The organism is Malaciobacter marinus, assembly GCF_003544855.1.
GTDB classification, from domain to species: domain Bacteria; phylum Campylobacterota; class Campylobacteria; order Campylobacterales; family Arcobacteraceae; genus Malaciobacter; species Malaciobacter marinus.
In genome coordinates this window covers 1,038,089-1,095,759 of record NZ_CP032101.1, presented here as the reverse complement: position 1 = coordinate 1,095,759, position 57,671 = coordinate 1,038,089, and the positions used below count along the sequence as shown (strand labels likewise).

The following is a 57,671-nucleotide window of genomic DNA, read 5'->3' as shown; positions in this document are numbered from 1 at the left end:
TTGAAGCATTAAGCCATTGACTACCTTTAATTGCTTTATATTTTTCATATTTTATATCAGAAGATAATTTCGCAATATCTGGCATAATAAACATATAAAACCATTTTATATGAGAATCAATTATTTCAATATTTAAACCTATTTCTCTTAAAAGTTTTGCTTTATTTGTAACTTCTAAAGGTTCATTAATATTTGTATATATATTCTCTAAAGCTTCAACAGTTGCTTTTAGATGTGCTTGTCCACAAATTCCACAAATTCTAGGAGTGTAAATCAAAGTGTCAAGTGCAGGTTTATCTTTTAAAATATATTCAAAACCTCTAAAATTTAAAAACTCTATTCTTGCATCACTTATACGACTATTTTCCCAAGAACAAACTAATTTGGCTTCGCCTTCAATTCTTTCGATTATATCAACTGTTTTCATATTCTTCTTTATTTATTAACTTATTATTTAATCTATCAATTTTAAAAGTTTTTGCAACTCCTGTAATTGTTAAATATGCTCTTTTATTTATACCTAAAGGAACTTGCGTTGGTATACCAATATTTTTTTTAGTCTCTAACATATTTTCTCTTGGAAAATCAAACTCTGTACAACCAATACAAGGCATTCCAGCTCTTGTTTTTGTATTTACATCGTTCCATAAAACCCTATTACAATTACTATGTGTCATTGGTCCTCTACATCCTTGTTCATAAAAAAGACAGCCCTCTTTTACTCCAAAACTTTTTGCTTCAACTTTCCATTCAAAGTATTCATTTCTTGTACATCCATGGTGTGCAAGACCATAATATATCTCTTTTGGACGTTGTTTATCATCTAAAAGTATTGTTTTATTATTTTTAAGAGTAAATAATGTCTGTAAAATCCATTCTGGATGAACAGGACAACCTGTAAGATTTATAATTTTTTGTTTTAAATTATTTAGTTCTAAATTATTTAAATAATCTGGAACTCCTTTTATACTTTTGTCTTCATCAAATTTCGCATGAATCCCACCAAATGATGCACATGAACCTACACTAATTATATAAGATGCTTTATTCGCTAATTTTATTAATAAATCTAAAATATTATTATCTGAGATTGTAAAATAATCACTACTTGAAGTAATAGCTCCTTCAATTAATAAGAAGTCTATATTTTCAAGATTAATTACATCATCTAATGATGTGTCTGTAGTTAAAGAAGGATGATAAAATAAATCAAAACTATTTAAAAAAAGTTCAAATCTAGAAGAGTTTGAACTTAATAAAGAATGAGTATTCCCATTACAAGTAATTGCTTGAAGCCAAACAATCTTAGGTTTATGTCTTGTCACTTTTTAATGCTCTATATATATTTTCAGCTACACTATCTGAATATTCTAAAAGATCTTTATCTAAAACCTTTTCTCCACTTAAAAAAGCAAAACCACCTAAACATCCCATAACCATAGAAAAGGCAGAGAAAAATTCTTGTTGTCTTAACTCATTTTTTTCAGCACCTTCATCAAGAAGTATCATAACCTCAGTTACAAACTCACTTACGCATAAAAAGCCCTCACAACCTTGTGCAAAAACTTCTCTATTTGAAAGATAAACTCTCAAAAAATACTCTATTACTTCAGGAGAGTCTTTTACATTTTCTAAATATTCTCTTGTAAATAGAAAAATTTTCTCTTTACAAGAAATATCCATATGATTTATAGTTCTTAACTGTTTTGCTAAAATATTAGTTGAGTACTTAATGGCATATTTTGCCAATTCTTCTTTAGAGGCAAAATAATTATACATATTACCAACACTCATTTGCATTGATTTTGCGATATCAGGGATAGTTGTATTATAAAAACCTTTTGTTGAAAAAAGTTTTAACGCATTTTGAATTATACTATTTTTTTTAACTTCTTTTGCAGACAATTTATATACCTTTATTTTATGTACATTTATAATAGTATAACTTTTTTTAATTATGAATGAAAGTTCATTAAATAAAAATACTTAAGCCACATTTCGTGACTTAAGTATACAGTTTAAATTTTAATGTACTAAATTAGTTAACTCAGTATCACTTACTTCATGGAAATTTAAATATTTGTAAATACTATCTCTTTTTTCAGCAGTAATTTTTTTAGGAACCATATTTAAATACTCTTCTTTACTTGGAAGTCTTCCAAGAAGTGCTGCAAGTGCTGCAACTTCAGCTGAACCTAAATATACTTTTGAATTTTTACCAAGTCTATTATCGAAGTTTCTTGTACTAGTTGAGAATACAACAGCACCTTCACTAACTTGTGCTTGGTTACCCATACATAATGAACAACCAGGCATTTCAATTCTTGCACCAGCTGCTGCAAAAATTGAATAATAACCCTCTTCTGTTAATTGAGCTTCATCCATTTTTGTTGGAGGCGCAACCCACAATTTACCTGGAACTTCACCCTCACCTTTAAGTACTTCACCTAAAGCTCTAAATAGTCCAATATTAGTCATACAAGAACCTACAAATACTTCATCAATTTTCTCTGTTGGTCTTTTTGGGTCTGCTAATATTTCACTTAATGTTGCAACATCATCTGGATCATTTGGACAAGCTAAAACTGGTTCAGTAATTTTATCTAAATCGATTTCGATAGTTGCTGCATATTCTGCATCTGCATCTGGTTGTAATAATTCTGGATTTGCAATCCATTCTTTCATTTTATCTGCTCTTCTTTGTAAAGTTCTAGCATCTTCGTAACCCTCTTCAATCATTTTTTCAATTAATGCAATGTTTGAAGATAAGTACTCAATAATTGGCTCTTTATCTAATTGAACAGAACAAGCTGCTGCACTTCTTTCTGCTGATGCATCAGAAATTTCAAATGCTTGTTCAACTTTTAATTGAGGTAAACCTTGAATTTCAATAATTTTACCAGCAAAAATATTTTTCTTACCTTTTTTCTCAACAGTTAATAAACCATCTTCAATTGCTTGGTAAGGGATTGCATTTACTAAATCTCTTAGTGTAATTCCAGGTTGCATTTCACCTTTGAATTTTACAAGAACAGATTCTGGCATAGTAAGTGGCATCATACCAGTTACACCTGCAAATGCAACAAGCCCAGAACCAGCTGGAAATGACATACCAATAGGGAATCTTGTGTGAGAATCTCCACCAGTACCAACAGTATCTGGTAAACAAAGTCTATTTAACCATGAGTGAATAACACCATCACCTGGTCTTAATGTAACACCACCTCTTGAATTAATAAAATCAGGTAATGTATGTCTTAATTTAATATCAGCTGGCTTTGGATAAGCAGCTGTATGACAGAATGATTGCATAAGCATATCTGCACCAAAACTTAATGCAGCAAGCTCTTTAATTTCATCTCTTGTCATAGGTCCAGTAGTATCTTGAGAACCTACAGTTGTAGCTATTGGCTCTACATACATACCAGGTTTAACACCTTCAATTCCACAAGCTCTTCCTACCATTTTTTGTGCTTGTGTAAATCCTTTTCCATTATCTTTTGGTTGCTCAGGAGCTAAGAACATATCAAATGCACCTAAACCTAATGCTTCTCTAGCTTTAGCTGTAAGTCCTTTTCCAATGATTAAAGGAATTCTACCACCTGCTCTTACTTCATCTGTTAATGTATTTGGAGCAAGTTTAAACTCTGATACTACTTTACCATCTTTTTCGATTACACCATCATATGGTTTTACAACAATTTCATCACCAGTTTCTAAATTATCAACTGGAGCTTCAATTGGTAAACATCCTGAATCTTCTGCTGTGTTAAAGAAAATTGGAGCAATAATAGAACCAATTACAACACCACCTGTTCTTTTATTTGGAACACCTGGTATATCTCTACCCATATGCCATTGAACAGAGTTAATACCTGATTTTCTTGAACTACCTGTTCCTACTACATCACCAACATAAGCTAATGGATTACCTTTTTGTTTCAACTCTTCCATAGTTTCAAGTGGCTTTTCCATTTTTGATTGTAACATCGCAGTTGCGTGTAGTGGTATATCAGATCTAGTAAATGCAACAGTTGCAGGAGATAAATCATCTGTATTTGTTTCACCAGGAATTTTATAAACAGTTAATTTAATTTCTTTTTCTAAGGCAGGTTTATTTGTAAACCACTCTGCATTTGCCCAAGATTCAATTATTTCTTTTGCTTTTTCATTTCCTGCATCCATTAATTCTTTTACATCATTAAATGCATCATATACTAATATTGTATTTTTTAATTGCTCAGCAGCAGCGTCTGCTACTTCATCATTTTTTAATGCTTCAACTAGTGGAGAAACATTAAATCCACCCATCATTTTTCCTAAAATTTCAATAGCTTCATGCTTTGAAATTACAGAACATGACACATTTCCTTTAACTACATCATTTAAAAATGCAGCTTTTACATATGCAGCATCATCAACACCTGGGTTGATTCTGTTTTTAAATAGATCTAATAAATAATCTGCTTCTTCAACTGAGTCTGCTTTTAACAACTCTACTAACTGTGCAGTTTGTTCAGCAGTTAAAGCTAATGGAGGAAGATTCCCTTCATTAAGTCTTTCTTCTGTGTGTGCTTTATATTCAGCAATTAAACTCATTAATATCTCCTAATTGATTTGTACTTATAGTATAACATAATGTTTGCTTTAGACAATGTACAGTTTTTGTTAAAATACGTACAAGTTTGTAATTTTGTAAAAAAAAGTTACAAAAAAAGTACACCATGTGTTAAATTTTTATCATTAATCGTATTTTAGACTATTTTAATGCTTTTATTAAATCTATTTTTTTACCTATAACTAAGTTTCAAAAAATATTTAAAAAAGTTATTATGTACAATAATTGTACATATTTTTATAATTTCCTAAATATTTTTTTTCAAATTAAAATTAATATATTTTTATAATAAATTCTATTTGCTACTTGTAAGCTATTGTAAAATAGTAAGATTTTTATAATTGATTTTAAAAATAGGAGTATTATTGTGGAAACACTTTTTTTTATAATTATACTTATGATTTTTGGTTTTTACTCTTATCCTGCAATTTTGTGGCTTTTATTTATAGCTATATATTCAGTTATTTTTTATGATGTAGGAGTTTATTTTTGGATAGTATTCATTACTTTTTCAATATTTATTTTAAATGAAAAGATTAGACAAAACTTTATAATAATTCCTATTTTAAAATATTTAAAATCAAATGAAATAAATTTTAAAATATTTAAAAATATTTTTTATTTTAATGAACATACTTTTTTAACTAATACTTTTAAAAGCTACAAAGAAAAGAAGCTCACAAAAGAAGAAAATGATTTTTTAAGAAATGATGTCGAGAAACTTTTCATATTTGAAAATAATAGATATATAGATTTTATTAAAAATAAAAAACTCTTTGCTTTATGTATTCCTAAAGAGTATGCTGGCTTAGGTTTTAGTTTTTTTTCATATTTAAAAATAATTGAAAAATTTGCTTTTCATTGTTCTTCTTTAAATATAAATGACATTTTAATAAACTCTATAAACTCAAGTAAAATTCTATTAAAATATGGAACAAAAAAACAAAAAGAGTATTATCTTCCTAAAATAGCAAAAGAAGAGGAGATAATTGAATTTATCTTTACAAAAACTAATTTTAAAGGTGAAGTATTTAAAGATGCAAAAGAAGAGCTAAAAATCAAATTGGAATTTAACTTCAAAAATTATAATAATATATCAACTTTAATAATAGTTGCTTTTGATTTATATGATCCAAAACACCTAATATTAAAGAATACAAATCTTGTTACTACATTTGCATTAATAAATATAGAAACTATAAAAAATACAAATAGTTCTGAAAATTTAACAATAAACTATAAAGATATTATAGGAGAGCCTTCTCATACACAAAACCAAAAAAGTTTTATTAAATCATTGCTTTTTTATAAAAAAGCTTCTTTCTTAAGTTTATGTATAGGCCAAAGTAAATCAAATTTAAAACTTATTAATTCATATACTAGCTTGAAAGATGAGTATGAAGTAAGTAAAAAAGAGATTAAAGAGATTGAAGAAAAAATTGCGCAAATTGTATCTTTTAATTATTTATCAACTAATTTAAGAAATTACTTTTTTTCTATTAATAAAGATGATTCAAATATTGATTTTTTTAATCATATTATAAATTATCATATTTCAAAAAACTTTAAAAAAATTGCCTTTATTACAATAGATATTTTAGATAGTAATAAATTTCAAAAAATCAAAAAAAGAGTTTATGAATTTATAGAGTATTCAAATAACTTAGATAAAAGTAGTTTTGACTTTGAGCATATTTTTATAAAAAATAAAAGTATAGTAATTATAGATAAAACTTTACAAAATTATATCTCTTCAAGTATCAATCTAAATATTAAATCTTTTATATTTTTTTTAACAAGAGGATATTTTATAAAAGTAGATAAAGAATTAAAACGCCATAAAAAAAATTTGATTTGGGTAAGTACAAATTTTAATGCTTTATTAAATTTCAGTTCATTACTTAGTAAAAAAAGAAAAAAAATAATCAATGAAAAACTTATAGATATTTTTTCTTGGATACATTTACTTAAATTAATAATTAAAAAGAATGAAGATAATCAAAATAGTAATTATAAATTTTTAGTAGATTATATTTGCCAATATGGTTTTTATCAAATTCAAAAAGAAAAAGAGAATATTTTTCAAGAAATCCCAACTTTTAAGATTTTACTTCCTTTTATTAGGTTAAATCCATATGCACTAAAACCAAATAATAAAATTAATACAAAAATAATCAAATTTATTAAAAATAAAGAAAACTTAGATGAAATTTGTGCTTCATTATCTTTTTTAAAAGATAATAATAAAACTATATTTTTTGAATTAGATGAAGCCTTAAAATTACAAAATGAATGTGAAGATTTACATGAAAGAATAAAATATGCCATTAAGCATAAGACATTAAAAAAAACTCATTTTTCTGAAACAATAAAGCAAGCTAATAAAACTGGAGTAATTACAAAAAAAGAGTATGAAAAATTGGACTTTGCATATAAAAAAAGATTAAATTTATTTACTTGAAATATATTAAAAAGCTTACAAATGATAAAATTTGCCTTTAAAAGGAGAAAATTTGGACTTAGAAGCTTTAAAATATAAACTCCATTCACAAATACCACTTACTAAATTCATGCAAATTGATATAGAAAAAGTCGAAAATAATTATCTAATAACAACTGCTCCCATAGAACCAAATATAAATGACAAACAAACAGGTTTTGCAGGAAGCTTAAGTACTTTAGTAACTATTTCTGCATGGAGTGCTTGTTATTTAAGTGTTGTTGATTTAGGTTTTAATAAAGATTGTATGATTGCAGTAATAAAAAGTGATACTGCATATAGAACTCCTGTAACAAAAGAACTTTACTGTAAAACTCTTTTACCATCAAAAGAACAACTACAAACTTTAAAAAGAAAACTTAAAGATAAAAAAAGTGCTTCAATTAGAATAAAATCTCAACTATTACAAGATGGTAAAGTTTGTGTTGATTTTGAAGGAGTATATGTTATCAAGCTTTAAATATTAAATTTTTAAATATTTTTAAATATTGTTTTGAACTTACTAGAGAACCCAATACAATTAAAACACAAGCAATTGCAATAGTTATTGTCATATTAGAAATACCTACTAAAACTAAAATTAAAGTTGAAAGAAGTGGTGCTAAATAAGCAAGTGAACCCAATATTTTTATATCACCGTTTTTCAAAGCAAAATCCCATAAATAAAATGCTCCTCCAACAGGTCCAAGACCTAACATTATTGCAGAAAAAAGTTCAAAAAATGTTGGTATGTAAATCTGTTCAAAAGTTAAATGTGCAATTGCAGAGAAAAAAGCAGTTAATATACAAAAACCTGTAACTGCAAAAGTTGGAATATGAGTTAAAGTTTTTGAAATCACGGAATAACTTGACCATAAAAGTGCAGAAATCAAGGCAAAAGAGTAGCCTAGAGTATATTTAGTATCAAATTGTAAACTTCCATCTTTTAAAACTAGTAAAAAAGCTCCACTTAAAGCTAAAAGTGTTCCAAGAATATGAAACCATTTTAACTTCTCATTTGGTAATAGTGAAGAAAAAACTACAATAAGTAATGGCCATAAGTAATTTATTAAATTAGCTTCAACAGCAGGAGCATTTTTAATGGCCAAAAAGTAAAATAAATGATATCCAAATAAACCAACTACTCCTATAATATAAGCTTTTAATGGTATTTTAAAAAACTCATTAAAGGCTCTTTTTTGTTTTTTTAACATAGCTATTCCTATTAAAGAAGCTACACAAAAAGATATAGTTAAAAGTTCAAAAGGTGGAATTTCTCCAGAATAAACTGTAAATAGTGCAAGACAAGACCATAAGCTTATTGTAATCAAGCCTAGTAAATTTCCTTTAGTTTGTTGTATATGCAATTTTCTCTCCTAATTCAAAAAATTTTACAATAATTTCCTTAAAATTATTTTTTTTTTGCTAAAATTATATGAATAAAGGAAATACTATGCAGATTAAACACATTTTTTCACTAATTATCTTTACTCTTTTTTTAATTGGATGTACACACAAAACACCATATACAAATAGAGATCAAATGATATTAATTTCAACAGAACAAGAGTTGGCTTTAGGTGAGCAAAGTTATGAAAAAACTTTAAAAGAATCAAAAGTAATAAAAAATACAAAAGATGCATTAAGAGTTAAAAATATTGGCGAAAAGATTGCAAAAGTTACAAAAAAAAATTATAAATGGGAATTTAACTTAATTGAGAATAAAGCAAAAAATGCATTTTGTCTTCCTGGTGGAAAAGTCGTAGTATACACAGGTATTTTAAAAATTGCTAAAAATGACTCACAACTAGCAACTGTTATTTCCCATGAGATTGCACATGCTCTTGCAAGGCATGGTGCTGAAAGAGTTAGTGCAGGTATGTTGTCTCAAGGTGTTCAAGTAATAGGAAATATAGTTTTAGGAAGTCAAGCACCTCAATATACAAAAACTTTTAATATTGCATATGGAGTAGGAGCTCAATATGGTGTGCTTATGCCTTATGGAAGAATGCAAGAGAGTGAAGCTGATGAAATAGGTATTTATCTTATGCATAAAGCTGGATATGATTTAAAAGAAGCAGTAAAATTTTGGGAAAATATGAGTAAAGGGAAAAAAGAAAATTTTGAGTTCTTTTCAACACACCCAAATTCAGAAAATAGAATAAAAAATATAAAAAAAATAATTAGTAAATTAAATTAATCTAAATAACAAATTTTAGTTTAATATAACCTCTTCACATTTATTAAAATAATAGCTATAATTTTGATATAAACGCGAAAAGGTTTGATTATGCATATATTTTACAAACTACTGATTATCATTATTTATACAAATTTTTTGTTTGCAGAAAATATAAAATATAATCCAATGATTGATTTATCAACAAAAGAACTTCAATGGCTAAATAAACATCAAAAAATAAAAGTTCATGCAGAAATGAATTGGGAACCTTTTAATTATAGTGAAAATGGTCAAATAATGGGTTACTCAAATGACTTGATAAGACTATTAGCTAAAAAAATCGGTTTAAAAATTGAATTTGTTCAAGCGCAAAATTGGAATAGCTTTATAAAAATGCTTAAAAATAAACAAATAGATGTTATATCAAATCTAGTTTCTACTCCCAATAGAGAAAAATATGCAGTTTTTACTAAAAATCCTATTATAAATATCTCAAATGCTATTTATTCAAATCAAAAAGCAAATATATTTAAAAAATTAAGTGACTTAGATAATAGAACTGTTGCAGTTGTTAAAGGCTCATGGCAAGAAGAAGTTATAAAAGACAACTATCCAAAGATAAAAATAATTCTAGTAGATAATTCAATTGAAACAATTCAATCTGTATCTACTGGATTAGCAGATGCAACAATAAATTTAGGACCAATTTTAAAAAATATAATTTCTAAATATGGTATATCAAATGTTTATTTTCAAGGTGTTGCAAAAATAAATGAAGAGAATAGATTTTTTGAAAGAATAGGAGTTAGAAAAGATTGGCCTATTTTAAGAGATATTTTTGATAAAGCAATAGAATCTTTGACATATCAAGAAAGAGTTACTTTAAATCAAAAATGGTTTATTGATAGTTTTATTAATAAAATTGAATACAATAAAGAAACACTAGAAAATAAAATTAGATCAAAAATCTTAACTACTAGTGGATATTCAAAAATACAATATAAAAATCCAAAGAAAATTTTACTTTTACACTCATATCATGCAGGCTATAAATGGACAGAAAATATAACAGCAGGAATAAAAGCTTTATTTCCAAATGATTCAAATGTTACTATTAGTATTGAATATATGGATACAAAAAGAGAGTTTGATAAAAAGTATTTAGAACTTTTAAAAAACAACTATCAGTATAGGTATAAAAATTCTGATTTTGATTTAATTATTGTTTCTGATAATAATGCATTGGATTTTATGATAGAAAATAAAGATAAGATTTTTGACTCTAAAATACCAATAGTTTTTACAGGAATAAATAATTTTGAAAAATCAATGCTAAAAAACAAATCAAATATAACAGGAATAAAAGAAGAGCTAGATATAAGAAGTACTTTAGATATTGCATTAAAACTACATCCAAATACAAAAAATGTTTTTGTAATAAATGATCAACTAACAACAGGTAAACTAATTGAAAAACGACTATTAAAGATTAAAAGTGACTATAAAAACAGAGTTAATCTAATTATTCCTAAAGCTTTATCAAAAGATGAGTTATTTGAAAAAATTAAATCGTTGAGTGAAGATACAATAATTTTTTATGTTCAATTTTTTAAAGATAAAAATGGGGAATATTTCAATACAAATGAATCAATAAAAAATATATCAAGACTAACAAAATTACCTATTTATGCAGCTTGGGATTTTTTACTTGGTGATGGAATAATAGGAGGAAAACTTTTAAGTGCATTTTCACAAGGCTTGGAAGCTGCAAATATTGCTCACTCTATTTTACTTGGTAAAAAAGCAGACGAAATTGAAATCTCAAATAAAAATACTACAAAATTCATGTTTGATGAAAGACTAATAGAGTCTTATAATATAAATAAAGAGTTTTTACCTCAAGATAGTTTCATTATAAAAGGTGATAATGTAAAGTTAAAATCAAACGAAACAATCTTTTTATCAAAAAAAGAAGAAAATTACCTTAGAAAAAAAGGTGAGATAAAAATGTGTATTTTACCTGATGCAATGCCCTATGAAAGTATTGAAAATGGAAAACATAAGGGTATTACAAAAGATATTATGGAAATAATTAAAAAAAGAATAAACTTAAAAGTATCCCTTTATCAAACAAAAAACTGGAAAGAATCATTAGATGCCATAAAAGAAAAAAAATGTGATATATTACCAGTTGTAGAAAATACACCAGAAAGAAGAAAATATTTAAACTTTACTAAACCATATATTACACAAACAATTGTTATTGCCACAAGAAATAATGAACTTTTTGTTGACAATATAAAAGATATATCAAATAAATCAGTAGCTATTATTCAAGGATATGCTTATGAAGAGATGATTAAAAGAAACTATCCAGATATTAAAATTGTTCATGTCCACACTATAAAGGATGGAATAAATAAAGTTAGAAATAAAAAAGTTTTTGGGTATATTGACTCATTAGGAAGTATTAGTTATCAACTTCAAAAAGAAGGTGACTTTGAGATAAAAATTGCTGGAAAAATAGAACAAGAAACAAAATTATCTTTTGGAACAATAAAAGATGAACCTATCTTAAATGTCATTTTTAATAAAGCAGTTGAATCATTTACACAAAAAGAATTAAAAAATATTTATGATAAATGGATTTCTGTAGAGTTTGAAGAAAAAGTAGATTATACTTTAGTTTATAAAATAGCATTTGCCTCTTTTTTAATAATTAGTTTTATTATATTTTGGAATAGAAAACTAAAAGCAGAAATACAAAAAAGAAAAAAAATAGAAGAAGAGTTAATAACAGCAAAAAAACAAGCACAAAAAGCAAACAAAGCAAAAAGTGAATTTCTTGCAAATATGAGTCATGAAATTAGAACTCCTATGAATGGAATAATTGGTATGACAACACTATCACTAGAAAAAATAAATAGTGATCCCCAAACATCAAAAGATTTTTTAATAAAAGCAAAAGCTTCTGCAAATATGCTTCTTAGAATAATAAATGATATTTTAGATTTTTCAAAAATAGAAGCAGGAAAGCTTGATGTTTCTATTGCACCTGTAAATTTAAGAAAATGTATAAGCAATATTAATGATCTATTTTCTCATATGGCTAAAGAAAAAGATATTGGTTTAATCATAGTACAAGATGAGGAAATACCAGAATATATTTTAAGTGATGAGTTAAGATTATCTCAGATACTTACAAATTTGATTAATAATTCTATTAAATTTACAAAAAAAGGTTACGTAAAAATTGAGATAAAGCTTATAGAACAAACAGATAAAGAGATTACTTTGAAGTTTTTTATTACTGATACAGGAAAAGGTATATCAAAAAATAATCAAAGTAAACTTTTTAAATCTTTTTCACAAGAAGATAATTCTATTTCAAAAGAGTTTGGAGGAACAGGATTAGGCTTGGTTATTTCTAAAAATTTAGTAGAATTACTTAAAGGAGAGATTGACTTTGAAAGTCATGAAAATAAAGGAACAACTTTTTTCTTTACAATTAAAGCAAAAATCCCAAAAAAAGAACAACTAGAAGAAATAGAAAATAGACTTGAGCATATTACAAACAATAATGAAAAAATAATAGATGCAAGAATACTTTTAGTAGAAGATAATGAAATAAACCAAGAACTTGCAATTAATTTTCTAAAAGATGAAGTAAAACATATTGAAATAGCAAACAATGGTTATGAAGCTGTTGAACTTATAAATAAACACTCTTGTAGTTATTATGATTTGGTTTTGATGGATATTCATATGCCAATAATGGATGGTTATAGTGCAACAAAAACTATTAAAGAGCATTTACAATGTAATACATTACCAATCATTGCTATGACTGCAAATGCTTTAGATAGTGATGTTAAAAAATGCTTATCTTATGGGATGGTTGATCATATAGGAAAACCATTTGATGTAAAAGTATTAAAAGAAAAAATAAACAAAATACTAAGTAAAAAGTCAATTGAAGAAAAGACAAATGAAAAAAGTTTGGATAATACAAGTTCAAAAAGCTTACTAGATACTAAAACCGCCTTAGATAGAATGATGAATCAAAAAGAATATTACAAAGATTTTTTAAAAAGTTTTATTGAAAAAAGAGAAAATGATATAAAAAAACTTTCAAGACTTTTAAAAGATAATAATACTGAAGATTTATTAAATGAATTACATACAATAAAAGGTTTACTTGGAACTTTAGGAGCATATGAGAATGCAAAACAGTTTGAAGAGTTTGAAACTAAAATAAAAAACAATCAAACAATTAGTGATGATTTTTTAAGTAATATTTCTAATAATTATGAGATTTTAATAAGTGAAATAAAACAATGGATTCAAGATAATTAAACATAAAACAGAATATCTGTTTTATGCCATATTTGTAAATACTGCTTGAACGTCATCGTCATCTTCAAGCTTTTCAAGTAATTTACCAATCTCTTCTTGTTCTTCTTCATTGAACTCTTGAGGATTATTTGTCACTCTTTTTAATTCAGCTTTTTTAAGTTCAATTCCTAGTTCTTCAAATTTTGTATTCATATTTCCAAAATCAGTATAATCAGCAAAAGCAATACATAATCCATCTTCTTCTTCAAGCTCTTCAAGACCTGAATCAATTAATTCTAATTCTAGTTCTTCAAGATCCATATTTTCTTTTTTATCAAACTCAAAAATTGCTTTTCTATCAAACATAAACTCTAATGAACCAGTAGGAACTACTTGTCCACCATTTTTATTAAAATGCATTTTTACATTTGCAACAGTTCTTGTATTATTATCTGTAGCGCACTCTACAAAAATCAATACTCCATGAGGACCTTTACCCTCAAAATTTACATCAGTATAATTTTTTGCATCTTTTCCTGTTGCTCTTTTAATAGCTGCTTCAATATTTGTTTTTGGTAAATTTTGTGCTTTTGCATTAAGAATAGCTGTTCTTAAAACAGGGTTCATTTCAGGATCACCACCACCAGCTTTTGCTGCAATTTCAATTGCCTTAGCTAGTTTTGGGAAAACTCTTGACATATTCCCCCATCTTTTCATTTTGGCTGCTTTTCTATATTCAAAGGCTCTACCCATAAATTACTCCAATATTTTATTTTTCACAGATTATACCAAGTTTGTAATAAATATGTAATTATTGGCAATTATAAACATATTTTAACTTTTTATATTTAAACTAATTAAATGTTATTTTAATTAGTTTAGATATAATTAATTTTATGATAAAAAAACTACTACTTTTAATTACTTTAATATTTATAAACTTTGCTAATAGTGAAGATATAAAATTACATTTTGAAAACAAAGAAATAACAAATGCTCAAACAGCACTTTTGTACCTTGATGCAAAAAATATAAAAGAGCCAAAGTTAACTGTTTTAAATAAAGAAAAAACGAATATAGATTTTTTTAAAAACCCTTTTAAAAAAAATAGCTTTTATGCTTTGATTCCTATGTCTTATTATAAAAATATCAAACCATATAAAATAATAGTTTCATATGAAAAGAACAATGTTAAAAAGTTTAAATCAACTTCATTAATATTAAAAAATGGGAAATATAAAAGTGAAGTAATAAATGTAAAAAGTTCAAAAGTTACTTTAAGCAAAAAGAATAAACAAAGAACAAAGAAAGAGTACAAAGAAGCTATGGATATTTACAATACTGTAACTAAAGAACTACTTTGGAATAGTGATTTTATTTATCCTTTAAATACAAAAATAACAAGTGAATTTGGTACAAAAAGAGTTTATAATAATAAGATAAAAAGTTATCATAGTGGGACAGACTTTAGAGCAAGTATTGGAACACCAATTAAAGCTGCAAATGATGGAATAGTTGTACTTTCAAAACATAGATTTTATGCTGGCAATTCTATTATTATTGATCATGGACAAGGAGTCTATACTTGTTACTATCACTTAAGCAAAATGAATTTTAAGAAAAATCAAAAAGTGAAAAAAGGCGAGATTATAGGCCTTAGTGGAAATACAGGAAGAGTTACAGGACCACATTTACATTTTAGTGCAAGAGTAAACTCTGTTCAAGTTGATCCTATGCAACTTATTACGATTTTAAACAAAATAAATAATTAGTAAAACATTTTTTTGTTTTACCTAATTTTTTACAATTTTTCTATATAATCACATTCACACACAACACAAGGAAAACAAAATTGAAAAAGGTAGTATTAATACTAATGCTTTCATTACTATATTCCTGTAATGCGAAGCAAATAGAACAAACTAATAATTTAGCAACAGATGAAACATATATGGCTTTTGATGACATTTCAAGTGAGTTTGAAAACAAAGGTTATAAAAAAGATGAGTTTGATCCATTAAGTGGGTACAACAGAGCAATGACTTCTTTTAATGATAGTTTTTATCTTTATATTTCAAAACCTGTTATTTTAACATATAAAGATATTGTTCATCCAACAATAAGAACAGGCGTATCTAACTTTTTTACGAATTTAGGTTTTCCAATTAGGTTTATAAATAATCTTTTACAATTTAAGTTTCAAAATTCATGGGAAGAGTTACAAATGTTTTTATTAAATACTACATTTGGAATTGCTGGATTAATAGATGTTGCAAAAGAGAATAACTTTGAGATAAAGCACCATGATGAAGATTTTGGTCAAACTCTTGCTACTTGGGGAGTGGGAGAAGGTTTTCATATTGTATTACCAATTTTAGGCCCATCAAATCTAAGGGATACTTTTGCTTTTTTTGTTGATGATTTTGCAAATCCTTTAAAAAAAGGTGATACTTCATTTTATTTAAGTAATTCAACTGAAGAATCAATAGGAATTAGAACATTTAAAGTAGTGAATAATTCATCTTTTAAAGTAGAAGTATACGATAAGATAAGAAAAGATGCTATTGATTTATATCCATACTTAAAAGATTTTCATAGAAAACAAAGAGAAAAGCAAATAAAGGAATAAAATGTTAAAAAATCTATTAATAATTGCATGTTTAATAAACTTTGCTTTTGCTATGCCAAAAGACAATATTAAAGAAGATATGACTGAAAATATTTACAAAGTAATTGATATATTAAAAAATAAAAAACTTGCTAAAAAAGAAAAAGGTAAGCAAATTATTAAAGTAATGGATAGTTCATTTGATTATAAAATAATGGCTATGTTATCTCTTGGAAAACAATGGAGAACTATTTCTAATGAACAAAGAGCAGATTTTTCAAAAGCATTTGAGAATAGACTAAAAGATTCATATATTGATAAACTTGATTTATATCACGATCAAGAGATAAAAATTGATAAATTAAAAGAGATAAAAACAAGATTAGTTTTAAAAACTCTTTTAATTGGAGAAAAAGAAAACTTTGCAATTGATTATAAATTATATGAGAATAAAAAAAATAAGCAATGGTACATTTATGATGTTAGCATTGCAGAAGTTAGTATCATTCAAACATATAGAAATCAATTTTCACAGTATCTAAAAAATAAATCAATTGATGATTTAATTGAATACTTAAATAATAAAAACAAGCAAGCATGATAAAAAATTTTTATACAAAATTTTTATTTCAAAACCCTAAAAAAATAATACTATCAGTATTTTTGATAGTTTGTTTTTTAGGATACTTTGCAACAAAACTTGAAATAGATGCTTCTGCTGAAACTTTACTTTTAGAAAATGACAAAGATTTGGCTTTTGCAAGAGAGGTTTCTAAAAACTACGAAACTCAAGATATCTTAGTTGTTACATTTACTCCAAATAGTGATATTCTTTCTAATACAAGTTTAACTACTATTAAAAATTTAAGTGAAGATATAAAAAAACTTTCATTTACACAAAGTATCACATCTGTTTTAAATGTACCTTTATTACAATCACCTGTAAGACCTATACAAGAGTTAGTTGATGAAGTAAAAACTATAGAAAACAGTAAAGATTTTGATAAGAAATTAGTAAAAAAAGAGTTTTTGACTTCACCTTTATATAAAAATAGCTTAGTTAGTAGTGATTTTAAAACAACTGCAATTGTAGTGAATTTAAAAAGAGACAAGAAGTTTTATAACTTGGTTGAGCAAAGAAACTCTTTACTTAAATTAAAAAATAGTAATAAAGCTTCTAAAGAAGAGTTAGAAAAACTAGAAAAAATAAGTCTTGAGTTTAAAACATATAGAGATACTCAAAGAGATGCAACCTCAAAATATATTCAAGATATTAGAAGTTTACTAAAAAATTATAAAGATAAAGGAACACTATTTTTAGGTGGTGTTAATATGATTGCCACTGATATTATTAGTTTTGTAAAAAACGATTTATTAATATATGGTTCTACTTTAATCTTACTTCTTATTGCTATATTATGGATTATTTTTAGACAATTTAGATGGGTTGCTTTGTCTGTATTAATTTGTACATTATCAGTAATTGCAACAAGTGGTATGTTAGGAATTTTTGGCTGGGAAGTAACTGTTATCTCATCAAATTTTATTTCATTACAACTAATTATTACAATATCTATTGTACTTCACTTAATTGTAAGATACAGGGAACTTAGCTCTATTTATAAAAACTCTTCTCAAAGTAAATTAGTTTTAAATACTATGCTTTCAAAACTAAGTCCATCTTTCTTTGCTATTATTACGACAATAGCGGGATTTAGCTCACTTTTATTATCAAATATTCAGCCAGTTATAAATCTGGGTTGGATGATGAGTGCAGGTATTGCAATCTCATTATTAATTGCATTTTTAGTTTTTCCAGCAGTTTTAATACTATTAAATAAAACAGTTGTAAATAAAAGCTTTGAAAGTAATTTACATTTTATTGATTTTTGTATAAAAATAGTAAAAAATAAAGGTAATAAAGTTTTAATTGCAAGTGTTATTTTAATTGCTTTTTCACTAACAGGTGCTTCTTTACTTTTAGTAGAAAATAGTTTTATTTCATACTTTAAAAAAGATACAGAGATTTATCAAAGTATGAAAGTAATTGATCAAAAACTAGGAGGGACTACTCCTTTAGATGTTATAATTGATTTTAATCTAATATCAAAAGAGGAGAATAAACAAACAAAACAAGAATCTAATGATGATATGTTTGCTTCTTTTGAAGATGAATTTAATAGTTCAGGAAATGATGCGCAATATTGGTTTACTCCACATAGAATGAATATTATCACAAAAGTTCATGATTATTTAAATAGTTTAGAACATATAGGAAAAGTTCAATCTTTAGCAACAATGTTAAAAGTAGGAAAAGTTTTAAATGACAATAAAGAGTTAGACTCATTTAATCTAGCACTTTTATATAACAATCTTCCAAAAGAGTATAAGTCTTTGATTTTAGAGCCATATATAAATATAGAAAAAGATCAAGCAAGAGTTACTTTAAGAATAATTGATTCAGATAAAAATTTAAGAAGAGATGAGTTATTAAAGAAAATTAAAAATGATTTAAAGACTATTATAAAAGATGAAAGTGTAGAGATAAAACTATCTAATCTTATGGTTTTATATAACAATATGCTTCAATCACTTTTTGACTCACAAGTAAAAACATTGGGATTTGTAATTTTAACTTTATTTATAATGTTTCTAATTTTATTTAGATCATTTACTATTGCAACTATTGCAATATTAGCAAATATAGTTCCAATTTCAATTATATTTGGAATTATGGGATGGTCAAAAATACCACTAGATATTATGACTATTACAATTGCAGCTATTTCAATAGGAATTGGAGTAGATGATACAATTCACTATATTCATAGATTTAAAGAAGAGTTTAAAAAAGACCACAATTATATAAATGCAATGCAAAGATCACATAGATCAATTGGTTTTGCAATGCTTTATACTTCAATAGCTGTAATGGTAGGATTTTCAATTTTAGTTTTATCAAACCTTATTCCAACAATATATTTTGGAATATTAACAGTTATAGTTATGGCAACAATTTTAGCATCAGCATTACTTCTTCTTCCAAGATTACTTATACTATTTAGACCTTTTTCTAAGCTTTAAATAGTATAAAATGAGATATTAATAATTCATTAATATTTAGTAATATTTCATTAATATTAACTAGATAGTATTTCACTACAAATATACTGACCAATCACAGTATATTATCTCCTTGATAAATAATATGAATTTTTTATTAAAAAAGAGGCTTCTCACCTCTTTTTTTTCTTTATTGTAAATCACTCTTTTAGTAACTATTATGTTTAGTTTCTTAACATTATTAAGAAATAATTATTAAATATAGATAAAAAAGAAGAACATAAATAAATAGTATATATAATGAAAAATGAATATATATTCGTAATATTTTTAAATTGTCCTGCATTGAGGAAACTATGAAAAAGTTAGATAAAACGCAAACAGAACTACTGTTAACTAATTTAGATGAAGATGGGAAACTATCTTGTTTAAAAGCTTTTAAAGTTGCAAGATTAATTGGTATGAAACCAAAAGATATGGCAGCAATTGCAAAAGCTATGAATATTGTAATAACAAATTGTGAATTAGGAGTTTTTGGAAAATTAAAATTTTCAGAAAAACATGATAATATTTATAATTCACTAAGTCAAAATACAAAAGATAATAAAAAAGTTGAATGTGAAATAGCGTGGAAAGAGGCTCAAAATAAAGGCTCTACACTTAAAAAAGTTGGTTCAACTATTAAAAATTCAGATATAAAAGTTACACATTGTCAACTTGGATGTTTTTATGATGAAGAGTATGAAAACTTTGAGAATATAACTTAATTGCTATTTTAATTAAAAATCCATCTCTATAAATAATGCATTATATCTTCTAATAAATAAAATTGTAAATTCAAAATCTTATATATAAAAGCCTATTTAGTAAACCTTATGAATATTATAGAATTAATTAATAATATAGTACAATAAAAGCATGAATAAAAAATTTATACTATTTGATAATGATGGAGTACTAGTTGAAACTGAGATGTGGTACTACCAAGCAAATTATGATATTTTAAAAACAGTAAATATAACTTTAGAATTTGATACTTATCAAAAAATAATGATAAGAGGCGGAAATGCTTGGGAATTAGCAATAAAAGAAGGCTTTAAAAAAGAACAAATTGATAAGTTGAGAGAAAAAAGAGATGAACTTTATCAATATTTTTTACAAACTAAAGATATTACTATTAAAAATGTAGTTACTACTCTTGAACAATTAAGTAAAAAATATAAAATGGGAATTATTACAACTGCTAGAAGAGTTGACTTTGAACTAATACATAAAAACAGGAATATTATTGATTTTATGGATTTTACTTTATGTGTAGAAGATTATGAAAAAGCAAAACCACACCCTGCTCCCTATCTTGCAGGATTAAAAAAGTTTAATGCAAAAGAAGAAGAAACAGTTGTTATTGAAGATAGCCAAAGAGGACTTGATTCAGCTTATGCTGCTAATATTGATTGTATAGTTATAAAAAATGAGTTTACAAAAAGTCATGATTTTCAAAAAGCAAAATATTTTATTGATAAATTTGATGATTTAAAAAGACTTTTGTAATTTTGTGATAAGATTATAGTAACTTATTTAAAAAGAGTTTAAAATGATTAATAAAGATTTTTTAAAAAAACTTACTATTTTATATGTAGAAGATGAAGACCTAGCAAGAGAAAAACTTGCTAAAACATTAAATAGGTTATTTAAAACTGTATATTTAGCTCCAAATGGTATGGAAGGATACATACAGTTTCAAAAACTTCATTTAGCAAAAACACCAGTTGATTTAGTATTAAGTGATATAAATATGCCCAAAATGAGTGGTATAGAAATGCTTGAACAAATCAGACAACTAGATGAAGAAGTTCCTTTTATATTTACAACTGCAAGATCAGAATCAGAAAACTTACTTAAAGCAATTGAATTAAAAGCAAACCATTATATTCTTAAACCTATTGACACAGAAGATGTGATTTTGAAATCCCAAGAAGTTTGTCAAAAAAAATATTATGAAAAAATGCTTTCTATAAAAAATCAAGAGTTAGAGCAGTATTTAGATGCAATAGATAATATTGCAGTAGTATTAAAATTTGATGAGGAAATTAATATAACATTTATTAATAGTGCATTTTTATTATCTTTTCAAAAAGATGAAAAAGAGATAATAAATTACAATTTTCAAGAACTTATTCACAAAGATACTTCAAGGGAAGTTATAGAAGATGTTATTAAACAAATAAAAGAAAAAAGTAAATGGGAAGGTGAATTAAAGTTTGCAGACTCAAAAGGCTTACCTTTTTATGTTACTTGTAATATATTTGAAATTGATGAAAATCATAATAAAGCTTTTATTTGTATTGGTTTTTTATCAACAAAAGAGAATTTAGAAAAAAGAGAATTTAAAAAGAAAGTAATTAAAAATATACAAGAACAAAGAGAATTAATTGCTAATTTAAAAAAGCAACAAGAACAATTGAAATTAAAAATTTCAAAGTATGAAAATATAGTTCCTTTATTAAGAAGTGAACTAGATACTGAAAAGAAAAAAAGTCAAGCAAAATTGCAACAGATAAAACATTATGAAAATGAAAAACTAGGTCTTGATGAAAAACAAGAAAGCATACTTAAAATGAAAAATAAACAACTTGAAGAATATAAAGATGTAATGATTAAAGTAAAAAAAGAGAAAGATCTTTTAGTTGAAAAAATTCACACTCTTGAAAAAGAAGTTTTAGCCAAAAAAGTTGATATTGAGAAAAAACAAGAAACAATTGATGTAAAGATGAAAAGAATAGAAGATTTAAATGATGTAATTAAGTTTAGAGAAGCCCAAATAAAAGAGCTTGACCCTAAAGCTTTGCTTGACTAAGAATTATTTCCATTTGACAATATCATAATAAACTTAGCACCTTTGCCAGTATTTTTTAACTTTAACTCTCCATTAAAACTTGTTTTTACAACAAGTTTTACCATATAAAGACCTGTTCCTGTACCTTTTTCTTTTGTAGTAAAATAAGGATCAAAAATCTTTTCTGGATCATCTTCTTTTATACCTCCTGCTGTATCCTCTACAACTAGTACAGTATAGTTTTTATTAGATCCTGCTGTTATATAAATATCTCTTTGTTCAATTTCTCTTTCAATAAAAGCATCTTGTGCATTTGTTAAAAGATTTAATATAACTTGTTCTAATTCTGAATCAACACCATAAACCTCTTCATTTGATACATCAATATGTAAATTTACATTATTATTTTGTAGTTGTTTTAAAAGTAAACTTTGTGAATTTTCAATAACTTTTTTAAGTAAAAATTTACTTTTTGATTTTTTAGGATTGAAAAAATCCCTAAAATCATCAATAGTTTGACTCATAAAGTTTATATTGCTTTTTGTTTTTTTAGAAAATTCATCAATAAATTCATCATTAATCTCACCAAAATTATAAGAGTCTTTAACATCATTGCAATACAATGAAAGTACATTTAAGGGTTGTTTTAATTGATGAGCTATTACACCTATCATTTCACCCATAGTAGCCATTTTCGCTTGATGAATCAAAATCTCATTTTTTTCTTCTAATTCATCTTCTCTTTTTTTACTTCTTTCAAAAATATCTATATATACTTTAAGTTTTGCATCTAATAAAAGATCATCGATTGGTTTTGTTATATATTCAATTGCTCCAATATCATACCCTCTTCTTTTATACTCATCTTTATCATAAATACCAGTAATAAAAATCAAGGGAATATCTTTTGTTTTTTCAATGCTTTTTAGATATTCAGCAAACTCAAAACCATCAATTTCAGGCATTTGAATATCAGTTAAGATTAGATTTATATCTTCTTTCATTAAAATTTCCATGCCCTCTTGAGCACTTAATGCACTAAAAATCTTAACATCAAAACTATCTTCAATCATCATCTTTAAAGAGTGAATATTCTCAGCAACATCATCAACTAACAAAATACTAAACTTTTCCATTTTAACCCTTTAAAAGTACATATTAATAATAACGCATTATTATTTTGGAGTACTTAAAAAAATATATAAATCTATATATTATTTTTTATATATTTTATTAAATACTCGTTATCAATTGGTTCATCTAAAATCAAATCCACTACTTCACTATTATTGCATTTTCCAATAGAAATGATTATCAAATTATTTTCTTTTTTAATTTTCATAAGTTCTTCATTAGTTTCTACTTTATGAATAATCAAAAACTCTCTTTTTCTTTTATCATGTGCTTTAAAAAACTCTTTTAAACTTTTGATATTAATCAAAGACATTGATTCTTCTTTATTTAAAGCTACTCCTACTTTAAAAAATAACAAAGGATTGTCATTTAAAATAAAAACTGAAATATCTTTTTCTTCTTTTGGTTTATTTTTTTCTAGCTTAAGTATTTGAGTATCTTCTGTTTTTTCTTCTTTATTTTCATTTTTTGCTATTTTTGTTTTATCAGATTTTTTAATATTAAATAAAAAGCAACTTCCTTTTTCTTCTTCACTTTTTATTTTTATTTCTCCACCTTGTAAAATAACTAATTCTTTTGAGATTGCTAAACCTAATCCAACACCACTGTATTTTCTTGTAGTTGTTCCATCAAGTTGTTTAAAGCTAGTAAAAATCTCCTCTTGATTTTTCTTTGAAATACCAATACCTGTGTCAATAACTTCAACAAAAATATTAGTTTCATCTTCAAAAATATTAAATTTTACTTCTCCTTTTGAAGTGAATTTTATAGCATTGCTTAGAAGATTTCTACAAACTTGTGTAAATCTTTGCTCATCAATTACGTATAAATTTTCTTTTAATCTATAATCACTTTTAAAAGTTAATCCTTTTTTATTTGCACTTGAATCATAAATTGATACTAATGTATTAAAAACTTTTTTTAAATTAGCTTCTTTTAGATAAAGTTTTATATCTTTTGATTCTATTTTAGTTAAATCTAAAATATCATTTATTAAAATTTTTAATTCATTTGCAGATTTGTTTATTATTTTTATATTATTTAAATTATCTTCATTTAAACTATTATCTTTATTTTTTATCATAACTGCTGTTATTAAAGATATTGGATTTAATGGAGTTTTTAATTCATGACTTATATTTGCTAGAAAATAATTTTTATATTTATCTGCTTGTAGTAACTCTTTTTTTTGCTGCTTTAATTTAACATTTAATTTTGTCATTTCATCAAAACTTTGATTTATACGTAAAGCCATATAATTAAAACTGTTAGTTAATTGAGCTAGTTCAGTTTTATTATTTTTATGTAAAACCTCATCAACAAATACTCTATTTCTACCATCAAGGTGCTTTGTCGCTTCTATTAAGCTACGTAAAGGTTTTACTATAAGTTTTTTTATAAAATAAATTAAAAAAATAAAAAGAAATAAAAATTTTAATAATGTTATAACAACTGTTAAAACTATATTTTTTTCTATCATTTTATATATTATATTTTTATCATAATATATACTAAGGACTGCTACTTTTTTATTTTTTTTATTAAAAACTTCAAAATCAATTTTTTTTAAATCTTCTTGTTTTTCAAGACTATTTTTGTCTATTTTATATTTATTTTCTAAAAAAACTTCACCTGATATTTGAGTTATTATTATTTTTTCAATATTTTCATTACTTATAATTTCATCTACTATTTGTTTAGTTCTTTTTCTATCATAATTCCATACACTTTCACCCAAATTATCACTGTATGATTTTTTTATAAGCTCAAACTCTTTGTGTAAACTTTTTTCTGCTAATTCTAATTTTACATAAATCTCATATGATGTAAAAGCTCCGACAACTAATACATATATTAAAAATAATTTTTTAAATAGTAAAAAACCCAACGAATCTGAAAAACTATACATTTTAAGCCTTTTATTTATTAGTTTTCTTTACTTTAACTAAATTCATTACTTCTTGAACTAAAGATTTATCAACTTTATCTCTTGATATACTTATATCTGCTTTATCAAATTTTTCATCGCCAATTGCAACTAAAACTAAACTGTTTTCAATTGCTGTTTTTTCTAGTTTTTCTAAATTTTCTCCTTGTGAATTTAATACATCAAAAACTATTGCTTCAAAAGTTCTATTTTGTATCACTTTTTGGGCATTTTCCACAGAGTTTGTATGCTCAATTTGAATACCTTGCTTTTTAAATGTTACTAAAATTGGGAAAACAGTTGCATGGTCACCATTTATTATTAAAAGATTATTTAAATCTTTAATCTCTTCTTCACTGTTTTTAGAACTATCTTCAATATCAAAAAACACTATCTCTTCTGTTTTTATACTTTCATTACCTGATGAAATATCAACCTTATCATCAGAAACATTTTTGATTGTTACTTTTTTAGGTAAAGTAACTTGAAATTCACTTCCAATACCCATTTCACTATTTACTTTTATATCGCCACCTAAAAGTTGTGATAACTCTTTTGATATGGCAAGTCCAAGTCCAGTTCCACCATATTTTCTTGTTGTACTTCCATCAGCTTGTTTAAATCTTTCAAAAATATTTTTTAATTTATCTTTTCCTATTCCAATTCCCTCATCAATTATAGAAATTATAATATCATCATTGCTTTCTTCTACTTTTATTTCAATACTGCCCTCTTCTGTAAACTTTATTGCATTACTTAATAAATTTTTCATTATTTGTTTTATTCTTGCTTCATCAGTTAAAATAAAAGTATTTTCTATATTAAATGATTTTACAAATTTTAAATTTTTGTCTTTTGCTAAAGGAAGCATAGAATCATATAAAGAATCAATCAACACTTGTATATCTAGTTTTTTTAAGTTTAAAGACAACTCTCCTGCTTCTATTTTTGAAATATCTAATATATCATTTATCAAAACTAAAAGATCATTTCCACAAGTATTTATTATATTCATATTTTTCACTTGTTCTTCATCTAGCTTTTCTTTTTTATTTTTTTTCATTACAGAAGAAATTACAATAATAGAGTTTAAAGGGGTTTTTAATTCATGACTCATATTTGCTAAGAAGTCATTTTTGTATTTATTTGATTCAACTAGCTCTTTTCTTTGTCTTTCAAGTTCAATAGCCAAAGCTCTTAGTTTTTCATTTCTTTTTTTCATTATTGTAACATTTAAGCATGAATCAATACTAATATTTAATTTGTGTGCAAGACCTTGAAACATAGAGCCTAAAAAACTCATATTCATACTTTTTTTACTATAAACAAGAAAGATTATTCCTCTATCTAAAGGTAGTATTAAAACCCTTTGTGTTTTATCATTTTTATTGTCAATTATATTAAAACTATCATAGATATTAGAATAATCTTCAATATCAAAATCTTGTATTTTACCCATACTTATAATTTTATTTAAGCTTTTTTTGCCCTCATCATACAGATAAAAAGTCCCATATAAAGCAAAGGTTTCATTAATAAATGTCTTTAGTACTTCTTTTAACATCTCTTTTAAATCTAAACTATTTCCTATTGCACTATGGCATTTATATGTAAGTGCTAATTGTTCAACTAACATATTGCACCTACTAAACAAGTTTTATTAAATAAGTTTAAATTTACATCACCTTTGTTTACAATTTCACCTAGTGTTAAAACACCTAACATTAGTCTATTATCACTTGTCTTTTTTATCATTTGCATTTCATCCTCAAAACTTTCTTTTAAAAAGCTTTTTCTTGATACACATTCAAAAACTAAAACCAAGCTTTGTTTATTTTCACTTTTGCTAACAGCTTCTAAAGTTGCTTGCTTTGCAGCATTGATTAATTTATCTTTATTGCCTTTTAAAATAGCAATTACAGAATTTTGAGAGATAGAATTAGAGATATTTAAACTATCATTTGAAACATCAAATATTTCTTTGACTAAAATCTCATTATCAAATTTTACTAAACCAATGGGATAAGAGTTTAAATAATCATTAATATCATTTATTTGTATATTTAAATCCTCTTCAATAACTTTTTTATAATAATCAAGTGCATTATTATAATCAATTTGTAAAATACTAGTTTCATTAACAAGTGTAGTTACAAGTTGATCTTTTAATATCGTCCATCCATGTTCTACACCAATATTAATCTCTTGCTTTTTACAAAGTAATAAAGCAGCATCTTTATATATGCCCTCAGGTGAAAAAATAACTTCTTTTCTATTAAAAGGAGTCATTCCCGCACCGCCACCTAAGACTTGTGTTTGAGGCTCAAGTAATTCAAAAAAAGTATCTAAAAATTCGTCTATATGATGACTTAATCCATCAACAAAAGTAATTACTGATTTGATTTGTTTAAATTCATCTTTTTCAAAATAAGTTTTTGAAATATCATTTTGAATTATTATTTTTTCATCATCATCAAGTTTATATGCTAAAAGTCCATCTTTATAATTTACTGCTTCAAACATAATTTCAGGGAAAATTGCTCCATATGCTTGAATTTTAGAATTTTTCAATAATGACATATAAAATTTACACTCTTGAGCTACTAATAATAAATATCTATTATTTTCATCTTTACAATCTCTTACAAAGGCATCTAAACTTTTATAATATTTTACATTGATACTCATTTGTAAACTCCTTAAAACAACTTGTGTAATAAATAGTATTCATATTATTTTATACACTAATAGTAATATAATAGTATCAAAAAAAAACTATTTTTTCATAGTTTAATAATAATTTTTCTAAATAAAAGCTTTTATTTATTATTTTATTGTCCTTTTAACACACTTTAAAATAAGCTTTATTACTAAAAAATTTAGATATTATTACAATAATTTAACAAAGAGGAAATATATGCAATACTTTGGTGTATTTAAAACAAAATATGAAGAAGTTTTTTTAACAGAAAGCTACCTTTACATAAGTTGTGATAAAGATGATGAGATTACAGTAAAAGATTTAAAAGAAAAAATCAAAACGAATAAATTGAAAAAGAAAAATATAATAGGAACAATTTTTTTATATAATCCTATTGTTTCTCCTGTGGGATATGATTCAAATAAATTTTTATTAGAGCAAGAGTTTGACAAATTTGATGAAATGATTGAACTTAAAATAGAAACATATATGACTGTATTTAAAAATGCCATGAGTAAAACAGATGAAATAAAAGGTAAATTAATTCAAGTTAGAAACTTATTTAATCTAAATGAAAAAAATATAGATTCATCTCAATTACTTATGAAATTTAATGATGACTTAGAAAAATACAACTCTTTACAAAATACAGAATTTGATAGAGATATTATGTATTTAGATGCACAAAATTTAATTCCATCAGGTAAGTTTGTATTTTTTTCATGGGGTGAAAAAATAAATGGAAAAGAGTTTATTTATATTGATGATTATGCAAGATTGATTTATGAAAATTGCAAAAAACTTGGTAAAAAAATAGCTTTTGTTTATAAAGAAGAAAAATCATTAGAAGGTGCAGAGCAACTACTTCAATTTGCTACACCAATGCAAAATATAAAAACAAAAAACTCAATTACTAGTGCAATAAATGAATGTTTTAAAGTGTTCCCACCAAAAATATCACCTTATAAGTAATAATAGAGTTTTATGACTTTTACCAAAGAACAATTAGATATAATTAACTCAAAAGAGCACTCTTTTAAAATAAATGCAGTTGCAGGAAGTGGTAAAACAACAACACTTCTGCAATATGCTAAAAACTTTCCTAAATATAAGATTTTATATCTTGCATATAACAAATCTTTACAAACTAGCTTAGAAAAAAAACTATATAAATTAGAGATTTCTAATATGCATGTAAAAACTATTCATTCATTAGCTTTTAATAAAATGCAAGCTTGGAAATATAAACTAAGTTATGATTTAAAAGTAGAGGCTATTTACAAATGTATAAAAGAGTTTGAACAATGTAGATTATCATACGAGCCAACACCAAGTTATCTAGCACTTATAAAAGATATTATTAACTTTTACTGTAATAGTTCACTAATACAAATAGATGAAGAGTTACTTCAAAGTTATAAGAAGTATTCAAATTTAGATGCAAAAGTCTTAAAACTTCTAAAAACAAGAGTTGAAAATATTTTGAACCATACAAAATATATTTTAACTTCTATGAAAACACAAAAAATTGAAGCAACACATGACTTTTATTTGAAGTTTTTTTATCTAAATAAAAAAATCTCTTCAAACTTGGGATATGACTTAATCTTAGTAGATGAAGCACAAGATATTTCTGATGTAATGATTTCAATAGTTGAAGCACAAAAGTGTAAAAGAGTCTATGTAGGAGATAGTTTTCAACAAATCTACTCTTTTAGATTTGCTATAAATGCTCTTGATAAGATAAAACTTCCTATATATAATTTAAGTAAAAGTTTTAGGTTTTCCAATGAATTAGCAAAAAAACTAGAGTACAATTTAAATCAGCTTTATAGTAAAATTGACTCAAAATCTCTTGAAATATTTGGATTGGAAAATAAACAATCTTTAATAGGAGAAAAAGTAGTTAATGAAGAAAAACCTTTTTGTGTAATAAGCAGAACAAGTTTTGCTCTTGCAAAAGAAGTAATAAAGTATATAAATAAAAAGAGAGATTATAAAATATATTTTGAAGGAGGATATAATTCATACTCCTTTATGAATCAAACTGTTTATTCAATATACTACTTAAAACAAAAAAAGTATGAAAAGATATCAATTGATGAGTTAAAAGAGTTTAGTTGTATTGAAGAGCTTGAAGAGTATGCTAAAGACACAAAAAACCAAGATTACTTAAATGTGATAAGATTTATAAATACCTATAATGACTCAATATTTGAAATAAATAAAAATATAAAAAGCAATCTTACACAAGATAAATCAAAAGCTGATATTGTCTTTACAACTGCACATAAATCAAAAGGTATGCAATACTCTCAAGTTATTATGTGTGAAGATGATTTTATAAGTAAAAAAGATATATTAGGTTCGAAAAAAAACATCACAAATCTAAAAATAAATGAAGAATTAAATATTTATTATGTTGCAGCAACAAGAGCAATGGATGCTTTAAATCTTGCCAATTTAGATTTAAATTATAGTTTTGATGAATCAAAAGTAAATAATCAAGAAAAATTCAAAGTAAAAAATTCTAAGAAAAAAGTTCCAATGAAAAAACTTAAAGAACTTCAAAATAGATGGTTAGAATCCAATAAAATTAAACATTTTTAAATTTTTAAAAATTTTTCTAAACTTTTAAATAATTTCAGCTTTGTTTAATCTAGTACCTATTATAATTCCACCCGCTTAACAATAAAGCGACACAGAAACTTAACAATCGGTGAGGTTGGAGAGTGGTCAAATCCAGGAGACTGTAAATCTCCCGCCTATGGCTTCGAAGGTTCAAATCCTTCTCTCACCACCACTATTTAAGTTTAGGTGGCTCGGTAGCTCAGTCGGTAGAGCAAAGGACTGAAAATCCTTGTGTCGGCAGTTCGATTCTGCCCCGCGCCACCATTTTTTATGCCTACAAAAAAGTGCGAGTGTGGCGGAATAGGTAGACGCGTGGGACTTAAAATCCCATTCCGGTTTCGGAGTGTGAGTTCGATTCTCACCATTCGCACCACTTTTTTAATCATCTTGAAACATAACTTGAAAACCCCCATGGAATAGAAATACACAATAAAATCAATACAATAGCATTTGAAATAACTAGGACTTTATTTTTCTTGAAATTACATTTCTCTTTTTTTATTTTATTATTAAAAAAAGATAATAATAGTATTGCAAAAAATGTAGTTAATGGATGTTCAATTGCAAAAAATCTTATTTCACTTAGTTTTATCATCTCAAAAGGGTTTGTATAAAACTGTCTTACAATATCTGAGAATAGATATAATCCAAAGCCTAAACTTAACTGTATATGAGCAAAAAATGTAGTCATATAAGTGATTTGTTTATTATAAATATTATATTTTTTATAAAAAATAATATTATATAAACAAAAACAAAATCCTAAGATTATAAATAGAAGCAAAAACCATCTAATATAAGAGTGAAGAGTTAAAACTGTATAATACAAATTTATTCCTTTTTTACTAAAATTTTAACTTTTTTATAAACAAACAAAAAGGAAAAAGATAAGCCTAAGGTAATCAAATTGCGAAGTAATTCAAACTTAACAGTTGAAAAGTTTATTGATGTGTTAAAACTACTTGAAAAAAGAGTTAATACAAATGCTCTTTTAACTAAAAATACAAAAATAGAAGCCAATACAATTTTTACACTAATTAAACAAATCTCACAAAAAGAGAAAAGTGATAAAATCTATTTTGATATATCAAATATGGTTATTCCAAGTAGTATTGGTATTTTGGGTTATTTAATATCCCATTCAAATAATTTAAATGAAGCACTAGAAAAACTTAGTGTTTATTATAAAATATTAGGAGATAGTTTAGAAATTAGATATAAGAATAGTAGCTTATTTATATACTTAGATGAAAATATTAATCACTTTGAACAAAAATTAAAACTACATACAATTGCAATCATTACTCTTTTGAAAAACATCTTATATAAAAATTTAGAGTTTAAATACTGTAATTTTAGTTTCAAAACACCTGTTTGCACAAAAGAGTATGAAAAACAGTTTGGTAAAAATCTCAATTTCCAAAAAGAGCATACTAATATTGTTTTTACAAAACAGTGTTTACAATATAAAACAAAATTTAATGATGAAACACTTTTAATACTTTTTGAACAAGAAGCAAAAAAGATGTTAGATTTAGTAAATAGCAATAATTTTAAAGAAGAAGTTAGTAAAGAGGTAATTAAACTTATTTCCTTAGATGAACTTAGCTTACAAAATGTAGCTAAAAGATTAACTCTTCATGAAAGAACATTACAAAAAAGATTAAAAGAAGAGAAAAGTTCTTATACAAAAATAGTAAAAGAAGTACGTATTAAATTAGCAAAATACTATTTAAGTAAGAACTTTACTGCAAATGAACTGAGTACACTTTTAGGTTTTAGTACTACAAACTCATTTTTAAAAGCTTTTAAATCATGGTTTAATAAAAGTTTTGAAGAGTTTAAAAATAAATCTCTTTAAAGTTTCAAAACACCTTTAACTCTGTTTATGCTATCTTTTTTTGATAGACTAAGTCTTACAATAGAGTTTTTGTTTGCTTTTAAGTCATGTGGAACATTTGCTTCTAAAGAGACTATATCACCTCTTGTTAAAGTATGAGTTTTTCCATTTACACCAAAAAGAATCTCACCTTCAAAAATCTCAACTGTAATTGGATATGAAGTTTTATGCTCTTTCATAACTTGGTCTTGTTTAAATACTATTCTTATCTCTTTTGAAAACTCACTTTCAAACATAACTGTAATAGCAACTTTATCTTTATACTCTAAATTTTCTAAGATATTATACTTGTTCATATTTGCTCCTTTTTTTTATTTATAACATTATTTTTGATATTAGTTATTGATTGCAATCAAGGTTTAATTTTCAAAGAGTATAATTTTGTCAATATATTTTTAGGAGATTTATAATGGCTAAAATAGGTATTTTAGTTGCTAGTGCAGTAAATAATGTAAAACTAGCAAAAAGATTAGAAGAATTAACTATTGAAGCTGGTCATGAAGCTGAATTAATAAACTTAGTAGATTTAGACTTACCTTTATACTCAACTGTAAAAGAAGAGAAAGATGGTCTTCCTGCACAAGCTTTAGAACTAGCAAATAAAATTTTAAATTTGAATTCATTTATTATTGTAGCACCAGAATACAATGGAGTAATGCCTCCTGTTTTAAATAATGCAATGGCATGGACATCAAGAAGTACAAAAGACTGGAGAGATGCTTTCAAAGAAAAAGTAGTAGCACTTGCAACACACAGTGGTGGAGGTGGAGCTAAAGGACTTCAAGCTATGAGAATAATGTTTCAACATTTAGGAGCAAATATACTAGCAAGAGAGATTTTAACTTCATACGATAAACCACTAAACGAAGAGACTGCAAAAAATATTATTAAACAATTAGCAAAATTATCTTAATATAAGGGTTTATTTCCCTTATATTGGATAAATCATGAATATACTAACTACAAATAGACTACACTTAAGAACTTTAAAACAAAATGATATAGAAGATATTTATAAAAAAATATTTTCTCAAAAAGAGGTTGTAGAACACACTTTTGGAAAAGAGTTACTCAATTTTGAACAAGCAAAAGAGTTTATAAAAAATAATTGTAATTTTAATAATCAACTAGGCCTTAGTGCAATTATAGAGACAAAAACTCAAAAGCTTATTGGCTTAGGTGGTGTTTTAAAATGCAACTACTTACAAGAAGAAGATTATGAGTTTGGCTTTATTCTTTGTAAAGAGTCTTGGGACAAAGGTTACGCTACAGAAATTGGTCAAGCACAAATTGAATTTATTAAAGATATTATAAAAGCACCAAGAGTTCTTGCCTTAGCTTCACCACAAAATCAAGCTTCAATTCATACAATTAAAAAATTAGGATTAACATATTTAAAAGATATAAAAACAAAAGATGAAAGAGGAGTAAGAGAAGTTTATATAAATAACTTTTGTACCACATAATATTGTTACAATTTTTATAATTGATTAATATATAGTTGCTATACTTAAGTATTTCAATAAGAAATTACATCAAATATGATATATTTATCAAGTTATAAAAGGATTAATAAATTGAAAGCAAAAGCGATATTTTTACAAATTTTATTAATTTCTTTTTTCTTTAGTGGCTGTGATTTATTTGGTCCATCCCAAGAAGAAATAAGATTAAAAGAAAAAGAATTAAACCAAGCAAAACAAATGAAGCAAGAAGAAATTGAAGCACAACTTGCAATAAAAGAAAAAGAGATAGCTTTAAAAGAAAAAGAGTTAAATCAAAATCAAGAACTAAAACAAAAAGAAGTAGAGTTTAAACTAGAAGAGAAAAAAGCTGAATTAAATAGTAATAAAGATATTGAAATTGAGAAAATAAAAGCAGGAATTGCTAAAGAAAAAATAAGAATAGAAAAAGAAAAAATCAAAGCTATAAACAGAGAAAAAAGACTAAAATTTGAATTAGAAGCCTTACAAAAAGAAAAAGACAATCAAATCAAAACATATGGATTAATTCTAATAGGAGTTATTTTACTTCTTCTTAGCTTTTTACTATTTATATATTTAAATAATAAAAGAAAAGATAAATTAAAAGCATATGAAGATAATATGGAAAAATATTTTAGATCAAAAGAGAATGAAGCAAAACTACAAATTGCAAATAAAATCTTAGATACTATTTCAAAAGGCGAATTAAAACCAGAAACAGAAGCTAAGCTAATAGCTTCTTTAAATGGAAATCCTCAATCAAAAATACAATCTCAAAATCAAGTTCTTAAAAACTCAAATGATGATGTAATGAATTTAGAAGTTTTAGATAAAAAAATAAAAAAAGAGCAAGATAAATAGAATAGAAAATCTATTCTATTTTCTACTCTAATATAAATCTTGTATTTCTATCTTGTAAAGGTCTATTGTTTTTACCCATTATTGCTTTAATATCTTCAAGTTGATTTTTTGAAGCTTTTACTGGTGTTTTTAAAACTATCCATTTTACACCCTCAGTACATGGTGGAGTAGTTAATGAACCATCAAATGTATAATACTCTTTATTCTCTGGCAAAATATCATAGCCATAGACATCTGCTCTAATACTATTTGATTGATTCTTTTGTTCAGGAACATTTCTTAAAAGCTTGTTTAATACTATATTTGTATCTTCTGATTCTTCAAACATCAAAGCAATAACTACAAGGTTGTTATTTTTATCTTGATGAACTAAATGAGCTTCCATAGGATAAGAAATTCCATCAATTCTATTTTCACTTGGAGTATGAAAATGCATTTGCATAAGTGAATAGTCTTTTGATTGAAAATCAATCAAATTTCCCCTTGCAAAATCAACTTTTATAGTATGTCCATTATTACTAAAAGTTGTTGCTCGTGCATCATCATAAAAAGTTATTTCATCCAATTGTGCATCTAAAACTTTCCCTCTTATATCAAGGGGTGATTGATGTTTACCACTTTCACACATCTCATACTCTTTATCTAAACTAGCCCAATTTTGAGGAGCTAAATCACCTTCATATCCCCAAACTGCATTTTGTTTTTTAGTTTCACTTTCACTTAACATTAGTGCTATTGCTGCAACTATTAAAATATAAATCATTGTATTTTTCATATTAAATAATCCTTTTTACTAATTTATTTAAAAGGTGAAATAAAATTTTTATCTAAATAATCATACTTCAAACATCTTTCACACTTTGCAATATCTTCATATTCAATAGATGCTAAATCTAAATCTTTAAAAGTATCTCTTATTATACTAATAGCTTCTTCATTTGCTGAATAAACTACTGCTTTAGAACCAATATTTCCACTAACTATTTTATCTGTCTTTGATAAAACTTTTTCCATATTATTTTCCCAATAATCAATTAAACTTTGATTATCTTCTAGTTCTTCAGATTTTTCGTCCCACTCTAAACATAAATCTGGTAATAAACCACAAGTTTTTCTATCATCAAAATCAATTGTAATCCCTCTTAATTGCATAATAAGCTCCTTTTGTTAGTTTGTAAATAAATTATAACAAAATTTATAGTATTAATTGAGTTTAATATTTACTAATTTTTGAATAATCTCTTGTGTTTCATTGGCATCAAAAAAAATATTCATTGCTAATTCTTTATTTACTTTTAATAAAAACTCTTTTCTTTTTATAGATAATTGCTTTTCATCATCTTTATATTTATACAAAATTCTTATCATTTCATTTTCATACTCTTTTATAATATCTTCTTTTTTTTGAGTTTTTGAATTTATAATTTTAGTTTTTAAAAGTTTTTTTCTTATAAGTATATAAATACCTAAAAGAATTAGTGATATCAAAATTAAATCTATTATTTGCATATATTGTTCCTTTATTCTAAAATATTAACACGATTTTTATGACTTTCTCATAAAATATAGCTAATTACATTAACTTTATATATATTTAAAAAATAAAACTAAGCTTAAAAATTATTCTATATTTTACTAAATCAAACACTTTATATACATACTATTGTACTATAATAAAAAAGCTAGACAATAAAAAAAAGGAGTATTATGTCTTTTAGTACTGCAGATATATGTGATGATTTTAAGGATCAAGAAAAAATTCAAGTATTATCACCAAAATTTAAAAACTATGGAAAAAAAACAAAATTTCAAGGTGAAGTTGTAACTATTAAACTTGATAAAAGTAATTGGATACTAATTTCAACATTAAAAGAAGAAAATGGTGAAGGTAAGGTAGTTGTAGTAGATGTAGACCAAGAGTTTTATGGTATTGTAGGTGATAAACTTATGGCCTTTGCAAAAAAAAATAACTACGAAGCAATTATAATCAATGGATATGTAAGAGATATTGATGAAACAAAAGATATAAATGTAGGATTATTAGCCATTGGAACTTGTCCTCAAAGAAACTTTGAAAAAACTCAAGGATTCAAAGATGTTGAACTTAATTTTGAAGGAATTACTGTAAATAGTGGTGATTATATTTATGCTGATTGTGATGGAGTAATTATCACAAGCAAAAAACTTATATAAAAGACTCTTTATTTTAAAGAGTCTCTTAATTGCTTAAACTTTTCATCTTTTGTATCATAATACATAATTGAACCATCTTCAATTTTATAATACCACCCATGAATTTCAAGTGTTTTTTCCTCAACTTTTCTTTTAATTTCTGGATAAGTTAATAAGTTTCTTAGTTGATAAACTACTGAACTTTTTTCAGTTTTTGTATAAATCTCTTCAGCAGATAAATCCAAATAGTTATTAAGTACATAATTTCTTGCTTTTTTACCTAATTCTAACCATTTTTTAACATGAACAAGTCCAATATCATCTTCTTCAATTTCACTATATAAAGCTTTGCAAGCACCACAATGTGAATGTCCACAAACTATAATATGTTTTACATTCAAAACACTTACAGCAAACTCAATAGCAGCAGAACTACCATGAAAATCAAAATCAGCCTCAAAAGGTGGTACAAAGTTACCTACATTTCTAAGAATAAACATATCCCCAGGCTTTGAATCCATAATCAAATCTGGAACAACTCTACTATCACTACAACCAATAAATAACACTTCAGGACTTTGCCCTTTTTCTACCAATGTATTAAAGTCATCTTTATAATCTTTAAACATTGAATTTTTAAAAGTTAAATTTCCTTGAATTAATTGTTCTAAACCCATATTTCACTCCTAATGTTTAACTTTAATATTTTTCTCTTTAATTTTTGCTATAAAAGAGATGATTTTTGCTACTTTTTGTTCTTCTTGTTTTATATGTTCTTGTGTTTGTAAAGTAAATGTTTCAAGTTTTTCATCTAAATAACTAGTATTAAAATTTCCAGCTTTAAAATCACCATCTCTTACTATTTCTCTATGTAATGGTATATTTGTAGGAAAACCCTCAATATAAAACTCATCCAATGCTCTTTTTGCTTTTTTTACTGCACCTTGCCAATCTAATGACCAAACTATAAGTTTTCCAATCATTGAATCATAATTTGCTGGAACTTTATATCCTGAATAAATTGAAGTATCAAGTCTAACACCAGGTCCACCAGGAGTTAAATATTTTGTGATAGTACCAACTGAGGGCATAAAGTTTTTTTGAGGATTTTCAGCATTTATTCTAAACTCAATAGCATATCCTCTAAATTTTATCTCTTCTTGAGACATTTGAAGTTTATCACCCTCTGCTATTTCTATCATTCTTTGAATAATATCAACACCTGAAGTTATTTCAGTTACAGGATGTTCAACTTGTACTCTTGTATTCATTTCTATAAAATATATATTATCTTTATCATCAAGTAAAAACTCAACAGTTCCTACATTTTCATAACTTAGCTCAAACATTGCATTTGTAGCAATATCATAAAGTTTTTTTCTCACATTATTATTTAATCTAGGAGAAGGAGCTACTTCAATTACTTTTTGATGTCTTCTTTGAATTGAACAATCTCTTTCACCCAAATGTAATACATTTCCATATTTATCAGCAATAATTTGCACTTCTATGTGTCTTGGATTCTCTACAAATTTTTCAATAAATACTTCACCTTTACCAAAATATTTTATTGCTTCATTTGTAGCACTTTCAAACATTTGTTTAAAATCTTTTTGATTTTTGACAATTCTCATACCTCTTCCACCGCCACCAAATGCAGCTTTAATAATCACAGGAAAGCCAATATCTTTAGAAATATTTTCAGCTTTTTCTACATCGTCAATTGGTTCATTTGTTCCCTCAAGTACAGGAACTCCAACTTTTTTCATAGCAACTTTAGAAGCCATTTTATCACCAAACAAAGCAATATGCTCAGGCTTTGGACCTACAAAAATTATTCCATTTTCTTCACATGCTTTTGCAAACTGCGCATTCTCACTTAAAAATCCATATCCAGGGTGAATTGCATCACAATTTGCCTTTTTTGCAATTGATATAATTATATTAAAATCTAAATAAGCATTTATTGGATCTTTCATAATAGGATAACACTCATCAGCTTTCCTAACCCAAACTCCCTCAACATCAACCTCTGAAAAAATAGCAACACTTGTAATATCTAACTCTTTACATGCTCTAATTATTCTTAAGGCAATTTCTCCTCTATTTGCTATTAAAACTTTTGAAATCTTTTTCACAATATATCCTATTATTTTTCCCATATTTTAAACTTATAAGAAAAATATTTCTTCTTCTTTTGTGCTAGTTTTATTGTTTATTTGTGCTAATTATATTACTCATTAATGCTAGATTTATAGATTATTTATGCTAAAATAACTTTATGAAAAAAGAGACATTACAAAAAAGAGTAAAAATAGCTAATAATATAATGTACTATATATACACTCATATTGACACCCATATTGATATTGAAGAGTTAAGTTATGATTTTCAAGTTAGTAAGTTTCATATGCAAAGAATATTTAAAGAGGCTTTTGGAAAAAATATTTATGAAAGTATCAAATCAATTAGACTTCAAAAAGCTGCAAACTTACTTTTGACAAATAAATACTCTACAATTTCAAATATTGCAAATTTATGTGGATACAGTTCTCAGTCTTCATTTATAAAAGCTTTTAAACAAAGATTTGAAATGACACCCAAACAGTGGAAGAACAATGGATATAAAGAGTATTCAACAAAAATATTACAACAATCAAAAAGTGCTTTAAATTCAAGCGCAGACTTTTCAAAAATAACACCTACAATAGTTAAAATGCCAAACTTAGATAGTTTTTATATTAGAAATAAAGGCTATAATAAAAACGTAAAAAATACTTGGCAAAAACTACAAACACTAATTTTAAATAATAACTTGAAAAACTACAAACAAATAGCACTTCTTCATGATAATCCAACAATTACACCACTTAATGAGTGTCAATATATTGCATGTATCGTACCTGAGAAAAAAAGTGATGTAAATAGTCATAGATTACCAAAATTTAAAATCTCAGAGGGAGTATATGCAAAATTTGATTTAGAGGGTGTTCATGGAGATATGTTAAAGTTTATTCACTGGGTATACCATGATTGGCTTATTAATAGTGAGTATGAAACTACTACAAAACCATCTTATGCAGTTTATAATAAAAATAATTTCTTAAGTGAAGATAATAGATTTGATATGAGTTTTTATGTATCAATAAAGTTTTAAAACAGAACTATAAAGTTCTATTTTAAACTATTTTCTATGTGATTTATTAGACTTTGCTCATCTACTAAACCTACAAATTTTTCTAAAAACTTCCCATCTTTTCCATATAAAAATGATTCAGGAACTCTTTTTACATCATCAAAGTTTTTTGCCATTCTAAAGTTTTCTTGTTCATTTATTGTAACAGGAAACTTCATATTAAATTCTCTCATAAAATCAGCAAGAGCTTTCATGTCTTTATTTTTTTCATATAATACACCTATGATTACAAAGTTATCTTTATATTTTTCATACACTCTATTAAACATAGGAATCTCTTCTTTACAAGGTGGACACCATGTAGCCCAAAAATTAATTAATACAACTTTATTTTTCAAATCTTCTGATGTTAATTTATCATTTTCTACAGTTAACTTAATTGTTTCACCTGTTGTTGTTTCTAAAGTATAAGTTTTATTACCTTGTTTTTTCAACTCTTTAAAACTTTTTGAGTCTTTAATTACAACAGCTTGTGCGTCATCTTCACTTCCACAACCTGTAAAAATAATAGCAAATATAACTAAAGTAAATAAATATAATTTTTTCATATTTTTCTTTCCTTATTCAAAAATTTCTTTTTCTACTAAATCAAAAAAAGCTTTATAACTTAATGTTTCAAGCTCTTTTCCATTTACAAAAAAAGTTGGTGTTCCTTGTACTCCTAAAGTAGTAGCATCTTCATAATCTTGTTCTAACATATCACTTATATCAATAGATAAAAAATCTTTTTTAAATTTTTCCATATCAAGGTCTGTTTTTGAAAGATATTGCCAAATCAATTCTGGTCTTGGGTTTAAAGGATCAGCCCATTGTTCTTGATATTTAAATACTACATCTAATGTTTGTTTATATTTATTTTGAGCTCTTGAAGCTTCTAAAATCTTTATTACATAAGCAGAGTTATCATGATTTGCCAAATATCTTACTACAAACTTTACATCTTTATAGTATTGTTTTAAAATATCATTTACAACACTGTTAAATACTTTGCAAGGAGGACATTGTGGATCCATATACTCAACAATAACAACATTGGCTTTATTCTCTCCAAAACTATATGAGTTTTCTCTTACAAATGGAGCGTTGTTAGTATCTTTGTAAGCAGCTAAACTATTTTTCGTATTTATTTTATAAACCGTAATAGCAGCAACAAAAGCAGCTACAATAATAACCAATGTAAAAAATACTAATTTTTTATTTTTCATCTTTAAATAAACCTCTTTTCCCTAAATATAATAAAATCAATATAGTACTATACGCAATTAAAGATAAAAATGGAATTGTGATAAAGCCAAACCAATTAATATACTCTGTACTACAAGGTACGCCTTGAACACAAGGTACAGCACTTTCAGAAATTATACCAAACATTAAAAGATTATGATAAATAGCGATTGCTAATCCAACTAATACTAATCCAATTGAGTATTTAAATAGTTTGTCATCTGGATACAATAATGCAATCAAAAATATTATCACCAAAGGATACATAAATATTCTTTGATACCAACACATAGAACAAGGGATAAATTGCATAACTTCACTAAAAAAAAGACTTCCTAAAGTAGCAATTAAAGCTGTTACAAAACATAAAAAAACAATGGTAGAACCAATTTTACTATTCACTTTTATATCCTATTTTTCATGTAATTTTAACTAAAATTCGTGTAGTTTATGTGTATTATATCAAAAAAATTATTTTTTTTGATTAGATAAAAAATAAACAGTTTCTCCATATGTATAATAATTAATATCTGTTATAATAATTATACAATTGTTAAAGGTAAGATATGTTTTCAAATATAAAAATTAAAGTTTATTTCCAACCAATAATTTCAATAAAAGATAAAAAAATATTCGCATTTGAAGCTTTAGTTAGAGGCTTTGATAAAAAGAATAATCTCATAACTCCAGATATTTTATTAGAAAAAGCAAAAAAAGATAAAGTTATTGAAGAGTTTGATAATTATATTAGACAAAAGGCTATTAGAAAATTTAAAAATTATTATGATGAAGATGAGAACTTATTACTTTTTTTAAACTTTGAGTCATCGGTAATAGAAAAATCAGAAAAATACAATTTCAACTTAGATTTTGTTAAAGAAGTTGAAAGACTTAATATAAATAAAAAAAATATTGTTTTAGAAATAAAAGAAGATACTATTTCTAATATAAAAGCTTTAAATACATTTTGTAAAAAACATAAAGATTTGGGTTTTATTATTGCAATTGATGATTTTGGAACTGGATATTCTAGTTTTGATAGATTAGCAATTATTCAACCTGATATTGTAAAAATAGATAGAAGTTTGATATCAAATATTGAAAATAACTATATAAATAGTTCCATTTTAAAATCTATTGTTGATATTTCTAATAAGATTGGGGCTTTGACACTTGCTGAGGGAGTGGAAACAAAAGAAGAGATATTAACTTGTATGAAAAATCATATAGAAATATACCAAGGTTTTTACTTTGAAAAAGCTATAGATGAAATAAAAAAAGAGACAAAAGAGTCTTTACTTAATAAAATCAATATCATAGGATTAGAGTACAAAGATGCTGTAAAAAAACATATGAAAACAAAACAAGCTATTTTAAGAAGAATGAAACACTTAACAAAAGATGTAGTTAAAACAATCTCATTTGAACAAAATTTTCACCTTGAAAAGTTAGAACTTGTCTTAAAAGAAAATAATAATATTGAAGCAATATATTTAATTGATTACAACTTAGGAAACCAAATAAATGATACCTTAATTAATAATATACAAAATCGTTTTTATAAAGCTTCAAAACACAATGATGACCATAATTTAAAAGAGTATTATTATATTACTAAAGAGTCCAAAACAAAAGAGTTCTTAAGTCAAAAATATATTTCAAAAGCAACAGGAAGTATGTGTAGAACTTATTCAAAAACCATTAAAATAAATCAAAACAGATTTATTTTATGTTTTGATATTCTTACAGATTAATTTTAATATAAAAAAATCAAAGTTTAGTAAAAGTCAATAAAACTTTTGCTACTACATGTACATCTTCAAAATCATATACTAAATGGCTATAATCTTTATTTATTGATACAAAAGCTGTTTTGTTTTCTTTTATAAGTGCTTTTTTTATCCACATTTTATTATTGTAATAGACAATATATATTTTTTCATTTTTTATATCTTTTTGAGATAAATCAGCAACAACTAAAGCTTTATGATTAATTACAGGTTGCATTGATTTTCCATCAACTCTTAAAACAAAAAGTGAACTTTCATTTATATTTTCATCTAATAACTCTTTTGAAAATGAAAGTTTTTTACTTTTGTTCTCATCAAAAACATCTACATAATCTAAAGTCAAAATATCCATTTTTTTCCTTTTTTAATAAAGAAGTATAACTAAGATTTTTTAGTTTAAAGTTAATATAGTAAAATTTCAGTATGAATATAAAAGTAGGAACATTTAATCTTTTTCAATATGCAAAACCACCCTATTCTTGGTATGTAAAAAAAGACAAATTTGAAATAAAACAGTGGGAAGAAAAAAATAGTTTTATAAAAAAGCAGTTAAAACAAATGAATTGTGATATTGTAGCTTTTCAAGAAGTTTTTTCATATGAAGCTTTAGAAGAGTTAACAAAGCAATTAGGTTTTAAATACTTTAAAGTAGTTGATACTGCAAAAACTGATAAAAAAAATGATAAAGTTTTTATCTCAACAACAGTTGCTCTTGCATCAAAATATGAAATAAATAAACTTAGTACTATTGAAGTAAAAGAAGAAGTTTTAGAAAAACTTAATATAAAACAGCCTTTTTATTTTTCAAGATTGCCAATAAAAGCAAATATTTGTATAAATAATACTGATGTATTAATATATGTATTTCATTTAAAATCTAATAGATTAAATGAGTATGAATATAAGTTCAATGAAGATGATACAATAAATTTAAAAGTAAAAAAATCAATATATGCTATGAATAATCTTAATGCAACATCATTAAAGCAAAGATTAGCAGAAGCTTATCATCTTGCACTTGATATTTCAAATAGTTTAAAACATCAAAAAAAAGTAGTTGCATTAGGTGATTTAAATGATAGGCAAAACTCTTTAGTTATTGATATACTTACAAATAAAGCTCTTTTAGATATTGATTTATTTTCTAAAGATTATGATATTAAAAATAAGAAAGAGTACTTTTTATATGACTCATATGGAAAAGCTTTGAAAAAAACAAAAATCAAAGAAGCTACATCTTATTATAAAGCTGTTGGAAATATACTTGATTATATATTTGTTTCAAAAAATATTGATGTTTTAGAATATATGCTTTTTAATAATCACTTATTAAAAAATAAAGATGGCTCACTTTTACAATCAGACCATGCTCAAGTAGTAGCAACCTTAAAGCTTTAAACTTTAAGGTTAGTGCCCTCTTCCTAGCATCTCATTTGCTTCACTGATTATTAAAAATGCTTCAGGGTCATTTTTTTTAACCAAATCTCGTAATAATTGTAGTTTTGTTACTTCTATTACTATTAAAATCATTTTTTTATTTTCATTATAAAGCCCTGTACCATTAATTACTGTTCCATAAGGACCTATATGTTCTTTTATTAAACTGCTCATTTGTTCAACTTCATTAGTTACTAAATGAACAACTTTTTTATTTAAATTACCTGTTAATATTTTATCCACAGCAATTGCTGTAATATAAATACTTATAATACTCCATAAAACCTTTGCCGTTTCATCAAATATAAATAAAGAAGACAAAATAATGAAAAAGTCAATAATAAAAATAATTTGACCTGGCTTTATTTCACTTTTAGAAGAGATAACTCTTGCAATAATTGTAGAACCTCCAGCTGAAGAGTTTCCTTTAATTACAAAAGCAAGACCTATTCCAATTAAAACTCCACCAAAAATTGAAGCAAGTATTACATCTTCAACTAGTGCTTTTATATGTAAAATTTCAAAAGAGACATCAACAAAAGTTGAAATAAGTATGATTGTGATTACTGTTCTAATTGCAAAAGATTTCCCTAAGTACTTTATGCCTAAAAGTAATAAAGGAAGATTTACAGCAACCATCCAAAAACCAACACTATATGAGCTAATATAATGCAAAAGAAGAGCTAATCCAGCCGTTCCACCTGTAATAATTCCATTTGGAATAAAAAACCAAACTATACCTAAAGATAAAGTTATAGAACCCAATAAAATAAATACATAATTTTTAATTTCATCTTTTATACAAAATCTATTCATACTTCTCCTAATAATAAGTTTTTACTCTTTTATAAGTAGATTATAATCATTATTTTACCATAATTTGTATATGTATGGAAAAAGGAGAATTATGGAGTTTATACCACATACTCAAACTGAGTTAAAAAATATGAATATTAAAGAGGATGAAATCTATACTATTCAATATCAAGAAAGAGACTATTATAACGCAGAAAGTCGTGTAGAACTTGGTAAGGGTAAAGCAGTTATTAGTGATAATGAAATTGTTTTCATTATACATGATAGCATGGGTATGGATAAGTTTATTAAAGAAGCAAGAATCATAAAATAAAGGAGAGAATTATGTCAAAGAAAATTTTAGTTTTAGCAGGTGATTTTGTTGAAGATTATGAGTTAATGGTACCATTTCAATGTTTACTTATGTTAGGGCATAAAGTTGATGTTATTTGTCCAGATAAAAAAGCAGGCGAACAAATTAAAACTGCAATTCATGATTTTGAGGGAGATCAAACTTATACTGAAAAACCAGGTCATAACTTTACACTAAATGCAACATTTGATGAAATAGATGAAAATGATTATGATGCTTTAGTAGTTCCAGGTGGAAGAGCTCCTGAGTATATTAGACTAAATCAAAGAGTTTTAGAAATAGTAAAAAATTTCAATTCAAAAAACAAACCAATTGCATCAATTTGCCATGGTATTCAAGTCTTAGCTGCTGCAAATATAGTTGAGGGAAGAACTTGTTCTTGCTATCCAGCTTGCGCACCAGATGTAAACTTAAATGGCGGAACATGGAAAGATATAGGTTTTGAAGAAGCAATTGTAGATGCAAACTTAGTAACAGCTGCTGCTTGGCCTGCTCATCCACAATGGTTAGCTAAATTTAATGAATTATTAAAATAGAGTCTAAAAGTTTGTAAGTTTACAAAACTGTAAACTTACAAGCTTATGATAAACCTAAAATAAATCTACACTTGTAATTTGACTTTCATGAAATTTTACCACTTTATCTCTACCACTATTTTTTGCTTCATAAAGTGCAATATCAGCATTTTTAATTACTCCTTCAAGCGAGTTTGAATCTTGAGGGAACATAGAAAGACCAATACTAACTGTTTTTTTGAGTTTATTACCAGCATAAACATCAATCTCATTTTCTCTTACTTTTTTAGCTATTTTTTTTGCAACATTTAAAGCATCTTCTTCACTATTTACACCAACTAAAAGTACAATAAACTCTTCACCACCATATCTAATAATCAAATCAGATTCTCTTACTGTTTCATTTAGTATTCTAGCTAACTCTTTTAATACTTTATCTCCAATATCATGTCCATACTCATCATTTACAGCTTTAAAGTGATCCATATCAAGTAAAAGTACACCTATATTTAAATTTTCTCTTTTTGTTTGAGGAATAAGTTTTTTACTATGTTCATCTAAAAATCTTCTATTATAAAGTCCAGTTAATCCATCTTCAAAAGCTGATTCTTGTAAAGCATTCATTAGAATTTTAACTTCTATTGAAGGAGTAGCTTCATTTATATAACTTTTGACAAAAGAGATTTTATCTTTTAATTCTTCTAATTGAATTTTTGTATCACAAACAAAATTTATGATTAGATATCTATTTTGACTTATTTCAACATTTAAACAATAATGAAATTTATCATCTTTTTTAAAATAAGGACAGCTTGCATGATAATCAACAGAAACAACATCATTTTTTGTTCTAGCACATCTACATAGTTCTGGATCTTCAGTTATATTGTCTTTACAATATAAAGCATTTCCAACTATTTTAATAATGCTCATTTTTTCTTTTGTATAATCGATTTCAAAAAAAGCAAAGTTTTTAATAGAAAATTGATTTTTAAATACTTGAGCAAGTCTGTCATATATTTCACTTTTACTATTATCAAGCTCTATCTCTTTTTTAAACTGATATAAATTTGAAAGGTTTTTAATAATATCTTTTGATTTCTCAAGTGGATTAATATGTGAAGAGTTAGCTTTTTGACCAATAAACTTTTGAAGTCTTTTTTCAATATCCAAAGATGTATCTCTAAATGTTGACATTAATTTATTATAATCATCAATTAAAGCATCAACTTCATTAGTTTTTGAAGATTCATGAGGTATCTCTTTAAATCTTCCAGCAATTGCTAATTTTATACTTTTTGCAAGCTTATCTAATACTAAAATATAGTGTTCACTATTTTTTCTTGCAAGTATTATTATTAAAAAGATTGTAAGTAGTATAAGAAAAGGTATTAAGTATGTAATTTCAAGACCAATTTGCTTTATATCACTTATATCCATTTTCAGTGAAACAGCACCTAATGTTTCACCATATTGTACATTGTGGCACTTATTACAGTCAATTCCATTTTCAATAGTTGAAATATATGGAACCGTAACTCTTATACTTGTTTTAGTGAAAGTTTCATTTATTTGATATTTAAGTTGACCTGTTTTTATAGCCTCTTTATCTATGGCATCTTTTGGATTTCTAAGTTCTTCTTTTCCAAATTGCTTTTTTACTAGTTCACTTCTTATTAACCAAAGTTCTTCTATATTTTTCATTCCAGCAACAGAATTAATAAAAGTATCAACTTGATTCATATTACCATTTATCATATGAGAAGTAAGACCACTTTTTACAACTTTTGCTATAATTTGTGCATGTTGAATAGAAGATTTTAAGTTAGTATTTCTTAAGTTATAAAGACTTAGTGTTGTAACTATAACTGCTAAAATTATACCTATTAATAAAAATTGAAAAGTAAATTTTTTTCTCATCTATTATAAACCTTATAATGTGACATTTTTGTGATTATACATTTTTTACATAAATATGTTATAAATTTAAAGAGATCTATTAATTAAAAGTCTTGCAACCTCTTTATGGGCATGAACAAAATTCTTTATATTCAAATCTTTCAAATCTTTTTTCTCTTGAGTTGTATCTATTTTTAGAGTTATATTTGCATCTTTATAAAAGTTTAGAATTGCCTCACAAATAAGTCTTTTTCTTTTTGTATTTGATAAAGTTATTATAATACTTGAAGAGTCTTCCACTTTAAGAGATTCTAATACAGGTTTTTTATCTAAGTGACCAAAATATGCCATATAACCTAATTTTCTTGCAAGTAACACATGTCTTAAATCATCTGATATAATAACAAAATCTTCATTATTTTCTTTTAAAGTTCTTGATATTATTCTTCCAAGAGTTGAAAAGCCACAAACAATTACATGGTTTTTTGCCTTAATAGGTGTGATTTTATCTGATTCATAAAACTCTACTTCAAAATATGAAGCAATTTTGTAAATATTGCTTATTATAAAAGGTGTTAAAATCATAGATAATACTGTAACTAATATCAAGAAATTTGACAAGTCACTTGAAAGTAGTCCATCATTTGAAGCAAGTGCAAATATTGCAAAAGAAAACTCCCCTACTTGACACAATGATAAAGCAGACTTAATAGCAGTACTTTTAGCTGATTTTCTTCTAATAATAAGATAAATTACAAAAGCTTTTACTAAAACAATTGATATAAAAATTAAAAATATATAATGTATATTATTAAAAAAATAAAAAACATCTATTTTTGTTCCCACACTAAAGAAAAATGCACCAAGCAAAAAGTCTTTATAAGAAGCAATATCAGATTCTACTTTAATTCTATATTTTGTTTCAGCTATTATCATACCTGCAATAAAAGCACCTAAAGAGTAAGTAAAACCCATCTCATGAGCTAAGATTGATGCTCCCATTACTATTGAAAAAACTGATCCTAAGAATAACTCTTCTAATTGTGTATTTGAAGAGAATCTTAAAAGCCAATTCATTATCTTTTTTCCTATTGTAAATAGAAATAATATCACAACAAAAGCAGAGAAAAGTGTATTTAAAATGATTTCAGAAACACTTAAAGAATCATTTGCTAAAAATGAAATTAGTAAAAGTATAGGAATTACTGCTAAATCTTGAAAAATCAAAATTGCAGTTGACTTTTCTCCGTATGGCGTATAAATATCTTTTGAATGCTTTAAATAACTTAATACAATAGCAGTAGAAGATAAAGAAAAAGCAAGTGATATAATAACAGAGGGAACAATTTGTATTTTAAAAATAAAATGAGAAAATAAAAAAATAACAATAGCACTTAAACTAACTTGTAAAAAGCCGTTTAGTAAAAGAATCTCTTTCATTTTTTTGATTCTTTCTATACTCATTTCTAAACCAATAGTAAACATTAAAAATACAATACCAAACTCTGCTATTAACTCCAATGAACGAATATCAATACTATTAAAATTAAAAATATAACTAATAACAGTACCGGTTAAAATATATCCAATAATATGTGAAATACCAATTTTCTTTAAAATTATATTAAATACTGTTGATAGTGCTATACTTAAAAATAGTGTAAATAAAATAGTTTGCATTTGTTTTCCCTTAAAGCTTTTATTGTACCAAAAAATATACATGATTTATTTTATATTATATATATAAAATAAACAGTTTAAAAATAGATAATTAATAAATAGTAATTTTATATATTAATGATATAATTATCTAAATAAGCATTTAAACTTTCAAAAATGATAAGGCTAAAACATGGATAAAATGTATGATATTGCAATAATTGGTGCAGGTCCTGGTGGAATAGCAAGTAGTGTTGAAGCTGTTTTATTAGGTTTTAAAGATGTAGTTGTTTTTGAAAAAAGTCAAAATCATTCAGATACTATAAGAAAATATTTTAAAGATAATAAAAGAGTTGATAAAGACTGGAAAGGCATTAAAGTAGAATTAAGAGGAAATATTCATTTTACTGATGGAACAAAAGAGAGTACATTGGACCTATTTGATACATTAGTTAAAAACAAGGATATAGAGGCTTACTTTAATGAAGAAGTTTATAGTGTAGAAAAGAAAGACAAAAGTATTTTTAAAATCACTACAGTAAAAGAAAAATCTTACTATGCAAAGAGTATTGTTATAAGCATAGGAACAATGGGAAAACCAAATAAACCAACATATAAAATTCCACCAACACTAAAACAAAAAGCAAATTTCAATATTAGTCAATGTACACAAGATGAAAAACTTTTAATTGTAGGAGGTGGAGATAGTGCTGTTGAGTTTGCATATTATATGGCAAAACAAAACAGTGTTACTTTAGCTTATAGAAAAGAGAGTTTTTCAAAAGTAAACCCTACAAATTTACACTATTTGTTTGATTATGTAGAAAAAGAACTTATTGAGTTAAGACTAAATTTAGATATAACAAAACTTGAAGATAATAATGGACAATTTGAAGTATATTTTTCAAATGGAAAAACGGAACTGTTTGATAGAATAGTTTACGCTTTAGGAGGCTCTAGTCCTACAGACTTTTTAAAAAGATGTTCAGTATTACTTGATGAAAACAATTGCCCAATTGTTGATGAAAATCTAAGAAATAATCAAGATGGTATCTATTTAGCAGGTGATATTGCAAGAAGCAATGTTGGTGGCTCAATTGCCCTTGCATTAAATCATGGATATACTATTTGTGAACATATAAAAAATAAGAATACTACTTAAGCATTTAATGCGCACAAATAGCTTTGTTCTTGATATTTTTTAAGTTCACTTGGAAAAGTAATTTCATTTTTCTTTTCAAATGCACTTAATGTTTGTGCAGAGACCAAGTGTGTACTACAAATACTATTTAATTGAATAACTCCCTCCATCTTAAAAGTTACAGCTCCACCTGCAAAATTTCCTTTTTTTGCTCTTTTTTTTAGAACTATTTTTTCAATACAATTTTGGTTTAAAAACTCTTCAATCTTTAAAAAGAACTCTTTTACACACTCTTGTTTCTCATCATCTTCTAAAGTAATCTTTTTTAATTTTAGATTTTTAAACTCATTGTTTTCAACTACACTTAATATTGCATTATTAGCTTTAAGTTCAATTCCACAAACTTTCACATAATCTCCTTTTTTTTATTATACTAAAATCAAAATATTAGATATGATTTTCTTTCAAAATGAAATATTTTTCTTTCTTATGATAAAATAAACTTTTAAAAGAGGAAAAATGAGAAAAATCAATAATATTATTTTTAAAGGTAAAGAAGGAAATATTTTTATCTTTAGTCTTTTTTTAACTACTATGCTTATTATTTCTATATTAATTACATATTTTTATGATACAAAATTAGCAAATAAAATTACTAGTTTAGTTGTATCAAATCTTTTTGTAGGACGTGTTCCCTCACTATCTTTAGGTTATGCCTCGCAATTACCTCATATTACTGTTATAGGAGTAAATATAATAACTGAAATTATTTTAGTTACTAGTTTATATCCTCTTTTTATATTTAGTCTTAAAGGAATACTAAAAATAAAACCCTTAGAAGAGTTCTTTTTTCAAGTTCAAGAAAAGAAAAAACGACATCAAGATAAATTTGAAAAATACGGTAAAATAGGACTTTTTGTTTTTGTTTTTATTCCTTTTTGGATGACAGGACCAATTGTTGGTGCTATTATTGGCTACTTAATAGGTTTAAAGCACTATACAATTATGGCAATTGTATTTATATCAACTATTATTGCTATAACACTATGGGGATTTTTTCTAAATGAGATTATTGAGTTTTTGTTGGCATTTGATACTAGATATGTATGGATAATACTTTTGTTAATTGTAGTGACAACTTTAATTTTAAAAATAAAAAATAAATTATATAAAAGAGAAAAATAATTCTCTTTTATAACTCTGATTTTATTAAATTCATTAGATTATCAAGACCAAAAGTCTCAAGTGGTTTTCCATTTACAAAATAAGATGGAGTCTTTGTTGCTCCTAATTCTTTTGCATCATTTAAATCTTGGTTTATTATATCTGTAACTTTTTGTGAATCATTTTCAATATCAGCAGAAAGTTTTTCCATATCAAGACCAGCTTTTGGCAAAATTCTCCATAACATCTTAGGATTTACAACATGATGTTCTATCCAATACTTTTGAGTTGCAAACATAAACTCTAAAGTATCCATAAACTTATCTTGTTTTCTAGAAGCTTCTAATACTCTTACTGCAAAATCTGAGTTTTCATGAAAAGGTGCATATCTTAAAACTAGTTTTATATCACCTTCATTTTCTTTCATTATCTTTTTTACATAAGGGTGAAACTGTGCACAAGTACCACAAGCAGGATCAAAAAACTCTACAAGTTGAACTTTTGCTTCTTTTTTTCCTAAAACAATTGAGTGCTCTTTTTGTAAATTACTAGCTTTTTGTTCAAGCATAGCATTATAACTTGCAGATTCATTTTGTTTGTAAATATATGCTCCTGCTATAAATACGACCACTATACTAATTATTGCAATAAATACAATCTTTTTATTTTGCATACAAAACTCCATATAAAATTTATATATTTTATCAAATTTTTGTGTAGTATGTGTGGAGATAATAAATAGTTAAAAACTAATTTTGTATCATTAGGAAAATAAAAAGTGAGACATATGAAAAAAAATGAAAAAGTTAAATTAATAAGAGAGATTGAGAAACCTATAAAAATCTTTGGAAAGCAACTAAAAATAACAAGAGTTGTTTTAATTCTTGTTGCTTTTTTAATATATTTTGTATCTTTGTATTATGAAACAAGAAGCAATACACCTTTAGTTTTAGGAATAATTCCTTTAGTTTTATTAAGCTTTACTCTAATTTTGATAAAAAATAGAATTTTATATATTGGTAAATACAATATAGAGTGTTCAAATGCAGGTGATTTATATATAACAAAACTTAAAGGCTCTTGTCCTAAATGTCAAGGGGAATTAAAGGTTGTAAAAAAACTAAATGATCAATTTGTAATTTGTAAAAACAATAAAGAACATAAGTTTTATTTACAAGAGAACTAAGAATTTTCTTAGTTCTATGGCACTTTTAGTACTGCACAATTACATAAATCATCGCTTTCATAAGATGTAATATCACCTTGTTTTAAATTAGGATAAGGAAAAAGTCTTACAGTCAACGGTTTATTTAACCTAAATGCCATAGTTCCAGTATCTTGCATAATTAAAGCGATTTTTTCAATAGAAGTATCTCCTTCAATTGGTACAGTATCAAGTCCTATTCCACAAACAGCACTATTTGTAAGTAGTGTTCTAATATCATAATCTTTTCTTTTAGTTCCAGCTGCTAAACCTAAATCTTCAATAACCGCAAGCATTAATCCTGAAAATCCCACTAATGGCACATTTTTTATACTTTTAAAAACCTTTGTAAGTAAAGAAGAAGCCTCTACACTTCCTGCTGCACCAAAATACTCAACACCTAATAACTCATAAACACTTGCCATTGAAGAGCAGTTTTTAGATGGTGCTGCTGAACTATCAATTCCTACAAATTTAAAATCACTATTATCAAAACTATTTATTACTTCATTTATATTATCAACATGATACTGTAATGCTGTATTTAAAACTTCATAATACTCTTTAAATTTTTCTTGATGTGTTTTTTTACTATTTGATTCATTGCATTTGCTTAAAACATTTACTAATAAATCTGGTGTTTCAAAACCTATAACATATGAATCCTCTAAAAAGCTTTCATGGTATGAAGCTGGAAAATAAGGAATAAATGGTTTACAGTTGAAATTTACTGTAAAATTAAAATTACCCTCACCTCTTGGTGTTATTTGTGAAATCTTTTTAACAGCTTTTGCACAGTGCAAAATAGTTGCATTATCTAAAATATCAAATTCATCTTTTTTTATATTTACACAAGCATTGCACAAGTCACCATATGAAGCTATCAAATCAGGTAACATTTCAATTTGTTCTTTTGTTTTTGCTTCACCAATAGCAAATCTTATTCTTAAATTTTCATTTGAATATTTATTTAAAAGTGAAGATATATATGCTAAATCTTCTTTTGCTTCTTCTATATTGTTTATATTCAAATACTCTTCAAATGCATTTGTAACAATTCTTATTGATTGAACTTCATAATCAATCTTATTGAATTTTTCACTTAATCTATCACAAAAATAACAAGCTTTTTCTATCTTTTCTTCCCAGTTATTTTTATCTTTTTTTAAAGTTAAAAATGTTGTTATCGTCCTAATTTTGCATAATTGTTTGTTTTTATAATTCATCTTTATCCTTTTGCAAAATATTAGCAAAGAAATAAAAAATAATCAATCCAGATATTGCTTGTTTGTAAACTTTTTTAATACTTTATTAAGTAAATTATATTATAATTTTAAGCAAAGCTGTATATTAGGTCTATGGTTATAGACATACATGATTAAGCACTACAAAACTACTTAGCTTTATTCTACATGTAAAAAATTCTACTTAAAACAGCAAACATATAAAAGGTAATTATTATGGGTGTACAAGAACATAGAAGCCTATTAAAAGATATTGGTGTAGATGTTGATAGACATGCAAAAATGATGGAAATGGGTCTTGAATCATACAAAGCACAATTTATGACACAAAAAAATAGACCAGAAGCAATGAAATATTTTGATTGGTTTATGAGTGAAATGCAAGGTCAAAGAATAGCAGAAATAAATGAATTAAGAAAAAATAAAAAACCTGCAATTGGAGCATTTTGTATTTTTGTTCCTGAAGAAATTATTGTGGGTTCAGGAGGAGCATGTTTTGGTTTATGTGGGGGAAGTCCTGCTACAATTGCCGATGCAGAGACTGAACTTCCTAGAAATATTTGTCCATTAATTAAATCTGCCCATGGATTTAAACTTCAAAAAACATGTGCTTATACTCAATCTTCTGATTTTATCTATGGAGAAACAACATGTGAGGCAAAGAAAAAAACTTGGGAAATTTTAAATAAACATCACCCTGTAAAAGTTATGAATATCCCACATATGAAAAGAGAAAAAGATTTAAAACTTTGGAAAGAAGAACTTTTTGAGTTTAAAGAACATATTGAAAGTATAACAGGAGAAAAACTATCATTAGAACAAATGAAAAAAGGAACTAAGATAGTAAATGAAAAAAGAGAAGCTTTACAAAGATTAGATAGATTAAGAAGTATGAATAAAGATGTAATTCCAATAAGTGGAAAAGATGGTTTATTTGTTACTCAAATGGGATTTTTAGATGATCCTGTTAGATATACTAAAAAAGTAAATGAACTTTGCGATGAATTAGAAAAAAGAGTTGAAGAAAAAATTAGTGTATTTGAAGAAGATACACCAAGACTTATGGTATTAGGGACTCCTTTTGCACCACCAAACTGGAAACTTCACACAGCAGTTGAAACAAGTGGAGGGGCAATTGTAAATGAAGAATCATGTATTGGACATAGATATTATAAAGATAATGTAAATTTAGATGATGTAAATAATGAAGATGAATTAATGCAAAAGCTACTTGATAAATATAGTGCAGTTGATTGTGCATGTTTTACACCTAATGCACCAAGAATTGATAAAATCTTACAAATGTATAAAGATAGACAAGCAAATGGAGTAATTTATTATACTTTATCATTTTGTCATACATATAATGTTGAAGCTCATTTGGTTACACAAGCACTTGAAAAAGAAGGAATTCCATGTTTGGTAATTGAATCTGATTATTCACCAGAAGATGCAGGGCAAATAAAAACAAGAGTTGAAGCATTTTTAGAAAGTATTAATTTTAAAAAAGAAGCTGCTGCTTTTAAAAAGAAACAAAACTAAATGTACTGGGGAGTAGATATAGGGTCCACATATACAAAAATATGTGGACTTGATGAACAAAAAAATATAATAGATACAAAAACCATACCAACCATTGTAAATCAAGATGAAATAGTTCAAGAATATCTTAAAGATAAAAATGTTGAAATGTTAGTATCCACAGGGTATGGAAGACATATGGTTCAAGAACTTTTTGATTGCCCAATAATTAGTGAAATAAAAGCCCACGCGAAAGCAGCACACTATTTTCAAAATGATGCAGATATGGTTATTGATTTAGGAGGTCAAGATAGTAAAGTAATAAAACTTGATTTAACTGGTGGTTTTATTGATTTTAAGATGAATGATAAATGCGCAGCAGGAACTGGAAAATTTTTAGAAATTGCTTCAAACAGAATGGGTTTAGAACTAGAAGAGTTTTCAAAAATAGGATTTGAAGCAACAAAAGAATTAACTATTTCAAGTATGTGTGCAGTTTTTGCAGAATCTGAAGTAATCTCACTCATAGCAAAAAAAGAGAGTGCTTCAAACATTTGTTATGCAGTTCATGAATCAATTGCATCAAGACTTGCTTCAATGGCAAGGAAATTTGCAATAAAAAGTGATAAGATTATATTTTCAGGAGGAGGAGCATTAAATCCTTTTTTATTACATTTAGTAGCTTTAAAATTAGATAAAGAAGTAATTGCATCAAAACACCCTCAATTAGCTGGAGCAGTAGGTGCAGCACTTGCTGGTCATGAAGTAAGTACTGAACTTTAAAGAGTGAACTTTTAAGTTTGCTCAATGTAAAATAAACTTATGTTTGAGTTTTATTTACTAATTTTTTTACTTATAATTGTTTGTGCTATTGTGATTTCTTCATTAAAAATTGGGATTTCTCCCATGCCAAGTTCAAAAGCTTCACATAAAATAATCTTAGACTATGTAAAGAAAACAGAAAATAAAACTATTATTGATTTAGGCTCTGGCTTTGGAAGTTTAGCAATTTTTTTGGCTTCAAATCTTCCAAATAGAAAAATAATTGGCTATGAATTATCATTTTTCCCATGGTTAATCTCTATTTTTCTAAAAAAACTATTAAGATTAGAAAATCTTCATTTTTATAAAAAAGATTTTTTAAAACAAGATTTGAAAAATGCAACTTTAGTTTGTTATTTATACTTTAAAGGGATGAAAAAGCTCGAAGATAAGCTATTTGAAGACTCAATTAACACTACAATTATTAGTAATACTTTTTCTTTTTTTAATATAAAGTATAGAGATAAACTATATGCAAATGACCTATTTAAAACTCCTATTTACTTATATATGACTTAAATATTAAATATTCATTAAAATTTCAATGTTATAATTTCAGTAAGATTAAAAAAAGGAAAAGCGATGAAAACTTTTAAAATTGCTATATTATCTATAGCTACATGTACGCTACTTGTTGCCCAAAATTTTCCAAATAGAGGGCCAATTCCTTTTAACTCATATGATCAAAATTCTGATGGAGAAATAACTTCAAAAGAGTTTTATGATGTAAGAGCTGAAAGAATGACTCAAAAAGCT

Annotated in this window: 57 protein-coding genes and 3 tRNA genes (2 of these 60 running past the window's edge); 33 read left to right on the top strand and 27 right to left on the bottom strand. The window is 25.5% G+C overall.

The annotated features are described in order from the left end of the window. The 4 genes from AMRN_RS05440 to AMRN_RS05425 all read right to left on the bottom strand — a co-directional run. Positions 1-427, bottom strand: partial view of a nickel-dependent hydrogenase large subunit gene (locus AMRN_RS05440; protein WP_099311587.1) — the 5' portion only. 929 nt of this gene lie to the left of the window's left edge; 427 of the gene's 1,356 nt are visible here — the first part of the coding sequence; it begins with the start codon at positions 425-427; its stop codon lies off the left edge, out of view. Further along, complete coding sequence (locus AMRN_RS05435) at positions 414-1,325, bottom strand: NADH-quinone oxidoreductase subunit B family protein (RefSeq protein WP_099311588.1); 912 nt, start codon at positions 1,323-1,325, stop codon at positions 414-416. Before AMRN_RS05435 ends, AMRN_RS05440 begins: the two co-directional genes overlap by 14 nt. After that, the gene (locus AMRN_RS05430) at positions 1,312-1,905 is read right to left on the bottom strand and encodes a TetR/AcrR family transcriptional regulator (protein ID WP_079577206.1); all 594 of its coding nucleotides are present in this window, start codon (positions 1,903-1,905) and stop codon (positions 1,312-1,314) included. Before AMRN_RS05430 ends, AMRN_RS05435 begins: the two co-directional genes overlap by 14 nt. Before the next feature lie 120 nt (positions 1,906-2,025). Further along, on the bottom strand, positions 2,026-4,599 hold the full coding sequence (locus tag AMRN_RS05425; protein ID WP_079577205.1) for a bifunctional aconitate hydratase 2/2-methylisocitrate dehydratase: 2,574 nt from the start codon (positions 4,597-4,599) through the stop codon (positions 2,026-2,028). A 386-nt stretch (positions 4,600-4,985) separates the two neighbouring features. Between AMRN_RS05425 and AMRN_RS05420 the strand changes: the two genes are divergently transcribed. Together AMRN_RS05420 and AMRN_RS05415 are read left to right on the top strand one after the other, a co-directional pair. Next, positions 4,986-7,079 carry an acyl-CoA dehydrogenase domain-containing protein gene (locus tag AMRN_RS05420; protein WP_118897375.1) on the top strand — a complete coding sequence of 698 codons (2,094 nt, stop codon included), beginning with the start codon at positions 4,986-4,988 and terminating at the stop codon, positions 7,077-7,079. Positions 7,080-7,131: 52 nt separating this feature from the next. Further along, entirely contained in the window at positions 7,132-7,578 is a 447-nt protein-coding gene (locus AMRN_RS05415) for a YiiD C-terminal domain-containing protein (RefSeq protein ID WP_099311590.1), read from the top strand. On the opposite strand, the gene yddG is transcribed toward AMRN_RS05415, so the two are convergent. Then, entirely contained in the window at positions 7,568-8,464 is an 897-nt protein-coding gene (yddG, locus tag AMRN_RS05410) for an aromatic amino acid exporter YddG (RefSeq protein WP_228150841.1), read from the bottom strand. The two genes, AMRN_RS05415 and yddG, sit on opposite strands and share 11 nt — an antisense overlap. An 86-nt stretch (positions 8,465-8,550) precedes the next feature. Here yddG and AMRN_RS05405 point away from each other — a divergent pair, with 86 nt between their 5' ends. Both AMRN_RS05405 and AMRN_RS05400 read left to right on the top strand, forming a co-directional pair. After that, positions 8,551-9,297, top strand: coding sequence for a M48 family metallopeptidase (locus AMRN_RS05405; RefSeq protein WP_099311591.1), 747 nt, complete (start codon positions 8,551-8,553; stop codon positions 9,295-9,297). A 90-nt stretch (positions 9,298-9,387) separates the two neighbouring features. Next, positions 9,388-13,635 (top strand): ABC transporter substrate binding protein, encoded by a 4,248-nt coding sequence (locus AMRN_RS05400; RefSeq protein WP_099311592.1) that lies wholly within the window; start codon positions 9,388-9,390, stop codon positions 13,633-13,635. Positions 13,636-13,656: 21 nt separating this feature from the next. Here the strand turns inward: AMRN_RS05400 and AMRN_RS05395 are convergent, their stop codons facing one another. Continuing rightward, on the bottom strand, positions 13,657-14,367 hold the full coding sequence (locus AMRN_RS05395) for a YebC/PmpR family DNA-binding transcriptional regulator (protein WP_099311593.1): 711 nt from the start codon (positions 14,365-14,367) through the stop codon (positions 13,657-13,659). A gap of 143 nt (positions 14,368-14,510) precedes the next feature. Between AMRN_RS05395 and pgp3 the strand changes: the two genes are divergently transcribed. The 7 genes from pgp3 to AMRN_RS05360 all read left to right on the top strand — a co-directional run bounded on the left by pgp3 (position 14,511) and on the right by AMRN_RS05360 (position 22,142). After that, on the top strand, positions 14,511-15,386 hold the full coding sequence (pgp3, locus tag AMRN_RS05390; RefSeq protein WP_099311594.1) for a peptidoglycan metallopeptidase Pgp3: 876 nt from the start codon (positions 14,511-14,513) through the stop codon (positions 15,384-15,386). Positions 15,387-15,466: 80 nt separating this feature from the next. Further along, positions 15,467-16,243 (top strand): MlaA family lipoprotein, encoded by a 777-nt coding sequence (locus AMRN_RS05385; protein WP_228150842.1) that lies wholly within the window; start codon positions 15,467-15,469, stop codon positions 16,241-16,243. A gap of 1 nt (position 16,244) precedes the next feature. Further along, entirely contained in the window at positions 16,245-16,823 is a 579-nt protein-coding gene (locus AMRN_RS05380) for an MlaC/ttg2D family ABC transporter substrate-binding protein (RefSeq protein WP_099311595.1), read from the top strand. Continuing rightward, entirely contained in the window at positions 16,820-19,306 is a 2,487-nt protein-coding gene (locus AMRN_RS05375) for an efflux RND transporter permease subunit (RefSeq protein ID WP_099311596.1), read from the top strand. The genes AMRN_RS05380 and AMRN_RS05375 overlap by 4 nt, the downstream gene beginning before the upstream one ends. Positions 19,307-19,641: 335 nt before the next feature. After that, the gene (locus AMRN_RS05370) at positions 19,642-20,052 is read left to right on the top strand and encodes a ModE family transcriptional regulator (protein ID WP_079577196.1); all 411 of its coding nucleotides are present in this window, start codon (positions 19,642-19,644) and stop codon (positions 20,050-20,052) included. A 151-nt stretch (positions 20,053-20,203) separates the two neighbouring features. Next, positions 20,204-20,836: an HAD family hydrolase gene (locus tag AMRN_RS05365; protein ID WP_079577195.1), complete on the top strand. Its 633-nt coding sequence runs from the start codon at positions 20,204-20,206 to the stop codon at positions 20,834-20,836. Between the two features lie 43 nt (positions 20,837-20,879). After that, the gene (locus AMRN_RS05360; protein WP_099311597.1) at positions 20,880-22,142 is read left to right on the top strand and encodes a response regulator; all 1,263 of its coding nucleotides are present in this window, start codon (positions 20,880-20,882) and stop codon (positions 22,140-22,142) included. Here AMRN_RS05360 and AMRN_RS05355 read toward each other — a convergent pair. From AMRN_RS05355 to AMRN_RS05340, 4 genes are all read right to left on the bottom strand, one after another. Then, entirely contained in the window at positions 22,139-23,257 is a 1,119-nt protein-coding gene (locus tag AMRN_RS05355) for a hybrid sensor histidine kinase/response regulator (RefSeq protein ID WP_099311598.1), read from the bottom strand. The two genes, AMRN_RS05360 and AMRN_RS05355, sit on opposite strands and share 4 nt — an antisense overlap. Positions 23,258-23,328: 71 nt before the next feature. Further along, entirely contained in the window at positions 23,329-25,164 is a 1,836-nt protein-coding gene (locus tag AMRN_RS05350) for a sensor histidine kinase (protein ID WP_099311599.1), read from the bottom strand. 10 nt (positions 25,165-25,174) lie between these two features. Further along, positions 25,175-26,818 carry a sensor histidine kinase gene (locus tag AMRN_RS05345; RefSeq protein ID WP_099311600.1) on the bottom strand — a complete coding sequence of 548 codons (1,644 nt, stop codon included), beginning with the start codon at positions 26,816-26,818 and terminating at the stop codon, positions 25,175-25,177. Next, positions 26,812-27,870, bottom strand: coding sequence for an FIST C-terminal domain-containing protein (locus tag AMRN_RS05340; protein WP_099311601.1), 1,059 nt, complete (start codon positions 27,868-27,870; stop codon positions 26,812-26,814). Before AMRN_RS05340 ends, AMRN_RS05345 begins: the two co-directional genes overlap by 7 nt. 229 nt (positions 27,871-28,099) lie before the next feature. Here AMRN_RS05340 and AMRN_RS05335 point away from each other — a divergent pair, with 229 nt between their 5' ends. The 5 genes from AMRN_RS05335 (at position 28,100) to AMRN_RS05315 (ending at position 30,887) form a co-directional block, all read left to right on the top strand. Continuing rightward, complete coding sequence (locus AMRN_RS05335) at positions 28,100-28,855, top strand: hypothetical protein (RefSeq protein WP_099311602.1); 756 nt, start codon at positions 28,100-28,102, stop codon at positions 28,853-28,855. A gap of 12 nt (positions 28,856-28,867) precedes the next feature. Beyond that, on the top strand, positions 28,868-30,493 hold the full coding sequence (locus AMRN_RS05330) for a UvrD-helicase domain-containing protein (protein WP_099311603.1): 1,626 nt from the start codon (positions 28,868-28,870) through the stop codon (positions 30,491-30,493). A gap of 108 nt (positions 30,494-30,601) precedes the next feature. Beyond that, a tRNA-Tyr gene (locus tag AMRN_RS05325) sits at positions 30,602-30,686 on the top strand. Between the two features lie 16 nt (positions 30,687-30,702). After that, positions 30,703-30,778, top strand: a tRNA-Phe gene (locus AMRN_RS05320). Positions 30,779-30,800: 22 nt separating this feature from the next. Next, positions 30,801-30,887: transfer RNA gene (locus AMRN_RS05315), tRNA-Leu, on the top strand. A gap of 9 nt (positions 30,888-30,896) precedes the next feature. Here the strand turns inward: AMRN_RS05315 and AMRN_RS05310 are convergent. Next, complete coding sequence (locus AMRN_RS05310) at positions 30,897-31,343, bottom strand: hypothetical protein (RefSeq protein WP_099311604.1); 447 nt, start codon at positions 31,341-31,343, stop codon at positions 30,897-30,899. Positions 31,344-31,421: 78 nt separating this feature from the next. Here AMRN_RS05310 and AMRN_RS05305 point away from each other — a divergent pair, with 78 nt between their 5' ends. Further along, the gene (locus tag AMRN_RS05305; protein WP_099311605.1) at positions 31,422-32,375 is read left to right on the top strand and encodes an AraC family transcriptional regulator; all 954 of its coding nucleotides are present in this window, start codon (positions 31,422-31,424) and stop codon (positions 32,373-32,375) included. On the opposite strand, the gene AMRN_RS05300 is transcribed toward AMRN_RS05305, so the two are convergent. Beyond that, positions 32,372-32,710, bottom strand: a complete 339-nt coding sequence (locus AMRN_RS05300; RefSeq protein WP_099311606.1) for a cupin domain-containing protein — start codon at positions 32,708-32,710, stop codon at positions 32,372-32,374. The genes AMRN_RS05305 and AMRN_RS05300 overlap by 4 nt on opposite strands. 113 nt (positions 32,711-32,823) lie before the next feature. Between AMRN_RS05300 and AMRN_RS05295 the strand changes: the two genes are divergently transcribed. From AMRN_RS05295 to AMRN_RS05285, 3 genes are all read left to right on the top strand, one after another. Further along, positions 32,824-33,327 (top strand): NADPH-dependent FMN reductase, encoded by a 504-nt coding sequence (locus tag AMRN_RS05295; RefSeq protein WP_099311607.1) that lies wholly within the window; start codon positions 32,824-32,826, stop codon positions 33,325-33,327. Between the two features lie 34 nt (positions 33,328-33,361). Further along, complete coding sequence (locus AMRN_RS05290) at positions 33,362-33,880, top strand: GNAT family N-acetyltransferase (RefSeq protein WP_099311608.1); 519 nt, start codon at positions 33,362-33,364, stop codon at positions 33,878-33,880. A gap of 111 nt (positions 33,881-33,991) precedes the next feature. Then, positions 33,992-34,759, top strand: coding sequence for a hypothetical protein (locus tag AMRN_RS05285; protein ID WP_099311609.1), 768 nt, complete (start codon positions 33,992-33,994; stop codon positions 34,757-34,759). A gap of 22 nt (positions 34,760-34,781) precedes the next feature. On the opposite strand, the gene AMRN_RS05280 is transcribed toward AMRN_RS05285, so the two are convergent. From AMRN_RS05280 to AMRN_RS05270, 3 genes are read right to left on the bottom strand one after another with little or no spacing between them, the layout of a single operon-like run. Next, a complete protein-coding gene (locus AMRN_RS05280; protein WP_099311610.1) occupies positions 34,782-35,534 on the bottom strand; it encodes a carbonic anhydrase in 753 nt (250 codons plus the stop codon). Positions 35,535-35,557: 23 nt separating this feature from the next. Then, positions 35,558-35,911, bottom strand: coding sequence for a hypothetical protein (locus tag AMRN_RS05275; RefSeq protein WP_099311611.1), 354 nt, complete (start codon positions 35,909-35,911; stop codon positions 35,558-35,560). A gap of 51 nt (positions 35,912-35,962) precedes the next feature. Beyond that, the gene (locus tag AMRN_RS05270; RefSeq protein WP_099311612.1) at positions 35,963-36,268 is read right to left on the bottom strand and encodes a hypothetical protein; all 306 of its coding nucleotides are present in this window, start codon (positions 36,266-36,268) and stop codon (positions 35,963-35,965) included. Between the two features lie 198 nt (positions 36,269-36,466). On the opposite strand from AMRN_RS05270, the gene rraA reads away from it, so the two are divergent. Further along, positions 36,467-36,952, top strand: a complete 486-nt coding sequence (gene rraA, locus AMRN_RS05265; protein ID WP_099311613.1) for a ribonuclease E activity regulator RraA — start codon at positions 36,467-36,469, stop codon at positions 36,950-36,952. Positions 36,953-36,960: 8 nt separating this feature from the next. Here the strand turns inward: rraA and AMRN_RS05260 are convergent, their stop codons facing one another. Together AMRN_RS05260 and AMRN_RS05255 are read right to left on the bottom strand one after the other, a co-directional pair. Further along, a complete protein-coding gene (locus AMRN_RS05260; RefSeq protein WP_099311614.1) occupies positions 36,961-37,608 on the bottom strand; it encodes a carbonic anhydrase in 648 nt (215 codons plus the stop codon). 9 nt (positions 37,609-37,617) lie between these two features. Then, positions 37,618-39,069 (bottom strand): acetyl-CoA carboxylase biotin carboxylase subunit, encoded by a 1,452-nt coding sequence (locus AMRN_RS05255; RefSeq protein WP_099311615.1) that lies wholly within the window; start codon positions 39,067-39,069, stop codon positions 37,618-37,620. 143 nt (positions 39,070-39,212) lie between these two features. On the opposite strand from AMRN_RS05255, the gene AMRN_RS05250 reads away from it, so the two are divergent. Next, positions 39,213-40,088 carry an AraC family transcriptional regulator gene (locus AMRN_RS05250; protein ID WP_099311616.1) on the top strand — a complete coding sequence of 292 codons (876 nt, stop codon included), beginning with the start codon at positions 39,213-39,215 and terminating at the stop codon, positions 40,086-40,088. Between the two features lie 17 nt (positions 40,089-40,105). On the opposite strand, the gene AMRN_RS05245 is transcribed toward AMRN_RS05250, so the two are convergent. The 3 genes from AMRN_RS05245 to AMRN_RS05235 are packed head-to-tail and all read right to left on the bottom strand — an operon-like array spanning position 40,106 to position 41,753. Next, positions 40,106-40,675: a TlpA family protein disulfide reductase gene (locus AMRN_RS05245; protein ID WP_099311617.1), complete on the bottom strand. Its 570-nt coding sequence runs from the start codon at positions 40,673-40,675 to the stop codon at positions 40,106-40,108. A gap of 12 nt (positions 40,676-40,687) precedes the next feature. Continuing rightward, positions 40,688-41,332, bottom strand: a complete 645-nt coding sequence (locus AMRN_RS05240) for a DsbA family protein (protein ID WP_099311618.1) — start codon at positions 41,330-41,332, stop codon at positions 40,688-40,690. Beyond that, a complete protein-coding gene (locus AMRN_RS05235; protein ID WP_099311619.1) occupies positions 41,322-41,753 on the bottom strand; it encodes a disulfide oxidoreductase in 432 nt (143 codons plus the stop codon). Before AMRN_RS05235 ends, AMRN_RS05240 begins: the two co-directional genes overlap by 11 nt. 164 nt (positions 41,754-41,917) lie before the next feature. Between AMRN_RS05235 and AMRN_RS05230 the strand changes: the two genes are divergently transcribed. Beyond that, entirely contained in the window at positions 41,918-43,105 is a 1,188-nt protein-coding gene (locus tag AMRN_RS05230; RefSeq protein WP_099311620.1) for an EAL domain-containing protein, read from the top strand. Between the two features lie 16 nt (positions 43,106-43,121). On the opposite strand, the gene AMRN_RS05225 is transcribed toward AMRN_RS05230, so the two are convergent. Further along, positions 43,122-43,493 carry a S24 family peptidase gene (locus AMRN_RS05225; protein WP_099311621.1) on the bottom strand — a complete coding sequence of 124 codons (372 nt, stop codon included), beginning with the start codon at positions 43,491-43,493 and terminating at the stop codon, positions 43,122-43,124. A 71-nt stretch (positions 43,494-43,564) separates the two neighbouring features. On the opposite strand from AMRN_RS05225, the gene AMRN_RS05220 reads away from it, so the two are divergent. Then, complete coding sequence (locus AMRN_RS05220) at positions 43,565-44,539, top strand: endonuclease/exonuclease/phosphatase family protein (protein ID WP_099311622.1); 975 nt, start codon at positions 43,565-43,567, stop codon at positions 44,537-44,539. Between the two features lie 9 nt (positions 44,540-44,548). Here AMRN_RS05220 and AMRN_RS05215 read toward each other — a convergent pair whose 3' ends face one another. Then, the gene (locus tag AMRN_RS05215; RefSeq protein ID WP_099311623.1) at positions 44,549-45,394 is read right to left on the bottom strand and encodes a YitT family protein; all 846 of its coding nucleotides are present in this window, start codon (positions 45,392-45,394) and stop codon (positions 44,549-44,551) included. A 91-nt stretch (positions 45,395-45,485) separates the two neighbouring features. Between AMRN_RS05215 and AMRN_RS05210 the strand changes: the two genes are divergently transcribed. Both AMRN_RS05210 and AMRN_RS05205 read left to right on the top strand, forming a co-directional pair. Further along, positions 45,486-45,707, top strand: coding sequence for a hypothetical protein (locus tag AMRN_RS05210; protein ID WP_099311624.1), 222 nt, complete (start codon positions 45,486-45,488; stop codon positions 45,705-45,707). An 11-nt stretch (positions 45,708-45,718) separates the two neighbouring features. Continuing rightward, complete coding sequence (locus AMRN_RS05205) at positions 45,719-46,282, top strand: DJ-1/PfpI family protein (RefSeq protein ID WP_191282166.1); 564 nt, start codon at positions 45,719-45,721, stop codon at positions 46,280-46,282. A 54-nt stretch (positions 46,283-46,336) separates the two neighbouring features. On the opposite strand, the gene AMRN_RS05200 is transcribed toward AMRN_RS05205, so the two are convergent. Together AMRN_RS05200 and AMRN_RS05195 are read right to left on the bottom strand one after the other, a co-directional pair. Further along, the gene (locus tag AMRN_RS05200) at positions 46,337-48,181 is read right to left on the bottom strand and encodes a GGDEF domain-containing protein (protein ID WP_099311626.1); all 1,845 of its coding nucleotides are present in this window, start codon (positions 48,179-48,181) and stop codon (positions 46,337-46,339) included. Positions 48,182-48,247: 66 nt separating this feature from the next. Then, a complete protein-coding gene (locus AMRN_RS05195; protein WP_118897374.1) occupies positions 48,248-49,840 on the bottom strand; it encodes a cation:proton antiporter domain-containing protein in 1,593 nt (530 codons plus the stop codon). A gap of 172 nt (positions 49,841-50,012) precedes the next feature. Here AMRN_RS05195 and AMRN_RS05190 point away from each other — a divergent pair, with 172 nt between their 5' ends. Next, the gene (locus tag AMRN_RS05190; RefSeq protein WP_099312741.1) at positions 50,013-50,981 is read left to right on the top strand and encodes an NAD(P)-binding domain-containing protein; all 969 of its coding nucleotides are present in this window, start codon (positions 50,013-50,015) and stop codon (positions 50,979-50,981) included. Here the strand turns inward: AMRN_RS05190 and AMRN_RS05185 are convergent. Then, positions 50,978-51,370 (bottom strand): DUF3010 family protein, encoded by a 393-nt coding sequence (locus tag AMRN_RS05185; RefSeq protein WP_099312743.1) that lies wholly within the window; start codon positions 51,368-51,370, stop codon positions 50,978-50,980. The two genes, AMRN_RS05190 and AMRN_RS05185, sit on opposite strands and share 4 nt — an antisense overlap. A 109-nt stretch (positions 51,371-51,479) precedes the next feature. Here AMRN_RS05185 and AMRN_RS05180 point away from each other — a divergent pair, with 109 nt between their 5' ends. Beyond that, positions 51,480-52,145 carry a small multi-drug export protein gene (locus tag AMRN_RS05180; protein ID WP_099312744.1) on the top strand — a complete coding sequence of 222 codons (666 nt, stop codon included), beginning with the start codon at positions 51,480-51,482 and terminating at the stop codon, positions 52,143-52,145. Positions 52,146-52,152: 7 nt separating this feature from the next. On the opposite strand, the gene AMRN_RS05175 is transcribed toward AMRN_RS05180, so the two are convergent. Further along, on the bottom strand, positions 52,153-52,797 hold the full coding sequence (locus AMRN_RS05175) for a DsbA family protein (RefSeq protein WP_165772884.1): 645 nt from the start codon (positions 52,795-52,797) through the stop codon (positions 52,153-52,155). Between the two features lie 114 nt (positions 52,798-52,911). Between AMRN_RS05175 and AMRN_RS05170 the strand changes: the two genes are divergently transcribed. Next, the gene (locus tag AMRN_RS05170; protein ID WP_099312748.1) at positions 52,912-53,310 is read left to right on the top strand and encodes a hypothetical protein; all 399 of its coding nucleotides are present in this window, start codon (positions 52,912-52,914) and stop codon (positions 53,308-53,310) included. A 14-nt stretch (positions 53,311-53,324) separates the two neighbouring features. On the opposite strand, the gene AMRN_RS05165 is transcribed toward AMRN_RS05170, so the two are convergent. Continuing rightward, positions 53,325-54,554 (bottom strand): DUF711 family protein, encoded by a 1,230-nt coding sequence (locus AMRN_RS05165; protein WP_099312750.1) that lies wholly within the window; start codon positions 54,552-54,554, stop codon positions 53,325-53,327. 234 nt (positions 54,555-54,788) lie between these two features. Between AMRN_RS05165 and AMRN_RS05160 the strand changes: the two genes are divergently transcribed. The 4 genes from AMRN_RS05160 to AMRN_RS05145 form a co-directional block, all read left to right on the top strand. Beyond that, positions 54,789-56,114 (top strand): double-cubane-cluster-containing anaerobic reductase, encoded by a 1,326-nt coding sequence (locus AMRN_RS05160; protein ID WP_099312752.1) that lies wholly within the window; start codon positions 54,789-54,791, stop codon positions 56,112-56,114. After that, positions 56,115-56,876: an acyl-CoA dehydratase activase gene (locus AMRN_RS05155; RefSeq protein ID WP_099312754.1), complete on the top strand. Its 762-nt coding sequence runs from the start codon at positions 56,115-56,117 to the stop codon at positions 56,874-56,876. It begins immediately after the preceding gene. 39 nt (positions 56,877-56,915) lie between these two features. Further along, positions 56,916-57,434 carry a class I SAM-dependent methyltransferase gene (locus AMRN_RS05150; protein WP_099312756.1) on the top strand — a complete coding sequence of 173 codons (519 nt, stop codon included), beginning with the start codon at positions 56,916-56,918 and terminating at the stop codon, positions 57,432-57,434. Positions 57,435-57,497: 63 nt separating this feature from the next. Continuing rightward, positions 57,498-57,671, top strand: the 5' portion of a protein-coding gene (locus AMRN_RS05145) for an EF-hand domain-containing protein (protein WP_099344766.1). 285 nt of this gene lie beyond the right edge of the window; the window shows 174 of its 459 coding nt (coding positions 1-174); the start codon lies at positions 57,498-57,500; its stop codon lies off the right edge, out of view.

Coding starts and splice junctions, on each gene's coding strand:
- AMRN_RS05375 (WP_099311596.1), top strand. CDS start 16,820: ATGATAAAAAATTTTTATACAAAATTTTTATTTCAAAACCCTAAAAAA.
- AMRN_RS05290 (WP_099311608.1), top strand. CDS start 33,362: ATGAATATACTAACTACAAATAGACTACACTTAAGAACTTTAAAACAA.
- AMRN_RS05230 (WP_099311620.1), top strand. CDS start 41,918: ATGTTTTCAAATATAAAAATTAAAGTTTATTTCCAACCAATAATTTCA.
- AMRN_RS05160 (WP_099312752.1), top strand. CDS start 54,789: ATGGGTGTACAAGAACATAGAAGCCTATTAAAAGATATTGGTGTAGAT.
- AMRN_RS05335 (WP_099311602.1), top strand. CDS start 28,100: ATGCAATACTTTGGTGTATTTAAAACAAAATATGAAGAAGTTTTTTTA.
- AMRN_RS05225 (WP_099311621.1), bottom strand. CDS start 43,493: ATGGATATTTTGACTTTAGATTATGTAGATGTTTTTGATGAGAACAAA.
- AMRN_RS05275 (WP_099311611.1), bottom strand. CDS start 35,911: ATGCAATTAAGAGGGATTACAATTGATTTTGATGATAGAAAAACTTGT.
- AMRN_RS05340 (WP_099311601.1), bottom strand. CDS start 27,870: ATGAGTATCAATGTAAAATATTATAAAAGTTTAGATGCCTTTGTAAGA.
- AMRN_RS05250 (WP_099311616.1), top strand. CDS start 39,213: ATGAAAAAAGAGACATTACAAAAAAGAGTAAAAATAGCTAATAATATA.
- AMRN_RS05190 (WP_099312741.1), top strand. CDS start 50,013: ATGGATAAAATGTATGATATTGCAATAATTGGTGCAGGTCCTGGTGGA.
- AMRN_RS05295 (WP_099311607.1), top strand. CDS start 32,824: ATGGCTAAAATAGGTATTTTAGTTGCTAGTGCAGTAAATAATGTAAAA.
- AMRN_RS05270 (WP_099311612.1), bottom strand. CDS start 36,268: ATGCAAATAATAGATTTAATTTTGATATCACTAATTCTTTTAGGTATT.
- AMRN_RS05155 (WP_099312754.1), top strand. CDS start 56,115: ATGTACTGGGGAGTAGATATAGGGTCCACATATACAAAAATATGTGGA.
- AMRN_RS05150 (WP_099312756.1), top strand. CDS start 56,916: ATGTTTGAGTTTTATTTACTAATTTTTTTACTTATAATTGTTTGTGCT.
- AMRN_RS05345 (WP_099311600.1), bottom strand. CDS start 26,818: ATGTTAGTTGAACAATTAGCACTTACATATAAATGCCATAGTGCAATA.
- AMRN_RS05370 (WP_079577196.1), top strand. CDS start 19,642: ATGAAAAAGTTAGATAAAACGCAAACAGAACTACTGTTAACTAATTTA.
- AMRN_RS05280 (WP_099311610.1), bottom strand. CDS start 35,534: ATGAAAAATACAATGATTTATATTTTAATAGTTGCAGCAATAGCACTA.
- AMRN_RS05170 (WP_099312748.1), top strand. CDS start 52,912: ATGAAAAAAAATGAAAAAGTTAAATTAATAAGAGAGATTGAGAAACCT.
- AMRN_RS05355 (WP_099311598.1), bottom strand. CDS start 23,257: ATGGAAAAGTTTAGTATTTTGTTAGTTGATGATGTTGCTGAGAATATT.
- AMRN_RS05395 (WP_099311593.1), bottom strand. CDS start 14,367: ATGGGTAGAGCCTTTGAATATAGAAAAGCAGCCAAAATGAAAAGATGG.
- AMRN_RS05215 (WP_099311623.1), bottom strand. CDS start 45,394: ATGAATAGATTTTGTATAAAAGATGAAATTAAAAATTATGTATTTATT.
- AMRN_RS05365 (WP_079577195.1), top strand. CDS start 20,204: ATGAATAAAAAATTTATACTATTTGATAATGATGGAGTACTAGTTGAA.
- AMRN_RS05405 (WP_099311591.1), top strand. CDS start 8,551: ATGCAGATTAAACACATTTTTTCACTAATTATCTTTACTCTTTTTTTA.
- AMRN_RS05205 (WP_191282166.1), top strand. CDS start 45,719: ATGTCAAAGAAAATTTTAGTTTTAGCAGGTGATTTTGTTGAAGATTAT.
- AMRN_RS05425 (WP_079577205.1), bottom strand. CDS start 4,599: ATGAGTTTAATTGCTGAATATAAAGCACACACAGAAGAAAGACTTAAT.
- AMRN_RS05210 (WP_099311624.1), top strand. CDS start 45,486: ATGGAGTTTATACCACATACTCAAACTGAGTTAAAAAATATGAATATT.
- AMRN_RS05180 (WP_099312744.1), top strand. CDS start 51,480: ATGAGAAAAATCAATAATATTATTTTTAAAGGTAAAGAAGGAAATATT.
- AMRN_RS05260 (WP_099311614.1), bottom strand. CDS start 37,608: ATGGGTTTAGAACAATTAATTCAAGGAAATTTAACTTTTAAAAATTCA.
- AMRN_RS05400 (WP_099311592.1), top strand. CDS start 9,388: ATGCATATATTTTACAAACTACTGATTATCATTATTTATACAAATTTT.
- AMRN_RS05360 (WP_099311597.1), top strand. CDS start 20,880: ATGATTAATAAAGATTTTTTAAAAAAACTTACTATTTTATATGTAGAA.
- AMRN_RS05195 (WP_118897374.1), bottom strand. CDS start 49,840: ATGCAAACTATTTTATTTACACTATTTTTAAGTATAGCACTATCAACA.
- AMRN_RS05380 (WP_099311595.1), top strand. CDS start 16,245: ATGTTAAAAAATCTATTAATAATTGCATGTTTAATAAACTTTGCTTTT.
- AMRN_RS05165 (WP_099312750.1), bottom strand. CDS start 54,554: ATGAATTATAAAAACAAACAATTATGCAAAATTAGGACGATAACAACA.
- AMRN_RS05200 (WP_099311626.1), bottom strand. CDS start 48,181: ATGAGAAAAAAATTTACTTTTCAATTTTTATTAATAGGTATAATTTTA.
- AMRN_RS05330 (WP_099311603.1), top strand. CDS start 28,868: ATGACTTTTACCAAAGAACAATTAGATATAATTAACTCAAAAGAGCAC.
- AMRN_RS05220 (WP_099311622.1), top strand. CDS start 43,565: ATGAATATAAAAGTAGGAACATTTAATCTTTTTCAATATGCAAAACCA.
- rraA (WP_099311613.1), top strand. CDS start 36,467: ATGTCTTTTAGTACTGCAGATATATGTGATGATTTTAAGGATCAAGAA.
- AMRN_RS05240 (WP_099311618.1), bottom strand. CDS start 41,332: ATGAAAAATAAAAAATTAGTATTTTTTACATTGGTTATTATTGTAGCT.
- AMRN_RS05245 (WP_099311617.1), bottom strand. CDS start 40,675: ATGAAAAAATTATATTTATTTACTTTAGTTATATTTGCTATTATTTTT.
- AMRN_RS05175 (WP_165772884.1), bottom strand. CDS start 52,797: ATGCAAAATAAAAAGATTGTATTTATTGCAATAATTAGTATAGTGGTC.
- pgp3 (WP_099311594.1), top strand. CDS start 14,511: ATGATAAAAAAACTACTACTTTTAATTACTTTAATATTTATAAACTTT.
- AMRN_RS05350 (WP_099311599.1), bottom strand. CDS start 25,164: ATGTATAGTTTTTCAGATTCGTTGGGTTTTTTACTATTTAAAAAATTA.
- AMRN_RS05300 (WP_099311606.1), bottom strand. CDS start 32,710: ATGAACAAGTATAATATCTTAGAAAATTTAGAGTATAAAGATAAAGTT.